This is a genomic window from Pseudomonas sp. B21-028 (genome assembly GCF_024749045.1).
GTDB lineage: Bacteria > Pseudomonadota > Gammaproteobacteria > Pseudomonadales > Pseudomonadaceae > Aquipseudomonas.
This window is the reverse complement of sequence record NZ_CP087184.1, coordinates 2,232,833-2,290,503: the sequence shown is the minus strand read 5'-3', so window position 1 is coordinate 2,290,503 and position 57,671 is coordinate 2,232,833. Positions and strand designations below refer to the sequence as shown.

Below are 57,671 nucleotides of genomic sequence, written 5' to 3'. Positions count from 1 at the left end.
CCGTGATCTGTGCACGGTAGGAAACGAGGGGTGTTTTTGGATCAAGCGTCCGGGGGTGGCCGGATGGCTTTGTAGTGGCTGGGCTGGCCCCATCGCGAGCAGGCTCGCTCCCACAGTTTTCTTCAGCGTTCACAGATTCGGCGTACACCACACATCCCATGTGGGAGCGAGCCTGCTCGCGATAGCGGTTCTGATGTCAGCGCAGTAAGTAAGGAATCTCCACTTTCACGGCACCAGTCGGGCAGTCCTTTTCGCACGGCATGCAGTACCAGCATTCGTCGAATGCCATGTAGGCCTTCTGGGTGGCCGGGTTGATCGCCAGCAGGTCCATGGGGCAGACATCGACACATACGGTGCAACCCTTGTGGGCGATGCACTTGTCCTCGTCCACGGTGACGGGGGCATTGGAGCGGAAGAAGATTTCCTGGGGTTGATAAGCCATGGGCGTTCTCTCTGATTGGACGGTTCACGCCGCGTCGGCGCCGACCCGCAGCCGCTCGTAAGCCTGCAGTTCGTCGGCATCGAGGGCGATGATGTAGGGCTCGACCGCTTTCTTGAAGGAAGTCATCACGCCGTCGTCGCCCTTCTTCAGGTGACAATGGCAAAACCACTCACTGTCGTTGCGTTGCGGGTGATCGACCCGATAGTGGTAAAGCCCCCAACGGCTTTCGGCACGAAACAGCGAGGCCCGGGCGGCCATTTCGGCACAGTCGCGGATCACACTGACCTCCATGGCGCGCATCAGCTCGTGAGCGTTGTGGGCCTTGATCTGATCCAGGTCGCGCTGGATATCGCTGAAGCGTTGCAGGCCGATCTGCATCTTTTTAGTGACCTTCGGCGGTTGCAGGTAATCGTTGACGAAGCGCCGCAGCTTGTATTCCACCTGGGCTGGCGGCAGGCCGTGTTCGCGCGTAAGCGGTGCGTAGACGCGGGCCTTTTCCCGTTCGATCTGAGCGGCATCCAGCGCCGAAAAATCCCTTCCGGCCACGAAATCCGCCGCGTTGTGGCCGGCAAACCAGCCGTAGGTGAACGCCCCGAGCATGTAGTTGTGCGGCACCGCCGCCATGTCGCCGGCCGAGTACAGGCCCTTGACCGACGTCTCGGCCCGCTCGTTCACCCACACGCCCGAGGCCGAATGGCCGCTGCAGAAGCCGATTTCGGAGATGTGCATTTCCACCATCTGCGTGCGGTAGTCGGTGCCGCGGTTGGCGTGGAACTGGCCGCGGCTGGGCCGCTCGTTGCTGTGCAGGATGTCCTCGATGTTCTGGATGGTTTCCTCGGCCAGGTGATCGAGCTTGAGGAATACCGGGCCATTGCCGCCCTCGAGTTCCTGGTGGAACTCCCACATCATCTGCCCGCTCCAGTAGTCGCACTCGATGAAGCGCTCGCCCTTGTTGTTGGCGGTGTAGCCACCCAGGGGGCCCGTGACGTAGGCGCAGGCCGGGCCGTTGTAATCCTTGATCAACGGGTTGATCTGGAAGCATTCCAGGTTCGCCAGCTCGGCACCGGCATGGTAGGCCATGGCATAGCCGTCCCCGGCATTGGTGGGGTTCTCATAAGTGCCCATCAGGTAGCCGGAACTCGGCAAGCCCAGGCGACCCGCCGCACCGCAGCACAAAATGACCGCCTTGGCCCTGATCACATGGAAGTCGGCGGTGCGGCAATCGAAGCCCATGACGCCGTTCACCGCACCCTCGGCATCCGTCAGTAAGCGGGTGCAGACCAGCCGATTGGTGATACTCACCCGCGCCCGCTTCAACTGGCGATAGAGGACTTTCTTGATGTCGTGCCCTTCCGGCATCGGCAACACATAGGCGCCCATGTGATGGACCTTCTTCACCGCATAGTCGCCGGTTTCGTCCTTCTCGAACTTCACGCCCCAGCGGTCCAGTTGCGAGAGGGTTTCGAAACTGTGGGTCGCATAGGCGTACACCGCCGCCTGGTTGACGATGCCGTCGTTGGCGATGGTGATTTCCTTGGTGTACTGCTCGGGGGTCGAATGGCCGGGAATGATCGCGTTGTTCAAGCCATCCATGCCCATGCTGATGGCGCCGCTGCGTTTGACGTTGGCCTTGTCCACCAGCAGCACGCGCAAATCGCGGTTGCGCTCTTTGGCCTTGATCGCCGCCATGGGTCCGGCCGTGCCGCCGCCGATGACGACGATGTCGTATTCCTGTTCCAAAATGCTTCCAGTCACAGCGCTGTCGGTCATGCTTGTGTCCCTTTTTGCCGGTCGATCCGCAAGCGGTACTGGAAAGCATCGCCGCGGTAATAGAGGTGTTCGAAGTCCAATGGCCGGCCATCGGCGTCGTGGGTCAGGCGCTCGATGCGCATGATCGGCGATCCCGGCTCGACCTCCAGGGCCTGGGTCAAATCGCTGTCAGCCAGCACCGCATCGATGGCAAGGTCGGCGTGCCCCAGGGTCAAGGCACAGTCGTTTTCCAGGATCAGGAAAATGTCGCGGGTCACCAGGTCGGCTTTTTCCAGGCGTTCGCCAAGGGCCTTGGGCAGGTAAGTGATTTCCAGGGACACCGGCTCGCGATTGATCAGTCGCACCCGCTTGATCTGCGCCACCGGCTCCCCTTCGACCAAGCCCAGGCGCTCGGCCACTTGTTTATCCGCCGGAATGAATTTGAAACTGCGCAAGCGGTTGATCACCTCGAAGCCGCGCCCGGTCATGGATTCGGCCAGGCCCTGGAGAGTGCTGACGTTCTGGAACGTCTTGGGCTTGGCGACGAAGGTGCCTTTGCCGTGGATCTTGAAAATCAGCCCTTCCTTCTGCAGATCGCCGAGGGCCTGGCGCACGGTGATACGGCTCACGCGAAACAGCGTACCGAGCTCGCTTTCCGAAGGCATCTGGCTGCCCTGGGGGTATTCACCGTCGAGGATGCGGGCGCGCAACACGTCACGCAGTTGGGTGTGCAGCGGAACGCTGCTAAGGGCAAGTACATTGTCGGACATGGGCTGGATCACTTGTCATAACGAGTTATGACGTGATCTTAGGGAAACCGTCCAAGGCATGAGAAATACTGTTTGGACATAACCTTAGATTAGCGAGCGTCGACGCCCTCGCTGCGAAACGCGCTGGGGCTCATGCCGGTCCAGCGTCGGAAGGCCCGGCGGAAACTGCGCACATCGCTGTAGCCGACCTCTTCGGTGATGCGCTCGATGGACAGCTCGGGGTTGGCCAGCAAGCTCAGCGTCCGGCCGCGACGCACCTGTTCGAGCAGGGCCTCGAACGTCAGGTTGTGCTCGGTCAGGCGCCGTCGCAGGGTGCGGCTGCTCATGTTGAGGTCGCCGGCGATTTTCTCGATGTGGCTGCCCCGGGTCAGGTCCCGGGCAATCGCCCGCTCCACCGCCTGGATCAGGTCGATCTTCTGATGGACCTCGGCCGCTTCCTGGTCCAGCAAGGCCAATGCCTGACGCAGGGCCAGCGGGTGATGATTGGGCAGGCGCACGTCCAGCCAGCGGACATCGATCAGCATGCGGTTGTATCGGCAACCGAAGCGCACATCCGGTCCCAGGATCCGTTGATACTCCAGGGCGTAGGACGGCGCCGCGTGCATGAACTCCACGGCCTGAGGCCTGAAATCCGGGCCCGCCAGCGCTCGCCCATATACCATCAGACTGGCGAAGAACTCTTCGACCGCAAACACCTGGACCTCGGCGAAGGGCAAGCGGCAGGTCGCGTCGACCATGATCCGCTCAGCAGTCTCTTCGACACTGGTCACGGCGATGCCGCCGGTGGTGTGCTGGTAACGGATCCCCAGGGCGAAGGCATCGCGCAGGGTTTCGCACAGCGACAACACATGCCCCAGCAGACCCAGGGTGCCGAGCACGTTGCGGTCGCCGACCCACAGCCCAAGGCCCTGGTCCGGCAACAATCTGAGTGCCCGTTGAATCATGACCACGGCCTGGCGATGGGAAATGCGCTGGGCGGGATCCTGCAGATCATCGAGGCCGAACCCCAGGCCACGACACAGGCTGGCGGCGTCGAAACCTTTGTCCGCCACGACTTCGGCCAGGGTTTGCAGCAGGAATGGCGAAACCAGCGCCAGCTCATAGGTGGGGTCGATGACTTTCATCTGCATGGCGGGTTCCGGGGCACGTTAGGCGGCGTTTTTGTAACCGGTTGTTTCATAAACGTTAGCATGTCCCCATGGGAAGAGGGATGCGAAATCTGGCCGCCCAAGTCCCCTGTGTGGCCGCCAATACCCTGCCCTGCCGGCCGCGAACGGCTTATTTGTATGGCTCGGACCTTCGGTGTACCTCCAACAATAATAATGAGCGCCTCACATGAACCCGATCCGCACGACGTTCGCCTTGCAAATGACCCTGGGCCTGGCCTGCGGTTGCGCGCTACCCGCCCTCGCCACCGAGAACGGAGTCGACAACATCGGCCCCGGCACCGACGGCTTCTTCGTGTTGCCACTGGAAGTCGACAGCCTTCCGGACAACATGGTCGCGTTCAACCTCTACTACAACCATTACAAAGCCCGGACATTCAACATCAGCTCGTTGGGCGGCAAGGTGCCGGGGGTGGAGATCGAATCCACGGCGGTGATTCCGCGCATCGACTACCTGAGTCCGCTGCGATTCGCCGGCGGGCGCCTGGGAATCTATGTCGCCCAGCCCTGGATCAAGCAGGAAGTCGCGCTGTTCGGCATGAGCGACACCCGCGAAGGCATGGGCGATACCACCATCTCCCCCATTGTGCTCTGGGACATGGGCAAGAACCTGACCCTGGCCGCCGCCGTGGAAATCACCGTGCCCACCGGTGAATACAGCTCCGATCGACTGGCCAACACCAGCAACAATTTCTACACCTACAAGCCGCTGTTTTCCTTCACCTGGCTGCCCACGGAAAACACCGAGGTGTCGATGAAAACCACCTACAGCTTCAACCAGAAGAACAAGGACACCGACTACCGCTCGGGGCAGATTTTCCACTTCGATTATTCCGCCAGCTACCGGCTGACCGACAACCTGAGGGTGGGGTTCAACGGCTACTACCTCAAGCAGACCACCGATGACAAACAGTTCGGCCACACTGTGCAATTCGCCGGACAGGACGTGAACGATGGCGTGCGCGGCCAGGTCTTCGCCATCGGCCCGGCGCTGCACTTGACCTTCCTCAAGTACGCCAGCGCCGAGGTTCGCTGGGCCAAGGAATTCGACGTGGAGAACCGCCCCGAAGGCGAGATGCTCTGGGCAAAATTGAGTATTCCGTTTGAGTTATAAGCGCCTCCTTCACCGCACCTGTGGCGAGGGGATTTATCCCCGCTGGGCTGCACAGCAGCCCTAAAACCATCCAACTCGGTGTGTCAGGCAGATTGAGTCGACTGGGCGATGGGGCTGCTGTGCAGCCCAACGGGGATAAATCCCCTCGCCACAGGTAATCCTTTTTCCATAACTTTGTGTTGCCCCGATCAACCATAGACCGGCCACGTCTCGACAATCCGCCCCCCGCGCACCGCCAGCAGATCACCGAACTGCAACAGCACCGACTCGACCTGGGTCGGCCTCAGGAACACTTGGTCCTCCACCGCCAGCCCCACCGCCTCGGAGCCGTTGGCCATTTCCTGGTTGGAGCTGCGGCCATAGAGACTGTTGCTCTTCAGGCCGGGTGGCGATTCGAAATCGGCCATCCAGTTGCCACCGTAGAGGAAGAACGTCTCGCGCTGGTTCACATCCCACCAGGAAAAAATCCGCGACTTGTCGTCCAGCGCCGGAATGTTCACCGCGCCGGTACGCTTGAGCACCGGGGTCGCAATGTAGGCCGCCGGCACATGCTCGCTCAAGGAAGGCAAATCGTAATGACTGGGCTTGAGCATGGCCGTGCCCACCGACACTTCGCTACTCAGGCGTTCCTGTTCATGCAGACGATAACTGGGGCTGCCCGCGGTGTTGAGGGTCAGGCCCGGACGCCACAGGTCGGGGTAGTGCAACCGGACGAAATCCACCCGTGCGGTGTAGATCGCCATGACCCGCGCCAGCAGTGTTTCAGGGCTTGCCAACAGCTCCGGCACGCCCATGCCCACGAACGGGTCATAGCCCATGAAACCGGCGAACTCCAGTTGCGCCGGATGGGCACGAATCAGCTTGAGCATCGCGTCTAGAGCCGCGTCGTCGGCCACTCCGCCCCGGTGCAAGCCGACGTCCAGTTCGATGTTGACTCGCATGCACGTGCCCAGCCCTTGGGCCAGGGCCCGGTATTGCTGGACACGCTCGGGGTATCCAGCAGCCACTGCAACTGACGCGACGGGTCGAACGGCCCTTTGTGAAGCTGATAGAACAGCTCGGCGGAACGCACCGGCAGCGGTTTGCCCAGCAGGATATCGGCATCGGGGAACTGCATTGCATCGTAGTTGAGAAACGGCTGGTGAAACGACATCAACCGCCGGGTCTCGGCCCGCTCGCCGATGTATTTCAGCAACTGGGGCGAAGGCAGGGACTTCTCCACCAGTCGCAACTGCTTGCCCGCGCGCCGGACCGAAGCCTTCACTACATCGATGTTGTGATCGAGGCGATCCAGGTCGATCAGCATCACCGGGCGCATGGGGCCGTGGGCCTTGAGCTCGCGGTTCAATTGACGAAAATAATCACTGTATGGTCCGCCCCGGTCCTCCGGCCGCAGCCAGGCCCCGACACCGGCCAGCAACACCCCGGCGCCCAACGTGCCCTTCAGCAAACCACGACGATTGAAAGCCATCAGCTCACCCCCAGGATCGTTGAAAGATGCCCGTTCAGAAACTTCCCAGAGGGATCCAGGGCCTGGCGCACCTGGGTGAATTCGTTCCAGCGCGGGTACAGTGCCTGCAGTGCCCTGGCGTTCAGCGAGTGCAATTTCCCCCAGTGCGGTCGGCCCTGGTATTTCCAGAAGATCGGCTCGATGGCGGCGAAGAAATTGTGGTGGTCCATCTGGTAATGCTGGTGGACGGAGATCGAACAACAGTCCCGTCCTTCGAACATGCTCAAGGCGATGTCGTCGGCCTTCACGTAGCGATATTCGATGGGAAACCAGCTCCGCAGGTTCTTGTCGCGGATCAGCGCGAGGATCTCCCGCAGGCACGCCGGCCCCTGCTCGGCCGGCACGGAATACTCCATTTCATTGAAACGCACGGTGCGGGCGTTGGCGTAGATGTCATGGGAATCACCGACCCGGTCGTCGAAGTCGGCCACCAGTCGCAGGGTGTTGAGCAACGATCGACGGATCGCCGGAAAGTCGCTGCCGTACTTGTCGAGTTTCTCGATCAGGGTGACAAATTCGTTGCCGCCCTCCTCCTCGGGACTGATGGGCGGCGTGGCCGGATCGGTGGTTTCGTTCAGGGTGATCGACAACGCATAGTCGGAGTGGGTGACCACCTGCATTTCCCAGTGCTGGTTGTCCCGGGTATTGGTTTCCACGTCTTCCAGCAACTCTTCGGTTTTCGCCACCCATTGGCGCTCGCGCAACCGATAGGCGGCGCGGTTCTGCAAGCGCACACGGGTCACCAACCCCAGCGCTCCGAGCGACACACGCCCCGCCTTGAACACTTCGGGATGGCGGTTGGCATCACAATCGAGCACCTCGCCGCTGGCCGTCACCAGTTGCAGGCCGACGACTTGGGAGGCATACGAGCCGAAGGCTTTGCCGGTGCCGTGGGTCGAGGTGGCGATGGCGCCGGCCAGGGTCTGATAGTCCACGTCGGCCATGTTCGGCAATGCCTGGCCGATGGCTTTGAGCGCCGGGCCCATGCGCGACATCGGCGTGCCGCCGCCGAACTCGGCTTGCAGGCTGGCCGCGTCATGATCCAACAGGCCGTTGAAAAAACTCAGGGACAGCAAGGTTCCATCGGTGGGCACTAAGGCGCTGAAGGAATGACCGGAACCCACCGGACGGATCCGCCCTTCGGCGCGGGTTATCACTTGCACCAGTTCGTCGAGGTCTTTGGGCGCCAGGCGCGCGGCCGGCAGGCAACTCTGTGCACCGGACCAGTTGCGCCACGGGATCAAGCGCGGCGCACGCATCAGGTCGGCCACGGCGCCCTGGCCGCCGAGCGCCGTGAACGCGGCAACCACACCGGCCCGCTGCAGCCACTGGCGTCGTGAGTAGTCCATCGTCATGCCTCCGCTACTGAAATTGTTGGCCGGACATGAAGGCGATCAACGCCAGGAACTGCTCTTCGGAACAGTGCATGCACAAGCCCATCGGCGGCATGCCGTTGTAGCCGTTGATCGCGTGGTCCAGCAGGGTGTCGGCGCCCTGGGCCAACCGCGGCGCCCAGGCATTCGCGTCACCGGTCAGGGGCGCCCCGGCGCCGGGGTTGGCATGACAGAGCTTGCAGCTGCTGTCGTAGACCTGGGCCAGCGCCGCATCGGCGGGCATGGCATTGACGGTCGCGGTCGCGGGCGGCTTGGTCTCTTCGCCGCATCCGGCGAGCAGCGCGCCAAGCAGCGTGAGGGTCGCGATGTGAGACAGGACAGAAGGAATGCTTGCCGACATAAGGCCCTCTCGGCGGCGCATGGGTACGCCATTCTTGTTGTGGGTCTGGCAGTTCCCACCTTAAGGCACGCCGGCGTGTCGGCTTGAGGTCATTGGGGGCCAGAAAAGGGGCTTGGGCGGCCACCGGAATATCAGCTTCATGATGCACTTGTGGCGAGGGGATTTATCCCCGCTGGGGCGCGAAGCGGCCCCCTGTGTTCGGCCTGATACTGCAGAGGCAGATGAATTTTGGGGGCGCTACGCACCCCAGCGGGGATAAATCCCCTCGCCACAGATAGATCCCCTCACCACAGATAAATCCCCTAGCCACAGAGAAATCCCCTCACCACAGATAAATGCCCTAGCCACAGAGAAATCCCCGCACCACAGATAAATCCCCTAGCCACAGAGAAATCCCCTCACCACAGATAAATGCCCTAGCCACAGAGAAATCCCCGCACCACAGATAAATGCCCTAGCCACAGAGAAATGCTTTGCACAGATCCATGCCCATCCTATGCAGAATCAGGGCAACAATGCCCCCTGCTCCCGCTCGCACAACTGCACCACGTAATCCCACAGCACCCGCAGGCGCACGGATTTGTGCAGTTCGCGACGGGTGCTGATCCAGTAGCTGCGGCGCAGGGTTTCGTCGGGCAGCAAAGGCACCAGCGCCGGGTCGTCGCTGGCCATGTAGCACGGCAGCACGGCGATCCCCAGGCCCGAGCGTGCGGCTTGTTGCTGGGCGATGACGCTGGTGCTGTGGAACACCACCCGGGGGTTGCGGCAGAAGCTGTTGAGGAACATCAGCTCCTGGCTGAATAGCAGGTCATCGACGTAGCCGATCCAGGCATGACGGGCCAGGTCTTCGCGACTGCGCAGCGGCGGCGAGCGATCCAGGTAAGCCTGGCTGGCGTACAGCGCCAGGCTGTAGTCGGTGAGTTTGCGGGTCACCAGCAGGTCGGCCGAAGGGCGTTCAAGATGAATGCTGATTTCCGCCTCGCGGTTGAGGATGCTGACGAATCGCGGTACCGCCACCAGCTCCACTTCCAGTCCCGGATAGCGCTGGAACAATCCGTCCATGCGACTGGCCAGGAACATGATGCCCAGCCCCTCGGTCACCCCCAGGCGAATCTTGCCCAGGGGCGCGCTGGACTGGGTGATGTCCTCCTGGGCCAGCAACGCCACGTTCTCCATGGCCTCGGCGTGCTTGAGCAGCGTCTCGCCAGCCGGGGTCAGTTCATAGCCCTGGGCGTGCTGGACGAACAGCGCGGTCCCCAGGCTTCTCTCGATGGCTTCGATGTGCCGGGCCACCGTGGCATGGGTCGTGTTCAGCCGCCGCGCCGCGGTCAGCAGGCGGCCGCTGCGTTGCAGCTCGAGAAAATAACGCAGGTCATTCCAGTCGAACATGAACGCTCCTTGCACATCACTGTTTATAAACGAGCAGCCGTTGCGCAAAAACTAACATTCTTTTAACGAAAACTAACAACTAGGATGGGACAGACAAAAACAAAAAATGAGGTCGCGGATGCAACCTGTCGTCGATGAATACGATTACGTGATCGTGGGCGCCGGCCCCGCCGGATGCCTGCTGGCCAACCGGCTGTCAGCCGATCCTAAGCATCGGGTGCTGCTGCTCGAAGCCGGCGGACGCGACAACTATCCATGGATCCACATCCCGGTCGGCTACCTGTTCTGCATCGGCAACCCACGCACCGACTGGTGCTTCAAGACCGAAGCGCAACCCGGCCTGCAAGGGCGCGCCTTGAGCTATCCGCGCGGCAAGGTACTGGGCGGCTGCTCCTCCATCAACGGCATGATCTACATGCGCGGCCAGGCCGCGGACTATGACGGCTGGGCTGCCGAGGGCAACGCCGGCTGGGCCTGGAAAGACGTGCTGCCACTGTTCCGGCAAAGCGAAAACCACTTCGCCGGGGATTCCGAACTGCATGGCGCCAGCGGCGAATGGCGGGTCGAACGCCAGCGCCTGTCATGGCCGATCCTCGACGCCTTCCGCAACGCCGCCGAACAGAGCGGCATCGCCAATGTCGACGACTTCAACGGTGGCGACAATGAAGGCTGCGGCTACTTCCAGGTCAACCAGAAAGCCGGCGTGCGCTGGAATGCGGCCAAGGCTTTTCTGAAGCCGGTTCGCCAGCGCGCCAACCTCACCGTCCTCACCGAGGTCGAAGTCGACCGCGTGCTGCTGCGCGATGACCGGGCCCAAGCCGTCAGCGGCCGTTGGCAAGGCAAAGGCATGACTTTCAAGGCGCGCAAGGAAATCGTCCTGTGCGCCGGCGCCATCGGCTCGCCAGGGATCCTGCAGCGCTCCGGGATCGGTCCGCGCAACCTGCTGCAGCGCTTGGGGATCGGCGTGGTGCATGAACTGCCGGGCGTGGGCGGCAACCTGCAGGATCACTTGCAACTGCGGCTCATCTACCAGCTGGAAAATACCCGGACCCTGAACCAGATCGCTGGCACATTGTGGGGCAAGATGGGCATGGGCCTGCGCTACCTCTATGACCGCAGCGGCCCCCTGTCCATGGCGCCCAGCCAGCTCGGCGCGTTTGCCCGCTCGGGACCTGAGCAGTCCTCGGCCAACCTCGAATACCACGTGCAGCCCTTGTCCCTGGAACGCTTCGGCGAGCCCCTGCACAGCTTCCCGGCGTTCACCGCATCGGTCTGTGACCTGCGCCCGCAAAGCCGTGGCCGGGTAGACATCCGCTCGGCCGACCCGCACGAGGCGCCGCTGATCCAGCCCAATTACCTGAGCCATCCCGAAGACCTGCGGGTCGCCGCCGACGCCATCCGCCTGACCCGACGCATCGTCGCCGCGCCCGCCCTGCAAGCGTTCAAGCCAATGGAATACCTGCCAGGCCCCAGCCTGCAGAGCGAAGAAGAACTGCATCGGGCCGCCGCCCGCATCGGCACGACGATTTTCCATCCGGTGGGTACCTGCCGCATGGGCCAGGACGGCGATGCGGTGGTGGACGCGCAACTGCGGGTCCACGGCATCAAGGGCCTGCGCATCGCCGACGCCTCGATCATGCCGCGCATCACCTCGGGCAATACCTGCTCGCCGACGCTGATGATTGCCGAGAAGGCGGCGCAGATGATGCTTGCGACGAACGCTACGAACAACATCGTTGCAAAGGAGCCTGCCACAGCCTGAAGACAACCAAATCCCTGTGGGAGCGAGCCTGCTCGCTCCCACAGGGAACAGCAGTCACTCAAGGAATGCGTCAAAGCAGGAGATGCCAGTCCGGCATCGACAGTGGAACAACAAAAACAATCACTGTGAGGGATACCGCTATGTCCGAGCATGTTCAGCCCCTGGAAGCCACGCGTAGCGTCGGCACCAGTCGGGAAACCCAGAAAGTCATCTTCGCCTCCTCCCTGGGGACGGTGTTCGAGTGGTACGACTTTTTTCTTTACGGCGCCCTGGCGGCGGTGATCAGCAAACAGTTCTTCGCCGGCGTCAACGACACCACCGCGTTCATCTTCGCCCTGATGGCGTTCGCCGCCGGCTTCGTCGTGCGGCCATTCGGCGCATTGGTGTTCGGGCGACTGGGGGACATGATCGGGCGCAAATACACCTTCCTGGCAACCATCGTCCTCATGGGCCTGGCGACTTTCTGCGTCGGCCTGCTGCCCAACTACGCCAGCATCGGCATCGCCGCGCCGATCATCCTGGTCGCCCTGCGCATGCTTCAGGGCCTGGCCCTGGGCGGTGAATATGGCGGCGCAGCGACCTACGTCGCCGAGCACGCGCCCATCGGCAAGCGCGGTTTCCACACCAGCTGGATTCAATCCACCGCCACCCTCGGGCTGCTGCTCTCGCTGTTGGTGATACTGGGCTGTCGCTACTTCACCGGTGATCAGTTCGAAGTCTGGGGCTGGCGCATTCCATTCCTGCTGTCGATCCTGTTGTTGGGCATTTCCACCTGGATCCGCATGAGCCTGCATGAATCACCGGCCTTTCTGAAAATGAAAGAAGAAGGCAAGTGCTGCAAGGCACCGATCCGTGAATCGTTCGGCAAATGGGAAAACCTCAAGGTTGTGCTGATCGCGCTGTTCAGCATCAATGCCGGGCAAGCGGTGACCTTCTACGCCGCGCAATTCTATGTGCTGTTTTTCCTTACCCAGTTCCTGAAGATGGACCCGGCCCTGGCCAACAGCCTGCTGATTGTCAGCGTGGTGATCGGCGCGCCGTTCTTCGTCTTCTTTGGCTGGCTCTCGGACAAGGTCGGGCGCAAGCCGGTGCTGATGATCGGCCTGTTGCTGGCGACGGCGTTGTACTTCCCGATCTTCAAGACCCTGGCCCACTACGCCAACCCGGCCATCGACCAGGCAAGCCGCCAGGCACCGATCAGCGTGGTCGCCGACCCGGCCACCTGCACCTTCCAGTTCGACCCGGTGGGCAAGGCGCGCTTCGATAGCCCTTGCGACAAGGTCAAGACGTTCCTGGTCAAGCAAGGCCTGCCCTACAGCAGCGTCGCGGCACCGACCGGCAGCACGGTGCAGGTCAACGTCGGTGACGTGAAGATCGAGGGGTATGACGAAGCCGCCCTGCGCGGCGCGGTGACCCTGGCGGGCTACCCGCAGAAGGCCGACGCCCAGCAGATCAACCGGCCGATGATCGTTGCTCTGATCGTGGCGCTGATCATCATCTCGGCGATGTGCTACGGCCCGCTGGCGGCGCTGATGGTCGAACTGTTTCCAACCCGTATCCGCTACACCGCCATGTCCCTGCCCTACCACATTGGCAACGGCTGGTTCGGCGGCTTCCTGCCCACCGTATCGTTCGCCCTGGTGGTCTACACCGGCGATATCTTCTACGGGCTGTGGTACCCGGTGGTGATCACCGGGGTGAGCCTGGTGGTGGGCATGCTCTGCCTGCGGGAAACCAGGAACGTGGACCTGGAAAAGAACTGAGAAACAGCAGCGTCACTCCCTGTTTTTGGGAGCTCAGCTTGCTCGCGATTGCCGTAAGTCAGCCAGCAATAATGTTGACTGGCCTGCCGCTATCGCGAGCAAGCTATGCTCCCACAGGTTCGTGGCCTTGCTTCCACAGACACTCATCCGTATCCATCAATGGAGCTGGTGGTCCTTCACCGTACTCTCCACCAGGTCCAGCATCTGCCCCAGCGCCCACGGCTTGGCAATGAACGCGGCGTGGTGCTTGATCCCGGCGCTTTCCGGCGTTTCAAAGCCGGACATGATCAACAGCGGTATCTGCGGCCAGCGATCCCCGGTCAGGTTCGCCAGGTCCGCACCGTCCAAATTGCCCGGCATGGTGATATCGGTCAGTAACAGGTCGACAAAGTCCGCACTCTGCTCGAGAAATGTCAGCGCCGAATCCGCGCTTTCCCGAGGCTCCACGACAAACCCTTCGTCCTCCAGGATTTCGCACAGGAATTCCAGTATCGTCGGGTCGTCCTCAACAACGAGAATCAGACGCGTGGTGGCCTGTCCGTCGCCCTTCGGCATCGAATTCATAAAGTGACTCTCCTTGATCCCGCCAATTGATTTTGCGGTTTCAGCCGCTCTGAAAGTTATGAGCGACGCCCTCGCGAGAAATTCATTCGGAGTACAAACCGGCCGCCGAACGTCATTCCAGACACTCCGTTAACGCAGCGTAACGTCTTATCTGTATATCCATACAGATAAAGCTTGCTCCCGAGGCGATCCCTGACCATGCTATCGCCCCATCACATCAGCTCAGGAAAAGGGCGTTATGCGGTTGTACCTGTGTGAGAAACCGTCCCAGGCCAAGGACATCGCTGCGGTGCTCGGCGCTACACGACGTGGCGACGGCTGCTGGTTGGGTGCGAACGTCACGGTGACCTGGTGCATCGGCCATCTGCTGGAAACCGCCCCGCCCGACGCCTACGACGCCCGCTACAAGCGCTGGGTACTGGCCGACCTGCCCATCGTGCCGGCGCAATGGAAAATGACCGTCAAGCCCAAAACCGCCGGCCAGTACAAGGCGGTCAAGCGCCTGCTGGGGGAAGCGAAGGAACTGGTGATCGCCACCGACGCCGACCGGGAAGGCGAAATGATCGCCCGGGAACTGGTGGAACACTGCCGCTATCGCGGGCCGATCCAGCGGCTGTGGCTGTCGGCCCTCGATGAAGCCTCGATCCGCAAGGCCCTGGCGGCCCTCAAGCCGGGAGCCGAAACCTTCAACCTGTATCACTCGGCCCTGGGCCGCTCCCGGGCCGACTGGCTGATCGGGATGAACATGAGTCGCCTGTTCACCTTGCTGGGGCGGCAGTCCGGTTACCAGGGCGTGCTGCCGGTGGGCCGGGTGCAGACGCCCACCCTGCGGCTGGTGGTGGACCGCGACCGCAGCATCGCCGACTTCGTGCCGGTCGCCTACTGGGCCATCGATGTGCAACTGCGCCACGACGGCACTGTCTTCACCGCCCAGTGGCGCGCCGATCCGGACGCCTGTGACGACCAGGAGCGCTGCCTGAACCAGGCCCTGGCCCGCGATGCCGCCCAGGCCATGAGCAGCGCCGATACCGCCCTGGTGACCAAGGTGCGTACCGAGCGCTTGCGCGAAGCGGCGCCGCTGCCCTTCGACCTGGGCACCCTGCAGGAAGTCTGCTCGAAGAAACTCGGCCTCGGCGCCCAGGAAACCCTGGACATCGCCCAGTCGCTCTACGAAACCTACAAAGTCATTACCTATCCCCGCAGCGATTGCGGCTACCTGCCCCTGAGCCAGCACAGCGAAGCCCCCGCCATCCTGGCCGCCCTCGCCCAGGCCGACCCGAGCCTCGCGCCGTTGCGTGAACACCTGCAACCGCAACGCAAGTCCCGGGCCTGGAACGACGCCAAGGTCAGTGCCCACCACGGCGTCATCCCCACCGCCGCGACGAAGAACCTCGACAAGCTCGCCGGCAAGCAACGGGCCGTCTATACGCTGATTCGCGCGCGCTACCTGGCGCAGTTCCTGCCCAATCATGAATACGACCGGACCCAGGCCGACTTCGACTGTGCCGGCCAGGCGCTGCGGGCCGTGGGCAAGCAGATCGTCGAGCAAGGCTGGAAACGCGCCTTGCCCGAGGCCTTGGCTCCGGCCAGGGGCCGTGAAGCCGTGCAGCCGCAAACCTTGCCGGCACTGGCCGAAGGTCACGAGTGTGGCGTGGACGGAGTGACGCTCAAGGACCTGTGGACCCAGCCTCCCAAGCCGTTCACCGAAGGGGACCTGATCAAGGCGATGAAGAACGTCGCCAAACTGGTGGAAGATCCACTGCTCAAGCAGAAGCTCAAGGACACCACCGGTATCGGCACCGAAGCGACCCGGGCGTCGATCATCCAGGGCTTGCTCGATCGCGGCTACATGGTGAAGAACGGCAAGGCCTTGTCCGCCACCCCGGCGGCCTTCAGCCTGATCGACGCCGTCCCCCGCGCCATCGCCGACCCGGGCACCACCGCCATCTGGGAGCAGGCGCTGGACATGGTGCAGAGTGGTGAGATGAGCCTGGAGGAATTCGTCACCCGGCAAGCCGCCTGGATGAGCAAGCACATCGCCCGCTGCCAGGGCATGAGCCTGACCATCAGCGGCCCGGCCAGCCCCGCAGCAGCGCCCTGGAAGAAAAAGCGCAAGCCGGCCAGGCGCAAGCCCGCCGGCACCCCGCATAAAGCAACCAAGGCCAAGACAGTCTGAGATACAAGGATGCCCTTTGTGGCGAGGGGATTTATCCCCGCTGGGCTGCGAAGCGGCCCTAAACCCAACACCTCGGTATATCAGATAGATTGAGGTGACTCACTTGGGGCTGCTTCGCACCCCAGCGGGGATAAATCCCCTCGCCACAGAGTGTTCATCTCGCACCCCTCTCGCCGTTTTTCATACCCAAATCATTTTGTCCGACAATATGTAGTGACTAAAAATAATCACTACAAAACCGTTGACGACGTCGTTTTGCCCTTGCATGATGCAGACGTCTCCCCGATCGGGAGTACAGGCAACCGTTTGAGCAAGCTCGTCTGACCGCCGAGCTGTTTTTTGGATAAGGGACTGCCCACAAGGCAGATTGAAGGTGCTGACCTGGCATGACCGTCCGGTAACAAGGACGAGAAACGTCGGCGAAGATCCTCATGACGCGCGTGGTTGACCCTCGAAAGTTGACACTGCCTTTAGGTTCTTCGCTGTTTCTCTTCGTTGTAGCGCATTTGCGTAGCAGCCCTTCGATAGCACTACACAACCGATGCACGACCCCGTCGAAGTCTGACGGACGAACGCTGACGGCCTGGTTTCGGTAGCAGGCAGGCACTTACCGAGAAGCGAAATCTTTGCGAACCACCAGACAGATCAACCAAATGGTCAAGGGGCTTACACATGAATCTGAACAATCAACCATCTATTGATGAACTGGCTCGCATGTTCGCAGCACACAAGGACACACTCGACAGCCATATCCTGTGGATCAGCAAGACAGGCCAGGTCCACATGGACTGCCTGTCGCCCTACACTCACGAAGACGAGTTCGAGCAGAACCAGCAAGACCTGTGCGCCCGATTGAAGATGTACCGTCGCGGCCAAGGCTACGTGGGCAAGAAGGCTGCGGCCGACAAGGACTTTATCGGTCGTGTGCTGCAGACGCTGACCCAGGCCTGGCAGTCGATGCAAAACACTTCGCAAGTGCAGGTCATCGACCGCTTCTGCTGAGTGCACTCAAGGCAAAGGGCCCGTTCCTGAACAGGAACGGGCCCTTTTCTTTTATCAGAACACCGACCAGCCAATCCGCTGGCTGAGCAACTCCAGCGCCGCCATGCCAGCCAGGGAATTGCCGGCGGCGTTGAGCTCCGGCGACCAGACGCACACCGTGAAGCGCCCCGGCACCACGGCGACAATCCCGCCGCCCACACCGCTCTTGCCAGGCAGGCCGACACGATAGGCAAAATTGCCGGCCTCGTCGTACAGCCCGCTGGTCGCCATGATGGAGTTGACCTGCTGGGTCTGGCGGGCGCTCAGGATCTGCTCGCCGCTGTGCTTGCAGAAGCCGTCGTTGGCCAGGAAGCAAAACGCCCGGGCCAGATCGATGCAGCTCATTCGCAGCGCACAGTGACTGAAATAACTGCGCAACACCGCTTCCACATCGTTATGGAAATTACCGAACGATTGCATCAAGTAAGCCATCGCCGCGTTCCGGGCCCGGTGCTGGTACTCCGACTCTGCGACCTTGCCATCCACCATCACCTGCGGATTGCCCGACAGGCGTCGCACAAAATCACGCATCGACAACGCCGGGGCGGCGAAACGCGACTGGTTGATATCGCAGATCACCAGGGCACCGGCGTTGATGAACGGGTTGCGTGGGCGACCGCGCTCGAACTCCAGTTGCACCAGGGAGTTGAACGGCTGGCCGGACGGCTCATGGCCCAGGCGCTCCCAGATGGCTTCGCCAGAATGCTCGATGGCCTGCACCAGGCTGAATACCTTGGAAATACTCTGTACCGAAAACGGCGTTTCGGCATCACCGGCGCAATACATCTCGCCATCGTTGCCATACACGGCAATGCCCAACTGACTGCCAGGCACGCTGCCCAGGGCCGGAATGTAGTTGGCCACCTTGCCCTGACCGATCAGGGGGCGAACCGCATCGAGGATCTCGTTCAACAGTGCTTGCATGTGCGGGGGTCCAGTCATTCCCCGTTCGAGTGCGGGGATACAGACCCTAGACGCTGGTGGGCGGAATCAGAGCACACTCATGTATCAAGCCGCTCACCTTTCGCTGGAAAGGAGAGGAACTGCGGGAGCAAGGCTTGCCCGCAATGAAGTCCATGCAGTCCCTCCTGGAACCGAGTCGCTGCCTCGCGGGCAAGCCTTGCTCCCACAGAACACCCAATCGAGCGGTCTATAGTGAAAGATCAACCGGCAGGAGAACACGATGCGTCAGATCATGCAAAAAGAACCCTGGTGGGCATCGCCGCCCAAACCGGGGCAGGATGAAAGCGAGCTGGAATGGGGCTGGCTGGTGATCTACAGCGAAGGCGAGCCACGCTTCGAATTTGTCAGGGAACGCCCTTCGGACGAACAGATCCGCCACCGCAAGGGTTGTCGCGTCACGCTCGGTGCGGAATGAGCCCACCCGTCACGGCTTGATATCCGGCAACGCCACCGCCCGATTCGCCAGCTCCGCCTCCACCAGGCTGCCTTCGATTTCTTCGTCCAGGTAATACACCGGTGCCAGCACTCCGCTCAGCGGATGCTTGAGCGACCTGAACCAGGCCTCATCGAACGCGGCGCTCAGGCTTTTGCGAATCTGCGCTTCCATTTCCGGCCGCTCGCCTTCGTGGATGATCGCCCGAACACCTGCCACGCCCACCGAAATCAATGCCCCCGCCGCCTTCCCGGCCACGGCCGCAGCCGCACCGGCCGCGCCTCGGGTGGCGAATTGGGCTTCGATCTTCTCGCTGGTGCGTTGCGCCACCGTGGCGATCACCGCATCCGACGGACCCGACCCCGTGGTGGCAGCTTTGTTGACGTGGTCAATCAACGCGGCGTAGGCCGACAGTGTATTCAGCGGCTCAGTGTGAACCATCTCGTACAACGAAGCATTGCGCGCCGCCGGCGGGCCCAGGTTGATCGCGGGAATGCCGTGCAGGCGCCGGTTCATCAGTTCGTTCGGAATTTGATGCCTCTGTGCGATCACCCGGACCTGCTGATCGAGCAGGCGCACGTAATAGCTCGTCGCAGCAGCCCTGATGGCTTCGGGGTCGATCTCCACGGCCACCGGTTCCAGCACCTGCTCGCGGTATTGCTCTTGGAGGTAGAGCGCCAGGCGGTTGGAGGCAGAATCCGCTTCGCCCTTGGCACTGGCGGCATACCAGCTGACCTTCACCGCCATCCACTCCTGGGTCCAATAGCTGCTGAACCACGGGATGAACTCAGCCTCGGTCCGTTCGTACACCAGCACCCGCCAATGCTCCATCGACCCACGGGCATAGACTTCGGCTTGCCCGATAGCGCTTTTGGACGCAGCGATGATCTGTTGGTCGACCTGCCGCCAGGCGTCCTGAGAGACCGTCACCGCACCGGCCTGCTGGCCGCGCTCTGTCGTGGCGCACCCCGCCAGAGCGATCAAAACGGCCAGCACCAGCGAACGCAGCACGATCGGGCCACTCCGGATTCATGTCATCCATGGCATTGAGTATAGGTGGCAGGAACCAACAAAGCTGGCCCACCGCTTCGCGAGCAGGCTCGCTCCCACAGGGGATTTGCGGTGAAGGCTGCTGTCATGAACACCCCAGGACACTGTGGGAGCCGGGCTTGCCCACGATGGCGGCGGCACAGCCAACCTCGATACAAGCTGGCCCACCGCTATCGCGAGCAGGCTCGCTCCCACAAGGGTTTTGCGGTGGACGCTGCTGTCATGAACACCTCAAGTCCACTGTGGGAGCGAGCCTGCTCGCGATAGCGACAGTACATTCAACATCAATGCAAGCTGGCAGCTCGATGTGTGCAGGTTATTGCCCTTCAGCCCAGCGCCGTGTCCAGGAACATCATCACCGCAAACCCCATCATCAACCCCAGGGTAGCCGGGGTTTCATGGCCGTTGCGGTGGGTTTCGGGGATCACCTCGTGGGACACCACGAAAATCATCGCCCCGGCCGCCAGGCCCAGGCTGATGGGATAGGCCACGGCCACGCCCGACGACATGCCCAGGCCTATCACCGCCCCCAGCGGCTCCATCAACCCTGAACCGACTGCGATCAATGCGGCACGCAGGGTGCTGATGCCGGTGACCCGCAGTGCCATGGCAATGGCGAGCCCTTCGGGAATGTCCTGGATGGCGATCGCCGTGGTGAGCGGCAGGCCGACCTTGAAGTCGCCGTCGGCAAAGCTGACGCCGATGGCCATGCCTTCCGGCAAGTTGTGCAAGGTGATCGCGAGCACGAACAACCAGACGCGATTGATACGCTCGGCTTGGGGCCCGCGCCGGCCGCTCAATTCATGTTCATGTGGAACAAACCGGTCGAGGCCGATCATCAGCGCAACGCCCAACCCCAGGCCGAGCACTACGACAAACGCGGCGAGCAGTTGATTGCCGCAAATCACCTGGGCGGCTTCGATGCCGGGCAATATCAGCGAAAACGAACTGGCGGCCAGCATCATGCCGGCAGCGAACCCCAACATGATGTCCTGGGTGCGAGAGGAGATATCCCGCAACACTACCGCCATGATTGCCCCCAAGGCCGTGGCGGCGAATCCGGAGGTCCCGCCCAGCACCGCATAGCTCAGGTGACGGGGGTCGGCACCCACCAATGCGTTGTAACCGCTGTAGAGCAACAGCGCGGCGACAGCCGCCAGCCCGAGCCAGAAGCTCGCACCCAGCAGCAGGTTGCCTTGCAGAGGATCCAGCCAGGTACGCCAGGGCGATCGGATCCGGGAAGTCGGCTGGTCCATCAAATATCCTTACAGGCTTTAGCCAGGCCCAATGGAAGGTTCAGCGAGGGAGCCCAGGCCCCCTCGCCGCTTTCCTACAGTTTGTCACCTTGCATCCCCGAACCCAAGTCGGCACCTGTGGTGGGGTCGCTCTCGGGGTTGGACATCGTCCGCGCCTTCATGTCCATCAGCAGGGCTTCGTCTTTTTTACTCAGCTGTACGCTGGCCAGACCATCGCCGCCATCCACCGCCGGCGTGGGGTCTTCGACGAACTCCCAATCGTCGCCCTGGTTCCAGGGTCCGCGTACGGCCGGCTCGCCCTGGGACATGTTGAAGTACACATTGGTGAACTCCGGCATGCCTGGCAACTTACCCTGAGGGAAATTGGGCTGGATGGAATGCAAGGCTTTTTCAAAAGACAACTGGTGAGCGATTTCCCGGGTCATCAGGAAACCCAACGCCTCTTTTACGCCCGGATCGTCGGTGACGTTCATCAGCCGTTCATAGACGATTTTCGCCCGGGCCTCGGCGGCGATGTTGGAGCGCATGTCTGCGGTCGGCTCGCCAATGGTGTCGATGTAGGCTGCGGTCCAAGGCACACCCGCCGAGTTCGTCAGGGGTGAACCGGCACCATACAAAAGGCTGGTGATATGGGAGTCGTTGCCGGCACCGTTGATATCCCGGTACAACTGCCCTTCCTTTTCCACGCCTTCGGCCATCTTGCCCTTGGCGCCCTTGTTCAGCATCACGATGATCGAACCGATGATCTCCAGGTGGCTGAGCTCTTCGGTGGCAATATCCATGAGCAGATCCTTGCGGCCCGGATCATCCTCGGACAGCGCCTGGGTGAAATACCGGGATGCCGCCGCCAACTCCCCCTGGGCCCCACCGAACTGTTCCAGCAGCAGGTTGGCAAGACCTGGATTCGGCTCTGCCACACGCACGGTGTATTGCAGTCGCTTGTTATGTAAAAACATGATTGAACTCCTCGATCAGGGCACAACTTATGGGCCTACCGATAAACGGCAGACTGACAAGAGTCTGAATATATAAAAGGAATTAAATTTACTTTTTATCCAACAATGAAGACAGGCGGTAAATCCGTACCTTCCAACCTTCAGCCATCGAATAAAGGGCCAATGGCCCACAACCGGCATTCTTATTATCTAACAGTACAGGCCCCGGCTTGGCGCCAGGGCCTGCATGTCATGGCGCATTACGACTTGCGACCGCCGCCGTGGCTGCTTTCGCCACCCTTCTTGCCGGCTTCCGAAGCTTTTTCCCGGTCGTTGGCGAAATTGCCACCCGAGGCCTGGCCACCTTTGCGGCCGGCTTCCGAAGCACGTTCGGGGTCGTTGGCAAAATTGCCACCAGAAGCTTGCCCGCCCTTACGGCCTGCCTCTGCGGCGCGTTGAGGGTCATTGGCGAAATTGCCGCCGGACGCCTGGCCACCTTTGCGGCCGGCTTCCGAAGCGCGTGCAGGATCGTTGGCAAAATTGCCCCCGGACGCTTGCCCGCCTTTTTTTCCGGCTTCCGATGCCTTTTCACGATCGTTAGCGAAATTGCCAGGGTTGTTATTGCCTGTATTAGCCATTTCATTCACCTCGTTAGTTACTGTTAGCGAACCTCTCGGCTCGTAGTATTCGGAGAATCCGAGGCCGATAAGGTTTGAACGAAGTTCGGCAGTCGGCGACGAACGGTCAGCACTTTGAAGTTCATGTGAAATGAACAACCAACGCTATCGAACAAACGGCAGCCGATAAATTTATTTAAATAATCGCAAGCTATCGACCGACCTCATATATAGCCCAGCGTTCAATAACAGTGCGTGTCTTTCCACGCCGTCCGCCAAAGGCCGGATGGCGCCGGCACCCCACTGCACCGGTCTCGTCACCCCTGCCTCGCGCCGTTCCAGGAAGCCAAAACTCGCGGGCTGCCGGCGTTGTCTTGCACCACCGCACTGTCCGGCTTGCGGCGTCCGGACACCCTGTCGCCACTGTCCGGATAAAGACGTGCCGTTAATCAGGGAGAAATCGGGTCACTGGCCGGAAAGGTTTCTTCCAGCGCGTCGTCCAGTTGTTTATTGGTCACGTCCCGCTCGCCGACCTTGCCACTGCGCTCGCAATGGCAGCCGGGGGCCGGACAGGGTTCGCCGTTGGGATGCTGCTCCGCGCAGGCCTGGCTGCAATAAGCCTCACCGTCGTGATTGAACATCCGTTGCGGATCCACCTCGCATTGGCAATCGGGGCAGCCGCATTTCATCTTCGATTCGCTCATGCTCTTTCTCCTAGGAGCCCACCAGCAACTGGACCTCCAGATTGGCTGCCGCGATACCGTGCTTGACCACATACACCTCGGCGTCCCAGCCTTTGGTCAGGTTGCGGTAGGACTGGATGCCAAGGGCCGTGCCGCTGCTCCATTCCATGACGTCACCGACGTCGATGTCGTTGGCCGAACGCAATTCGAGCACGGTGTGGCCGTCCTCCTGCGCCACATACACACCCACCATTGCGCTCTGTCGATTGATGGCGCGTACCTCACCACTGGTCTGATTCATATACCTCCTTTATCCCCCGGGTCGGCCGCTCTTCACTCTCAGCGCTTGGCTTCGGTATGTGGATTGGCGGAGCGTTCCAGGAACGCCTGGGTGATCTCCGGCAAGTGGTCGCGCAGCCAATCGGCCATGGCAATCTCCTGTGGCAGGATCTGTTCGCAGGCCCGCTGGGTGTCGACATCGCCGGCCGCTTTCGCCGCCTCGATCAGCACGGTGTAGGAAGCGATTTCCAGGTTCTCGAACACGTAGCCACTCATCGCGCCCTTGACCACCTCATCGCTCATGGTCATGCCACCCACCGCCTGACCGAACGCCATGAGCTTGCCGGCCATGTCCTTGATCATCGATGTGCTGCCGCCCAGGCGCTGGATGCACTCTTCCACCAGCTTCTGTTGCCCGAGGGTTTCCTGCAGATGCTCTTCGATGCGGGCTTTGAGCATCGGGTAGTGCTTCAGCCGCTCGGCCTGGGCCTTGAGCATTTTTTCCGCTTGCTGCTCCATGGCATGGGCGTCGTTGAGCCAGTCCAGCAGGTTCTCTTTAGGCGTTGCCATTTCCTTCTCCTTTTCCGTGGTCGAGACTGCGCCGCAGCGCGACGGTTCTGAAATACCGCACATAAAAGTGGATGTTCCAGGCAGTGGGAAAGTTTGAAGAAACCGCGATGCAGGGCGACGAAAGGTGTTACGACAGGCGTGAACCCCACCACTTCCCGTGGGAGCGGGCTTGCTCGCGAAAGCGGTGTATCAGTCGACATTGATATCACTGACAAATAGCATTCGCGAGCAAGCCCGCTCCCACAGGTCTTGTGCTCAGTGCATCCCCAACCGAGCCCCCAGGTCCTGATCCTTGAGGGTATCGAACAGCGCCTGCGCCGCCGCCGAGAGTTCGTGTCCCGGTTTGGTCAGCACACCGATGGCGCGCTCCACCACCGGATCGCCCAGGGTGATGCAACGGGCACCCAACTCATGCATCTGCCCGACGCACAGCGCCGGCACCGCACTCACCCCCAGGCCGCTGGCGACCATGCGTCCTACCGTCGCCAACTGATGGCTTTCGAATTCCACCGGCAGCTTCATGCCCCGAGCCTGGAGGTGTTCCTCCAGCATCACCCGCACGGTGGAGGGCCGTTGCAAGGTAATGAATGGCTGCTCCAGCAACGTCGGCCACTGGATTTCGCTGCGTTGGGCCAACGGCGAATCCAGCGGCACCACCGCGACGAAACGATCCAGGTACAGCGGCGTGAACGCCAGGGACGAACCTTGCAGCGGCTCGAACGCAACGCCCAGTTCGACGTGACGGTCACGCACCATCTCCAGCACCTGTTCGTTGATCACATCGTTGACCGTGACGTTGACATTCGGATAGCGGGCGCGGAAGGTCTTGAGGATCGGTGGCAACAGGTTGCCGGCAAACGACGGCATCGCCGCCAGCGTCACGCGCCCGCGCTGCAAGGTGAAGCGCTGGCGCATCTCATCCTCGGCGTTGTCCCAGTCGGCAATCAGCCGTCGGGCCAGGGGCAAGAGGGATTCACCCTCGGGCGTCAGCGCCACATTGCGGGTGTTACGGCTGAACAGACGCCCGCCCAGGCCCTCTTCCAGGGCCTTGATGGTCAGGCTCAGGGCCGACTGGGACAGGTGCAGTCGCTCGCAGGCCACGACGAAACTCAGGCTCTGGGCCACGGCGAGAAAGGCACGGATCTGCTTGAGGGTCATGGTCGCTACGCTCCCAGCGGCAAGCGGTGAGGTTTCAAGCCGCAAGAAGGTGGCGGCGATTATTGAGATTTACCAATTAATCAAATCTAAAAATCAACTTAACAAATATATGACTTGGCGCAACACTGCAATCCATTGCGACCCCATCAAGAATAAAAGAGGTGTCTATGGCAGGTTTCGACAAACGCGTGAGTTCCTATGAAGAAGCGCTGGCGGGCTTGAAAGACGGCATGACCGTTATCGCCGGTGGCTTCGGCCTGTGCGGCATTCCGGAAAACCTGATCGCCGAGATCAAGCGCAAGGGCATCCGCGACCTCACCGTCGTGTCCAACAACTGCGGTGTCGACGGCTTTGGCCTCGGCGTGCTCCTGGAAGACCGGCAGATCCGCAAGGTGATTGCCTCCTACGTGGGCGAGAACGCCCTCTTCGAGCAGCAGTTGCTGAGCGGCGAAATCGAAGTCCAGCTCACCCCCCAAGGCACCCTCGCCGAAAAAATGCGTGCCGGCGGTGCAGGCATCCCCGCGTTCTTCACCGCCACTGGCGTCGGTACTCCGGTGGCTGAGGGCAAGGAAGTGCGTGAATTCCATGGCCGCCAGTACCTGATGGAAGAGTCCATCACCGGCGACTTCGCCATCGTCAAAGGCTGGAAAGCCGACCATTTCGGCAATGTGGTCTACCGCCACACCGCCCAGAACTTCAACCCGCTGGCCGCCACGGCGGGCAAGATCACCGTGGTCGAAGTCGAAGAGATCGTCGAACCCGGCGAGCTGGACCCGACGCAGATCCACACCCCTGGCATCTACGTCGACCGGGTCATCTGCGGCACGTTCGAGAAGCGCATCGAACAGCGCACCGTACGCAAGTGATCCCCTGCCTCCAGCTAAAGAAGGAATAACGACATGGCACTTTCCCGCGAACAAATGGCTCAACGCGTCGCCCGCGAAATGCAGGACGGCTACTACGTGAACCTGGGCATCGGCATTCCCACCCTAGTCGCCAACTATATTCCCGAAGGCATGGAAGTCATGCTGCAATCGGAAAACGGCTTGCTCGGCATGGGCGCGTTCCCCACCGAGGACCAAGTCGACGCCGACATGATCAATGCCGGCAAGCAGACCGTCACCGCGCGCATCGGCGCATCGATTTTCTCTTCGGCCGAGTCGTTCGCCATGATCCGAGGCGGTCACATCGACCTGACCGTGCTCGGCGCGTTCGAGGTGGACGTCGAAGGCAACATTGCCTCGTGGATGATCCCCGGCAAGCTGGTCAAAGGCATGGGCGGTGCGATGGACCTGGTGGCCGGTGCCGAGAACATCATCGTGACCATGACCCATGCGTCCAAGGACGGCGAGTCGAAACTGCTGCCCCGTTGCAGCCTGCCACTGACCGGCGCCGGTTGCATCAAGCGTGTGCTGACCGACCTGGCCTACCTGGAAATCCAGGACGGCGCCTTCATCCTGAAAGAACGGGCCCCGGGTGTCAGCGTCGAAGAAATCGTCGCCAAGACCGCCGGCAAATTGATCGTGCCGGACCATGTGCCTGAAATGCAGTTCGCTGCCCAGTGAGGAGAGATTCGATGCAAGAAGTCGTGATTGTCGCCGCCACCCGTACCGCCATCGGCAGTTTCCAGGGCTCGCTGGCTTCCATTGCTGCACCGGAACTCGGCGCAGCGGTGATCCGCCGCCTGCTGGAGCAGACCGGGATTTCCGGCGAGCAGGTCGATGAAGTGATTCTTGGCCAGGTACTGACCGCAGGCTCCGGGCAGAACCCGGCGCGCCAGGCGTCGATCCTGGCCGGACTGCCCCATGCCGTGCCGGCGATGACCCTGAACAAGGTCTGTGGCTCCGGCCTCAAGGCGCTGCACCTCGGCGCCCAGGCGATCCGCTGCGGCGATGCCGACGTCATCATCGCCGGCGGCATGGAAAACATGAGCCTGGCTCCCTACGTACTGCCGGCCGCCCGCACGGGCCTGCGCATGGGCCACGCGCAGATGATCGACAGCATGATCACCGATGGCTTGTGGGATGCCTTCAACGATTACCACATGGGCATCACCGCCGAGAACCTGGTGGACAAGTACGGCATCAGTCGCGAGGAGCAGGATGCCTTCGCCGCCGCGTCCCAGCAGAAAGCCGTGGCCGCGATTGAAGGTGGTCGCTTTGCCGATGAGATCACGCCGATCCAGATTCCCCAGCGCAAGGGCGATCCGCTGACCTTTGCCACTGATGAGCAACCACGGGCCGGCACCACCGCCGAGTCCCTGGGCAAACTCAAGCCCGCCTTCAAGAAGGACGGCAGCGTCACCGCTGGCAACGCTTCGTCACTCAATGACGGTGCGGCGGCGGTGCTGCTGATGAGCGCTGAAAAGGCCAAGGCCCTGGGCTTGCCGGTACTGGCGAAAATCAGTGCCTACGCCAACGCTGGCGTCGACCCGGCCATCATGGGCATCGGCCCGGTCTCGGCCACCCGCCGCTGCCTGGACAAGGCCGGCTGGTCCCTGGAGCAACTGGACCTGATCGAAGCCAACGAAGCCTTTGCCGCCCAGTCGCTGGCCGTGGCCCGGGAACTGAAGTGGGACATGGACAAGGTCAACGTCAATGGCGGCGCCATCGCCCTGGGCCACCCGATCGGGGCGTCGGGTTGCCGGGTACTGGTGTCGTTGCTGCATGAAATGATCAAGCGCGACGCCAAGAAAGGCCTTGCAACGCTGTGCATCGGCGGCGGCCAAGGTGTGGCCCTGGCCCTGGAGCGGCCGTAACCGGCAACGGGTTCAACGGTGGCTGAGCGGACCCACGAATATCCGTAAAGCCACCGGCACCACCACCGGCGCAACCTCGGTTGCGCCGGTTTTTTTTGCCTGCCGACTGTCGGGGTGGTGTTGGTTGTGAGGACGCTATCGCGAGCAGGCTCGCCCCCACAAGGGATCTGCGCCGGTCACAGAATGCGTGCTCACTGAAGACCTATTGTGGGAGCGAGCCTGCTCGCGATGGCGGTGGGTCAGTAAAGATGATGTTGAATCCAATGGCGCTATCGCGGGCAAGCCTTGCTCCCACGATATTCAGTGGTGAATGGACTGTTGTGACCACGCAGCTTTCCGGTGGGAGCAAAGCTTGCTCGCAATGGCGGCGGGTCAGTAAAGATGATGTTGAATCCAATGGCGCTATCGCGGGCAAGCCTTGCTCCCACGATGTTCAGGTGAATGGACTGTTGTGACCACGCAGCTTTCCGGTGGGAGCAAAGCTTGCTCGCGATGGCGGTGGGTCAGTAAAGATGATGTTGAATCCAATGGCGCTATCGCGGGCAAGCCTTGCTCCCACGATGTTCAGGTGAATGGACTGTTGTGACCACGCAGCTTTCCGGTGGGAGCAAAGCTTGCTCGCGATAGCGGCCGATCAGGCCCCCGCGCCAAACCGGTCACGGCTGTTGGTCAGATGCAGCCACATGGCGGCGCGGGCGGCGTCCGGGTCCTGGCGTTTGATGGCGTTGAAGATGGCTTCGTGTTCGAGATTGGCCAACTGCGCCAGTTTCCCCAGGTCAACCTGCCCTCTTTCGGCCACGTTTACCCGGGTCCTGGGGATCATCGCGCTGCCCAGGTGCTGCATGACTTCGACAAAACAGGTGTTGCCCGTGGCCTCGGCGATGAGCAGATGGAAGCGCCGGTCGGCTTCGACGCAGCTGTCGTTGCTGCTGAGCAAGCATTGGTAGTCATCCAGTGCCTGACGCATCTGCTCCAAGTGGTATTCACTGCGGCGCTGGGCCGCCAGGGCCGCCGCCTGGGTTTCCAGACCCAGGCGCAGTTCCAGGATACCCCGCACCCCTGCCGCGGTATCGACATTGAGGCGCAACCCCGGCTCGCCGGTCTGCTCCAGTACAAAGGTACCGATGCCATGGCGCGTTTCCACCAGCCCCGAAGCCTGCAACTTGGAGATCGCCTCGCGCACCACCGTGCGGCTGACGCCATGCTCCAGCACGATGGCGCCTTCCGAGGGCAGCTTCTGCCCCGGTTTCAACTGCCCCAGCAGGATGCTCTGGCTCAGCTTCGCCACCAGATCATGGGCCAGGTTGTGGGTACGTTTGCGCTGGGTCGCATCGGTGTCTTGCATCGCCGGGGTTCCTCAAAGACAGGCTGCTGATCCTATCACCAGCGGGCTTGGAAGCGGTCACCGTGACCCCTTAAACTTGTATGACAACACATCAAATATTGAGATTTTCCTGATTACCGGCACAGCTTAGCCCTCCTCTACACACATGCCAAAATTTCAAAAAACTCTTATAAAATCCCTGCAACCCCAAGAATACCGCATAAAAAGCAGCATAACCTCTCACAAACATCAGCAAAAACAACTTGTCATCGAAAAAAATCAAGTTGTATGATGTCTATCAACATCGATTCTTGCTCGATGCCCCGCATAAAAACAATGAGTGGGAGAAAAAACCAGTGAACACATCCAGCCTCAGGGCGAATGCCGACGCGGATCCGGTGCTGTCGTCGGCCATGTCCAGGGTCAAGCGCCACATCCTGCCGCTGTTCGTCATCATGTTTATCGTCAACTACATCGATCGTGTGAACATCGGCTTCGTGCGTACCGGTATGGTGCACGACCTGGGCATCGGTGCGGCGGCCAGCCACGTCTGATCATTCGATTCGTTCAAGGATAAGCACAATGAATTCACAAGAAGCCAGCAAAGCTCCGATCATCACCAGCATGCAGATCGTGCCCGTGGCCGGCCATGACGGCATGCTGCTGAACCTCAGCGGCGCCCACGGTCCGTTCTTCACCCGCAATGTCGTCATTCTCAAGGACAACGCCGGCCGCACCGGCGTCGGCGAAGTGCCCGGCGGCGAACGCATTCGCCAGACCCTCGAGGACGCCCGGGCGCTGGTGGTCGGCAACCCCATCGGCACCTACCAGAAGATCCTCAACAGCGTTCGCCAGGCGTTCGCCGACCGCGATGCCGGTGGCCGCGGCCTGCAGACCTTCGACCTGCGCATCACCATCCATGCGGTCACCGGCCTGGAAGCGGCCTTGCTGGACCTGCTCGGCCAGCACCTGGACGTACCGGTCGCCGCCCTGCTCGGCGAAGGCCAGCAGCGCGATGAAGTGAAGATGTTGGGTTATCTGTTCTACGTTGGTGATCGCCAGCAAACCGACCTGCCCTATCGCAGCGAGCCGGATGCCGACAACGACTGGTTCCGCGTACGCCACGAGAAAGCCCTGGACGCCGCCGCCGTGGTGCGCCTCGCCGAAGCCGCCCATGCGCGCTACGGCTTCCAGGACTTCAAGCTCAAGGGCGGCGTGCTCAAGGGCGACGAAGAGATCGAAGCGGTCACCGCCCTGGCCGAACGCTTCCCCCAGGCGCGCATCACCCTGGACCCGAACGGGGCCTGGTCGCTCAAGGAAGCCATCCGCCTGTGCCGTGACCAGCACCGGGTACTGGCCTATGCCGAAGACCCATGCGGCGCCGAGAACGGTTATTCGGGCCGCGAGGTCATGGCTGAGTTTCGCCGTGCCACGGGCCTGAAGACCGCCACGAACATGATCGCCACCGACTGGCGCGAGATGGGCCACGCAATCACCTTGCAGTCAGTGGACATCCCTTTGGCCGATCCGCATTTCTGGACCATGCAGGGTTCGGTGCGGGTGGCGCAGATGTGCAATGAGTGGGGGCTGACCTGGGGTTCGCACTCCAACAATCACTTCGATATTTCCCTGGCGATGTTCACCCATGTGGCCGCCGCCGCACCGGGTGACATCACGGCCATCGACACTCACTGGATCTGGCAGGACGGTCAACGACTGACCAAGGCGCCCTTGCAGATCCAGGGTGGCTGCGTACAGGTGCCGAAGAAGCCGGGGCTGGGGATCGAGCTGGACATGGATCAACTTGCCAAGGCCCATGAGCTGTACAAAGGCATGGGGCTCGGGGCGCGGGACGATGCGGTGGCGATGCAGTACCTGATTCCGGGCTGGACGTTCAACAACAAGCAGCCGTGTCTCGTGCGCTGATCTTCAGAACGACACCGCTCTTGTGGCGAAAGGACCTATCTGTGGCGAGGGATTTATTGTGGCGAGGGGATTTATCCCCGCTGGGCTGCGCAGCAGCCCCTCTTTTGCGGTCGCTGCGCAACCGAGCGGGGATAAATCCCCTCGCCACAGATAGATCTCCCTCGCCACAATGATCATTCGCCTAGAGAGCTACCCCTCCGGCCGCAGGATCAACACCGCCAACGGCGGCAGGTTGAGTTCAAGGGACAACGCCTGACCATGGCTGGGCACTGGCTCGGTGGAGGCTCCGCCGCCGTTGCCGTAGTTGGACCCGGCATAGGTGTCGGCGTCGCTGTTGAGCAATTCCACCCAACGCCCGGCGAAAGGCACGCCAACGCGATAGGCCTCGCGTGGCACCGGCGTGAAGTTGGCCACCACCAGCACAGGCCTGCCCTCCTTGCTCCAGCGCAGCCAGGCATAGACGCTGTTCAGTGCGTCGTCGCCGATCAACCACTGGAACCCTTGGGGCGCGTCATCCTGATCGTGCAGCGCGGGCTCCTCGCGATAGAGCCGGTTCAGGTCGCTCACCAGCTTCTGCACCCCACGGTGCTCGGCGTATTGCGTCAGGTACCAATCCAATTGCTGGTCATGGTTCCACTCGCGCCACTGGCCGAACTCACAGCCCATGAACAACAACTTCTTGCCCGGATGGCCCCACATGAAACTGAGGTAGGCGCGCAGGTTGGCAAACTTCTGCCAGCGGTCGCCGGGCATCTTGTCGATCAGCGAGCGTTTGCCATGGACCACTTCGTCATGGGAAATCGGCAGGACGAACCGCTCGGACCAGGCATACACCAGGCCAAAACTCAGTTCGTTGTGATGATGGGCGCGGTACACCGGGTCCTGCTGGATGTAATGCAGCGAATCGTGCATCCAGCCCATGTTCCATTTGTAGGCGAAGCCCAGGCCGCCCTGTTGCGTGCTCTGGCTGACGCCAGGCCAGGCGGTGGACTCTTCGGCGATGACCAGCGCGCCCGGGGCTTCCAGGGCGACCACATCGTTGAGGTGCCGGAGGAAGTCGATGGCCTCCAGGTTCTCGCGCCCACCGTGACGGTTGGGCACCCACTCCCCGGCCTTGCGCGAATAGTCGCGATACAACATCGACGCCACGGCATCCACACGCAGGCCGTCGACATGGAAATGCTTCAACCAGTGCAGGGCCGAAGCCAGCATGAAGCCGTGGACCTCGGTGCGTCCCAGGTTGTAGATCAGGGTATCCCAGTCCTGGTGGAAGCCTTCCAGCGGGTTGCCGTACTCGTACAGCGCCGTGCCGTCGAACTGGGCCAGACCATGGGTATCGGTGGGGAAATGCGCCGGCACCCAGTCGAGAATCACGCCGATATCGGCCTGGTGGCAGGCGTTGACGAAGGCGGCAAAATCGTCGGGCGAACCGAAGCGTGCCGTCGGCGCGAACTGCGACAGCGGCTGGTAACCCCACGAGCCGCCGAACGGGTGCTCCATGATCGGCATCAACTCGATGTGGGTGAAGCCCAGTTCCTTGACGTAGGGAATCAGCCGCTCGGCCAGTTCATGCCAGTTGTATTGCCGGGACACTTCCCCGGCCTCGTCGATTTCGCATTGCCAGGAACCGGCGTGCAGTTCGTAGATCGACAACGGCGCACTGGGGACCTGGCGTTCGCGACGGTGCTGCATCCATTCACCGTCCTGCCATTCGATTTTCAGCGGTGAAGCGACTTTCGACGCGGTGTCCGGGGGCATCTGGCTGGCCAATGCTACCGGGTCGGCCTTGAGCGGCAGGATGCCGTGGGCACCGAGGACTTCATACTTATAGGCTTCTCCAGCCCCCAAGCGTGGGATAAACAGCTCCCAAACGCCCGATGGATAACGGATGCGCATCGGATGCCGGCGTCCGTCCCAGACGTTGAAGTCACCGACCACCGACACCCGTCGGGCATTCGGCGCCCAGACGGCGAACCGCACGCCGTCGACACCATCGACGGTGGTCAGTTGCGCCCCCAGGCAGGAACTGAGATCGCGATGATTACCTTCGGCAAACAGGTAGAGATCCATTTCCCCCAGCAACGGCCCGAAGCTGTAGGGGTCTTCGGCCACCTGCTCGCCACCTGCCCAGCGGGTGCGCAGCAGATAGGGCTGGGCATGGTCGAAATGGCCGAAGAACAGCCCCGGCGTATCGCCCAGCTGCAGCTCGCCCAGCTCCTCGCCACCGTCACGGGCGATCACGTGCACGCTCAGTGCACCGGGCAGGTACGCCCGGATGAACTGGCCGCCGGCGCCGTCGCCATGGGGCCCCAGGATGGAAAACGGATCGTGATGTTCGGCACGCACCAGCGCGTCGATATCACGGGGGGACGGCAGCAAAGACTCTTTGGCCTGTCCCTGTGGTTCCTTGTTCGAGACGCTCATGATGCTCTCCACTAAAAATCGGAAAAGGGTTCAAGCCCACTCAATAACCCGTACAGGCCGTGCAACGGCACGGGCAGCCAGGCGGGGCGATTCTCGGCTTCATAGGCCACTTCATAGGCCGCCTTCTCCAGGCCGAACAACGCCAGCGCGGCGTCTTCGCCTTCAGCATCCTTCCACTCATGGGCAAGACTAGCTGCCGCCAGTCGATATGCCTGCACAAATGCCTGTCGGGCTTCGCTCAAATAGCGATCGGCGACCCGCTGCCGCGCCGCGTCGGCATCCGCCGTGCTATCGACGGTGTGCAAGTGAATCGCCATGGCTGCCGCGTAATCGAAGGAGCGCAGCACACCGCTGACATCCTTGTACGGGCTGTGCTTGCCCCTGCGCTCATGCAACGGCCGAGCCGGCTCGCCTTCGAAGTCGATCAGATAGGCGTCGCCCTTGATCACCAGCACCTGCCCCAGATGCAGGTCGCCATGGACCCGGATGCGCAAACCACCGGCGGCCTTGCCGGCCAACTCCTGGACGTGGGCCAGGACGGTTTTTTTCTGCTCCAGCAAGCGTGCGACCATGGCTTGGTCCGCCGGGTTCAATTGGCTCTGGTGCTGCTTGAGCAGACGCAAGGCATTTTCCACCTGGGCGGCCACGTCCCGGCCGATGGCCTGGGCGTCCTTGGCCGTGGTTTTCTGCGGGGTGAAGTCCGGGTTGTCGGTGGCTTGTGCCAGCACCTGGTGCATTTCGCCCAGGCGCTGGCCGAGCATGCCGGCGAAATCCTTCAGTTCACCCAAGGCGTTGTAATGCTGTTCCTGCTCGGACACCGCATCGGCCAGCTCATCACGCAAGGCCCGCTCGAGGTTGTTCTGGGTCCATTCCCAGGCGTCGCCCTGGTTGCTCAGGTAGCCTTGGGCGATCATCAGCAGCGCATCCTCGCCCTCGGCATCGCGGCGGATCACCGAACCCAGCAGCGGCGAGATATTGCTGAAGCCCGCGGCAGTCAGGTAGGCGCTCATTTCCAGTTCCGGGTGCACGCCGGAAGCGACCTTGCGGATCAGTTTGAGCACCAGGCTGCCGCCCACCACCACCGAACTGTTGGACTGCTCTGCGGACAGGTAACGCACCTCCGGCTCGGCGCCCAGGTTCAGCGCCGCCAGTCCCTCGGTAGGTTCGAAACGCAACTCGCCATCGGCGTACGGCAGCACCGTGGCCGCCTGCATGCTGGTCAGCACGGCCCGGATGAAGCTTTCCAAGGCGAACGCATCGGTGATCAACCCCACCTGACGCACCCGGCGTACCCGGGACAACGCCAGTTGTTGTGGCAGCGCCGCGCCGACCTGGTCCTCGGCCAGCAGACCGAAGGGCAGTTGATAACGCAGCGTCTGGCCGCCGCTGGTGACATCAATTTCGCTGAGCAGCACCGGGTGCTGCGGATCGCCGAAGCGCACGCCATAAACGATGTCGACCTTCTCGATGGCGCTGTCCTTGCCGGCGAACCAGCGCCGGTTCTGCAGCCAGCTCGGCAGGATGGTTTGCTCAAGGGTGGTGCGCGAGGGCGCTTCGAGCAATTCTTCCAGGCGTTTTTTCAAGACCAGGGTGGTGAAGTCCGGCAGGCTCTGGGCCGGCTCCACGTGCCAGCTCGGCATCTGGTTTTCCGCCGCCAGGGCGAACCAGTAGAAGCCATAAGGCGCCAGGGTCAGGAGGAAATTCAGCTGGCCGATGGGCGGGAAGGCATTACCCCCCAGCATCTCCACCGGCACCATGCCCGCGTAGGCCGACAGGTCCAGCTCGGCGGCCTGGGCGCTGCGGGACACGTTAGCCACGCAGAGGATGATTTCATGCTTGCCATCCGGCCCGGTGTATTCGCGGGTATAGGCCAGGATCCGCCGGTTGTTCGGCGACAGCATTTTCAGGGTCCCACGACCGAAGGCCTTGGACTGCTTGCGCACCGCCAGCATCCGCCGGGTCCAGTTGAGCAACGAATGCGGGTCGCCGGCCTGGGTCTCGACGTTCACCGATTGATAGCCGTACTGCGGGTCCATGATCGGTGGCAGCACCAGGCTGGCCGGGTCGGCCCGGGAAAAACCGCCGTTGCGGTCGATGGACCACTGCATCGGCGTGCGCACCCCGTCGCGGTCCCCCAGATAGATGTTGTCGCCCATGCCGATTTCGTCACCGTAGTACAAGGTCGGCGTGCCGGGCATCGACAGCAGCAGGCTGTTGAGCAGCTCCACCCGACGCCGGTCACGCTCCACCAGCGGCGCCAGGCGTCGACGGATGCCCAGGTTGATGCGCGCCCGACGGTCGGCCGCGTAGTAGTTCCACAGGTAATCGCGCTCCTTGTCGGTGACCATCTCCAGGGTCAGCTCATCATGGTTGCGCAGGAAAATCGCCCATTGGCAATTGGCCGGGATCTCGGGCGTCTGGCGCAGGATGTCGGTGATGGGAAAGCGGTCTTCCTGGGCCAGCGCCATGTACATGCGCGGCATCAGCGGAAAGTGGAACGCCATGTGGCATTCGTCACCGTTCAGGCCCTTGGCATCGACATCGCCGAAGTACAGTTGGGTGTCTTCAGGCCATTGGTTGGCTTCGGCCAGCAGCATGCGGTCGGGGTAGTTGGCGTCGATCTCGGCGCGGATCAGCTTGAGGACATCATGGGTCTCGGGCAGGTTTTCGTTGTTGGTGCCATCGCGCTCGATCAGGTACGGGATCGCGTCCAGGCGCAGGCCGTCGATGCCCATGTCCAGCCAGTAACGCATCACCGACAGCACGGCCTTGATGACCTGCGGGTTGTCGAAGTTGAGGTCGGGCTGGTGGGAATAGAAGCGGTGCCAGAAGTATTGGCCGGCCACCGGGTCCCAGGTCCAGTTGGACTTTTCGGTGTCGAGGAAAATGATCCGGGTGCCGTCGTACTTGTGGTCGTCGTCGGACCAGACGTAGAAATCCCTCGCCTTCGAACCGCGCTTGGCCTTGCGTGCCCGCTGGAACCACGGGTGCTGGTCGGAGGTGTGGTTGATGACCAGCTCGGTGATGACCCGCAGGTTGCGCTTGTGGGCTTCGGCGATGAAGCGTCGTGCATCGGCCATGGTGCCGTAGTCAGGACTGACGCCACGGTATTCGGCAATGTCATAACCGTCGTCGCGCCGGGGCGATGGATAGAACGGCAGCAGCCAGATGGTGTTGACGCCCAGGTCGGCGATGTAGTCGAGCTTGGCGATCAGACCGGGAAAATCGCCGATACCGTCGTTGTTGGAGTCGAAATAGGATTTGACGTGTACCTGATAGATCACCGCATCCTTGTACCAGAGCGGGTCCTTGATGAACGTGGCTGACCGCGGTTTCTTCGCCATTTGCAACTCCTGATGAATTCAATAAGACCGCTGGGGCATGGGCTCATGGTGTCTCTGTGGCCAGGGATTTATCTGGCAAGGGGACTATCTGTGGCGAGGGGATTTATCCCCGCTGGGCTGCGGAGCAGCCCCCTCCTAAATCGCACCGCCGTGTCCTGTGGACTGAGTGGCTTTTTTTTGGGGCTGCTTCGCAGCCCAGCGGGGATGAATCCCCTCGCCACAGATAAATCCCCTCACCACAGATAAATCCCCTCGCCACAGAAATCCCTTCACCTCAGGCCTCAAGTTGTGCTGATCCGCCAGATCCCGAACGGTTGATACCCCGGGTCGATGCGCATGAACTGGTACTTGCCATACCAGGTCCAGCGGTGCCCGCTCATCAAGTCCTCGCCCTGGGTCTGGGCATCGTCCGGCAAGCCCATCTCCCACAACGGCAACTCGAAATTGGCTTCCTGGGGGGTGTGCGGATCGAGGCTGACCGCCACCAGGACGAAGTTGCTGCCGTCAGGTGTGCGCTTGCCGAAAAACAGAATGTTGTCGTTCCAGGCGTTGTAGATTTTCAGGCCCAGATGGGTCTGCAGCGCCGGGTTCTGGCGGCGGATGCGGTTGAGCTGGGCGATTTCGGCAATGATGTTGCCCGGTGCGGTGAAGTCCCTCGGGCGGATTTCGTATTTCTCCGAATCGAGGTATTCCTCCTTGCCCGGCACCGGTGCCGACTCGCAGAGTTCGAAGCCCGAATACATCCCCCACAAGCCCGAACCCATGGTCGCCAGCGCTGCGCGGATCAGAAAACCCGCGCGTCCCGACTCATGGAGAAAGGCCGGGTTGATGTCAGGGGTGTTGACGAAGAAATTCGGTCGATAGCACTCGCGCCACGGCGACTCGTTGAGCTCGCTGAAGTAGGTCGCCAGCTCGGCCTTGGTGTTGCGCCAAGTGAAATAGGTGTAGCTCTGGGAATAACCGACCTTGCCCAACCGGGCCATCATCGCCGGCGTGGTAAAGGCCTCGGCGAGGAAGATCACCTCCGGATGCCGGGCCCGCACATCGGCGATCAGCCACTGCCAGAACGGCAGCGGCTTGGTGTGGGGGTTGTCGACGCGGAACATCTTCACGCCTTCGTTGACCCAGCCCAGCACAACGTCCCGCAGTTCGGTCCACAGGCTGGGAATCGCCTCCGCCGCGTAGAAGTCGACATTGACGATGTCCTGGTATTTCTTCGGCGGGTTTTCCGCGTATTTGATCGTGCCGTCCGGCCGCCAACTGAACCAGCCCGGATGCTGCTTGAGCCAGGGGTGGTCCTGGGAACACTGGATGGCGAAATCGAGGGCGATCTCCAGGCCATGGGCCTCGGCAGCCGCTACCAGGCGGCGGAAGTCTTCCCGGGTGCCCAATTGCGGATGGATGGCCTCATGCCCACCTTCTTCGCTGCCGATGGCATACGGGCTGCCCGGATCGTCGGGACCGGCGGTTAGGGAATTGTTCGGGCCTTTTCGAAAGCTGCGGCCGATGGGATGAATCGGCGGGAAATACAGGACGTCGAAGCCCATGTCCTGGATCATCGCCAGGCGCGAATGCACGTCGTTGAACGTACCATGGCGGCTGGGATCATCGGTGATCGAACGGGGAAACAACTCATACCAACTGGCGAACTCGGCCCGTTCGCGCTCCACGTCCAGTGGATATTCGGGACTGATGCTCAGGTAAGGCCGGTGATCGGCAAGGGACATCAGGTCGGCACTGTGCGGTGCAAGGAACAAGGCCACCTGCTCGGCCGGCAACAACCCCGAAAGCTCGTGGTGCAACGCCGCCAGTTGTTCGCTCAACTCGCCATCGCTGCGCTCGGCGGCCTGTAGCACATGGTTGCGCCCTTCCTGCAATTCCAGGCTGATGGGGACGCCGGCGCCGTATTTCTTTTCCAGTTCGTAGCAGAAGCTCGCGTACTGGTCGAACCAGGCCTCGATGCAGAATACATAACGACCCTGGTCGGGCACATGGAACTGGCCCCGCCAGCCATTATTGCCCAGGTCGGTCATGACCTCGCTGTTCCACAACTCATCGTTCAGTGCACGCCAGCGGATTCGCACGGCCAGCTTGTCATGGCCATCGGTGAAGACCTTGCTGGTCACCGTGACGTTCTGCCCCGCCACGGCCTTGGCGGCGAACTGCCCGCCATCAATCACCGGCATGGTGTTTTCAATTGCAATACGTGGCAACAACAAGGCGTGGGACAGCGGTAGATTCGGGTTGTACGCCAAGTCAGTCGGGTGTTCGGCAGTCATCGAGCATCGCTCCTTTTACGCCCCATGGACGTTATGGCGGTAAAGGCCCACTGGTCTCTGAAAATTGGTCCCTGAAAGAACTCACTTAAACTCCGAACCGGACCGGCAGGGAAAAGTTCAGCGGGATGTGCCCGGCGGTGACTGGGATAAAACCCGGCCCAGGGTGGTCAACAACAGTAAGCACAACTCAAGCCACGTGTGTCACGGAGACCCGTCCCGATGAATATTCCCATCCCGGCCGAAACCCCCGATCCCAACATCGACGACCCCACCCTGCCGCCTCCCGGCCCCGACCCGGAACCTGTTCCGGAGAAAGATCCTCCACTCGCTCCCCAGCAGCCAGTGGGCGATCCGCCGAGCGAGGCGCCGCCGGAACGGGTGTGAAAGACAAGCGTAGTGGAGAACCTGTGGGAGCGAGCCTGCTCGCGAAGCGGTGTGTCAGTCACAGATGGGTTGTCTGGCATTCCGTCATCGCGAGCAGGCTCGCTCCCACAGGTGTTGCATTGAGGGCTTAACGCCGGGATCACGTTTTGTCATCCCTCTCCAGCGCCCGGACAATCATCGGCATCACACTGAAGACCGCCAACGCCAGCAACGTGCTCAGCACCGCCGTCGCTTCCCGGCCCAACCCGGCCGCAACGCCTATGGCCGCCGTCATCCACAGGCCGGCAGCGGTGGTCAGGCCTTTTACGTGGCCTTCGTCGCCATCGGTGTTCTTCAAGATGGTGCCCGCACCAAGAAAACCGATGCCCGCGACAATGCCTTGTATGACCCGGCTCATAGCGTCGGCCTGGGAGCCGGACATCTGCGGCACCAGCACGAACAGCGCCGCGCCCAGCGCGACGAGCATATGGGTGCGCACGCCGGCCGCCTTGCCCTTGTGTTCACGCTCGAACCCCAGGATGCCGCCGAGCAGCGCGGCCATCAGCAGGCGCACCGTGACACGCGTCATTTGCTGGGTATCGCCGATATCGGCGAATTCCGATTGCAGAGTGATCCAGACCTGATGCCACCACGCTTCCATACACCCCCTCCTCATGCAGTCGATAAACGATGGACCGCAACGGACGCCAGAGGTGCACCGACCGCTGATCCGGCGCAACGAACCCTCGCAAGCGGGAGGCGCCTAACGCTCAGGACATCAGGAAGGAGCAGCACCATGACCGTTGATATCAACCAGCAGACCTGTCGTTTCGATACCCCCAATGGCCCGAAAGACTATTCCGCCAGCGAGCTGACGATCATCACCGACGCGGACAAGGCCATGTCGGCGGTGGAGGTCGATGGCCAGCGTATCTACATCACCGAGGCCGAAGCCGACGCCCTGACCGTGGCCGGCGCGAAGGATGGACGCGAGCATCTCAAAGCGACCGATAGCGGCTCGGCGATCTGACCCCGCTTGGTCGTCGAGTGGGTACTTTGTGGCGAGGGGATTTATCCCCGCTGGGTTGCGAAGCAACCCCAATTGAATCGCATCGGTATGTCAGATAGATCGGGGGCAATTTTCTGGGGTTGCTTCGCAACCCAGCGGGGATAAATCCCCTCGCCACAGATGCCCCCCTCACCATGGAGAAATACGGGGTGCTTCAACCTGTCGCAGGCCCTGGCCTCCAGCCCATCTGATCCGGTTTTTATCGAAACACCTGAGTCTGTTATGCAAACAGTTCGATGGTCATAGTGCCCGGGCCAGATAAGGCTGATGAGCGACCGACCATGAGCGATAGAATCCCCGTCCAGTTGATACAGACCTTTGAACCTGTGCCGGCGAAGATCAAAGCCAGGACGACCGACAACCTGATCCACACCCGCAGCTTCAGCGGTGTGTTCCGCACCTTGCGCATGAGCGGCGCGGGCGTGCTGTTCCTGTTGTTCTTCGGCACGGTTTGGTTGAACTGGGGCGGCCGCCAGGCAGTGCTCTGGGACCTTGCCGAAAGCAAATTCCACATTTTCGGCGCAACCTTCTGGCCCCAGGACTTCATCCTTCTGTCGGCGCTGTTGATCATCGCCGCCTTCGGCCTGTTCGCGATCACCGTGTTCGCCGGCCGGGTGTGGTGCGGCTACACCTGTCCACAGAGCTCCTGGACCTGGATCTTCATGTGGTGCGAGAAAATCATCGAAGGCGATCGCAACCAACGGATCAAGCTGCACGCCGCGCCCTGGAGCCTGGACAAACTGCTGCGTCGCTCGGCCAAGCACACGTTGTGGCTGGCCATCAGCCTGCTCACCGGCCTGACCTTCGTCGGCTACTTCACGCCGATCCGCCCCTTGGCCGAAGAACTGCTGACCTTGCAAATGGCCGGCGTAAGCCTCTTTTGGGTACTGTTCTTCACCGGCGCCACGTACCTCAATGCCGGCTGGCTGCGTGAAGCGGTGTGCATGCACATGTGCCCCTATGCGCGGTTCCAGAGCGTGATGTTCGACAAGGACACCCTGACCATTTCCTACGACGCGGCCCGTGGCGAAGTCCGCGGACCACGCAAGCGCGAGGCGAACCCGGCCAGTCTCGGCCTGGGAGACTGCATCGACTGCCAGATGTGCGTGCAGGTCTGCCCGACCGGCATCGATATCCGCGACGGCCTGCAAATGGAGTGCATTGGCTGCGCGGCCTGCATCGACGCCTGCGATTCGATCATGGACAAGATGGGTTACGCCCGCGGACTGGTCAAATACACTTCCGAGCGCCAGTTGCAGGGGGGCAAGACCCACCTGCTGCGACCACGGCTGATCGGCTATACCGCCGTGCTGCTGGTGATGATCGGCGCGCTGGTGGTGGCGTTGGTGGAGCGGCCCATGGTATCTCTGGACGTGAGCAAGGACCGCGGCCTGTTCCGCGAAAACAGCCAGGGCCTGATCGAGAACATCTACAGCCTGAAGATCATCAACAAGACCCAGCAACGCCAGGGCTATCAGCTTTCCCTGGTGAACGGCGACGACTTCGTCTTGCAGGGCAAGACCCGACTGAGCCTTGCCCCGGGAGAAATCGTCGACGTACCGGTGTCGGTGGCAATGCTCAGCGAGCGGCCTCGCAGCGGTTCGCAGGAATTGACCTTCAAGGTAGCCGACAGTGACGAGCCCAACATTCATAGCGAGGCCAAAAGCCGTTTTGTCGCGCCGATGAATCGCTGAAGCCTTAAGATGCAGAGCTTTTTTTGTGGGAGCGAGCCTGCTCGCGATGAGGCCAACACAGTCAATCTTGATGTGTCTGGCAGCCCGCTATCGCGAGCAGGCTCGCTCCCGCAGTAGATGCGCAACCTGAACCGTTGCTGACTGGACCGGAAATGAAACGCTACGAGAAATTCGCCGACGACATCGCGCAGCTGATCCGCTCCGGCATGCTGGGGCCGGGACAGCGCGTGCCGTCGGTGCGCTATGCCAGCCAGACCTACGGTGTCAGCCCGTCCACGGTGTTCCAGGCGTATTACCTGCTGGAGCGACGCGGCCTGATCCGGGCCCGGCCGCGTTCCGGCTACTTCGTCAACAACCATGCGCCAAGGCCTTTTTCCGAGCCGGTCATCAGTAGCCCGGTGCACGAATCCACCGAGGTCGACGTCAGCGAACTGGTGTTCTCGGTGCTGAATTCAATCAAGGACCCGGGCACCGTGCCCTTCGGCTCGGCATTCCCCAGCCCGACGCTGTTCCCGCTGCAACGGCTGTCCCGCTCACTGTCCAGCGCCACCCGGGATATGGACCCGCGGGTGGTAGTCACCGATATGTCCCCGGGCAACCCGCAACTGCGCCGACAGATCGCCCTGCGCTACATGGTCGGTGGACTGATGCTGCCCATGGATGAGCTGCTGGTCACCAACGGCGCCCTGGAAGCCTTGAACCTGTGCCTGCAAGCCGTGACCGAGCCCGGCGACCTGGTGGCCATCGAGGCACCGGCGTTCTATGCCAGCCTGCAGGTGCTGGAACGGCTCAAGCTCAAGGCCGTGGAAATCCCCGTGCATCCGCGCGACGGTATTGACCTGGAGGTACTGGAACAAACCCTGGAGCGTCATCCGATCAAGGCGTGCTGGTGCATGACCAGCTTCCAGAACCCCATGGGCGCAACCATGCCCGAGGAACGGAAACAGGCGCTGGTGGCGTTGTTGCGCCGCCATCAGGTGCCATTGATCGAGGATGACGTGTACGCCGAACTCTACTACGGCCAGCAAGCTCCGAAGCCGGCCAAAGCGTTCGACACCGAAGGGTTGGTGATGCACTGCGGATCGTTCGCCAAGAGTCTGGCACCGGGTTACCGCATCGGCTGGGTTGCCGCCGGCCGTTACGCGCAGAAAATCGAGCGCCTGAAACTCATGACCTCGCTGTGCGCCTCGATGCCGGCCCAGGCCGCCATTGCCGACTACCTGCAGCACGGCGGCTACGACCGCCACCTGCGCAAACTGCGCTACGCCCTGGAAGAACAGCAGAGCGCCATGCTCGCCGCCATCGCCCGCCATTTCCCGGCCCAGACCCGCGTCAGCCACCCGGCCGGAGGATATTTCCTGTGGCTGGAGCTGCCGGAACAGATGGACTCGCTGAAACTGTTCCAGATGGCCTTGGCCCAGGGCATCAGCATCGCACCAGGCCCGATCTTTTCAGCGACGCAGCGGTTCAGGAACTGCATTCGCTTGAACTACGGCAGCCCTTGGACCGAGGCGTCGGAAAAGGCCATGGAGACGTTGGGGCGGATTATCCGGTCGTTTTGAGATCGGGTTGTCGGTGTTGCCCCCATCGCGAGCAGGCTCGCTCCCACATCGATCTGCTGTGAACCTGAGTACAGGGCCACTGAAGATCCATTGTGGGAGCGAGCCTGCTCGCGATGGGGCCAGTGCTGACGAAACTCAGCGCCCCCCGCCCAAATCCAGAAACGTCCCGGTGGCATACGAAGCCTTGTCCGACAGCAACCAGATAATCGCTTCAGCCACTTCATCCGGACGTCCGCCCCGGGCCATGGGGATTGCCGATTCCAGTTTGCTGACCCGTTCCGGATCACCGCTGAGGGCATGGAAATCGGTGTAGATGTAGCCCGGGCGAACCGCATTGACGCGGATACCCTCGCCCGCCACTTCCTTGGACAGGCCGATGGTGAAGGTGTCCAGCGCGCCCTTGGAAGCGGCATAGTCGACGTATTCGTTCGGCGAGCCCAGGCGGGCGGCCACCGATGACACGTTGACGATACTGCCGCCCTGCCCGCCATGCCGGGGGGACATGCGCAGCACGGCGTGCTTGGCGCAGAGGATCGGCCCCAGTACGTTGGTCTTCATGATCTTGAGGATGCGGAACTCGGACATCTCGTCGAGCCGGGACTTGTGGGCGACCGTACCGGCGTTGTTCACCAGCGCCGTGACGCGCCCCAGCTCCGCGTCCACCCGGTCGAACAGGCCGACCACTTCATCCTCGATACTCACATCGGCGCGCACGGCAATGACCTGTGCGCCCTTGGCGCGAACCTGCGCCAGCACGTCCTGCGCGGCGTTTTCATCGGACTGGTAGTTGATGCAGATCCGATACCCCAGCTCGGCAGCCAGTAATGCCGTGGCCGCCCCGATACCACGGCCACCACCGGTGATCACGATGACTTTATCCACGCTGCTTCCCCTGTTCCACGGTAGACGTCCGGGGCCAAGGATAGCGTTCACGTCACGCTTTTGCACAACCCCCGGCCAGGGCCCGCAGGTCCAGGCGTCCGTCCAGCAACGGCGGGCACCAGTAGTAGCCGCCGGTAATCGGCCGGCTCATGCGATACAAGCCATCGGTGATGCCATCTTCAAGCCCGCTCATGCGCCGCAGTTGCGCCTCGAAAGCGTCGAGGGAGAAGCCGAACGCCAGGAACATCAGGCCGGCCCGCCCCCCTTCGATCCACGGCATGGAGCGGCGCACGACGAACGCTTGAGGCGCGAAGCTTTCCTGGGCAGTGCGTTTGACGTGGGCCGACACCGGCGCATCGTCGAGCTCTTCGTTGTCGCTCAGCCGCCGGCCCATGATGTTGTCGCGTTCATGGGGTTGCAGGGCCGCGAAGCCATCCAGATCGTGTTGCCACTGCTGGATCGCCGCGAAACTGCCACCGCGCAGACCGTCGGTGCCCTGGGCCAGGGCCGCGGCGATGGCGGCTTCGTCGTGGGGGTTCTCGGTGCCGTCTTCATAGCCCGTCAGGTCGTGGCCGGTCATGTGGCGGAAGGTTTCGTTCATCTGCACCAGGCGCAACGCCGGCGCCAGCGCCGCCTCGATGGCGCGGCTGCGGTGCAGCAGTTCGCCGCGGTCTTCGCCGTGCAGCCAGCACCACAGCGCGTGTTGGGTCGAAGGATTGTCCACGCCCACGCCCGCCAGCGCAGGAAATGCCCGCAAGCCTTCGATGTGAGCGCCCAGCGCCTGGACCAGCGACTCGCCTAGACCGATCACCTCACGCCCGTCCAGTTGCAGCACCAACCTGTCGAGCGCAGCCGGCAACGCCTCGGCCGATTCCAGGGCGAAAAACAAGTGACGAGCCTGAGGCGGAACAGGGGTGGCGAGAATGCCGGGCTGGTAGTAACTCATGTGAACTCCTCTGGAAAGAGCACAAGTCTACCCGGAGGCCATGGATTTGTGGTGGTTTGCCAATGGGGAACCCGCCTGTGCGACCCAGGCTTTTTGTAGGATCCCTCTTTCGCCCTCGTCGGATGGCTCGGAACCTGCCCCGGAGCGAAAGACTTCGGGTTGCCTCGTCGCCGAAAACTTCCTAGAGTGCGCTCCAAAGATTGCACCCCAACGGTGCATTGAGCCGTCAAGGCTGCCGGATGCAGCGCGGTTTGAACTCTCGCCATTCATGGAGAACGGTCAACATGCAAATGACCCGATCGATACTTGCAGGCACCTTTTTGCTGGGATGTGGAATCATGCCGGGCTTTGCCCAGGATCGCCTCGAAGAGACCGTCAATGCGGTTATCGAACCCTTGATGAAGCGACAGGACATCGCCGGCATGGCCGTGGCGATCACGCTGGACGGCCAACCTCACTACTTCAATTACGGCGTGGCCTCCAGGGAAACGAAGCAGCCGGTCACCGACCAGACGCTCTTTGAAATAGGCTCGGTCAGCAAGACCTTCACCGCAACACTCGGCGCCTACGCCCAGGCCCAGGGCAAGCTGTCGCTGTCGGATCCGGCCGGCCGCTACGCCCCCGAGTTGCACGGCGGCGCCCTGGAGAGCACCAGCCTGCTCAACCTCGCCACCTACACCGCCGGTGGATTGCCGTTGCAGTTTCCCGAGAGCGCGGACCACCCGGACCGGATGTTTGGCTACTACAAGGCCTGGAAACCGCTTTACCCGGCCGGTACCCAACGGCTCTATTCGAACCCGAGCATCGGCCTGTTCGGCTATCTGGCCGCCCGCAGCCTGGATCGCCCTTTCGATGATGCGATGGAACAGATGCTGATGCCGGGCCTGGGCCTCAAGCACAGTTACCTGCGGGTGCCGGCGTCAGAGTCGGGCCGATACGCCCAAGGCTACGCAAAGGACGGCAAGCCAGTCCGGGTCGGTCCCGGGGCAATGGACTCCGAAGCCTATGGCGTGAAAACCAGCACCTCGGACCTGATCCGTTTCGTCGAGGCCAACCTGCGACCGGAAAAGCTGACCCCTGACCTGCAACAAGCCATCGCCACGACCCACACCGGGTTCTACCAGGTCGGCGGCATGACCCAGGGGTTGGGCTGGGAGTTCTACCCCTACCCGGTGACGGTCAGTGAGCTGCTGGCTGGCAATTCGGCGGAAGTCGCCATGAAACCGAACAAGGTCGAGCCTCTCGATCCGCCCCGCCCTGCCCCGGACAGCGCGTGGATCAACAAGACCGGCTCGACTGGCGGCTTCGGCGCCTATGCGGCTTTCGTGCCTGGCAAGAACATGGGCATCGTGCTGTTGGCGAACAGGAATTATCCCATCGAGGAACGGGTGAAGGCGGCGCACCGGATCCTGATGGCGTTGGATGAGAAGTAAATCGAGCTCCTGTGGCGAGGGGATTTATCCCCGCTGGGGTGCGAAGCAGCCCCAAAAAACTGCCATTCAGCCCACATGACACGGCGGTGCGATTCAGGAGGGGCTGCTACGCAGCCCAGCGGGGATAAATCCCCTCGCCACAGGGATCACCAGCAGATCAATCATCCAACGGTTTCGGCGCAGCCGCAGGCTTGGCTGCCTTGCCGGGCTTCGCGCCCTTCGTATCCTTGGCCGGTGCAACTTCAGGCGCTGGAGGTGGCGCGGGAGGCGTTGCTTCTTTTTCTGCCGCGGGCAGCTTATCGACAGTGTCGAAGAGTTCCTTCAGTTCGATTGCCCCGGAATGCTCAAGCTTCTTTTCCCCATCCTTGCCCACCAGGATGATCTTGGTCTGGGCCCCGGCCCCCAGCTTGAGTGAACGGATCAGCGCCATGGTGCTTTGGGGGTCCAGGTCCTTGCCGTCGCGCTGCCCGATGGTGTTGAGCACGGTGTAGAGGACCATGTTGCGCTCGGAAAAACCCTGCTTGCCCGCCGGTTCGTCCAGGGCCTTTTTCAGGCTGACCCATGCAGGGTCCACGGTGCTGGGCGCGATGACGACCAAGGAACGGGACCTGCCCACCTCCGCCACCAGGGGTGAGTCACCATCTGCGGCGAACAGGGGGCCGGCGATGGCCAGCAAGGTTGCCAAGGTCAATGACCGAATGAGCATGCGCCTCTCCTTTTGATATTCACGCTGTACTGATTGCACAGGGCGGCAATTGTTCCGCGAGAGAGTCGCCCAATACTGCGCCAGCCTGCCATGAAGCTTAGGTCAGCGGGGTCATTGCGCAACCGTGGTGCGGGAGGGAGCAAGCGATGCAGAGGCAGACACGGACTACTGTGGGAGCGAGCCTGCTCGCGATGACGGTGTGTCAGTCGACATCAATACTGATTGACCCACCGCTATCGCGAGCAGGCTCGCTCCCACAGGGGACCATGTGAAAACTCAAAGGGCTGTGTCCCACAGCAATCAGAACGCCAGCTTGAACCCGATCATCGCCAGCATCACCGCCAGGCACGGGCGCAGCAGTTCGTCGGAGATACGTCCCGACAAGTGACTGCCCAGGTAGATTCCCGGCAACGAGCCCACCAGCAGATAACCGAGGATGTGCCAGTCCATGTTGCCCATGCTCGCATGGCCCAGGCCGGCAACCAGGGTCAGCGGCACGGCGTGGGCAATTTCGGTGCCTATCAGGCGCTTGGTGACCAGGAACGGGTAGAGAATGAACAAGGCGACGGTGCCCAGGGCGCCGGCGCCAATGGAGGTCAACGCGACCATCGTGCCCAGCACCAGGCCGGTAACGACCGTCAGTACATTGAGTCGCGTGCCGGTGGGGTTGTAGTGACCGCCAGCGCGATCATGGGCGAATTGCAGCAGGCGCTTCTTGAACAGGATCGCCAGGGCGGTGGCGAACAGCACGAAGCCCAGAGCCTGCTTGATGACGGCGTTCATGGCATCCGGTGAACTGTGCAGGCTGCTGAGAAACCACAGCGTCAGCCCGACCGCCGGCACACTGCCCAAGGTCAGCCAACCGGTGATTGCCCAATCGATATTGCGATTCCTAGCATGCACCAGCACGCCGCCGGATTTGGTAATGGCCGCGTACAGCAGGTCCGTACCCACGGCAGTCGCGGGGTTGATACCGAACCACAACAGAATGGGAGTCATCAGCGAACCGCCGCCGACACCGGTCATTCCGACGATGAAGCCGACCACCAGGCCCGCTACGACTAAACCGACATTACCGAAATCCATCAAAACCGTCTCAGCATAACCGCGTGGAAAATCTCGCCGCGAGCATAGCGATTTTTCTTATAACCGCCCTATAACGTTGTGATCTATCTTTATGCCTTTTCCCCAAAAGCCTACTGAACCGGCAAGAAGTTGAGAAACAGCAGGCTCTGAGCGTAGTTCAGCCCGATCCGCCGATAACGCTCATCCAGCATCTGCGTCAGCAAGTCCAGCCGTGCGACGATTTTCCCGAACTCCACAGCGAAACTCAGGTTACTGCCCTCCTCCGATATCTCGTTGGAAAACAGCAACAGGTTGCCGTCCTTATCCTGCCGCTGACTGAGTATCCAGGTGGCTTTTTCGATATTGCGCGCCGCATTGCTGACAAAGCGCGGGTCGATGGTGTCGGTCATGTAGAACTCGAGCCGGTTGCCATGGGCCGTCACCAGCATGCTACCGATGGCATAGATGAAGGCACCGACCCGGTCGCCGAGAAACTCCGGGCTCATGGCGTAGCTCAGGGCCGCCAGGTCCTTCTTGCCGCCCAAGGTCGGCAAGGGTTGCTGCTGCTCGATGGCCATGCGCACCTGCTTCTCTGCAGTGCGGGCATCGAGGAAGCCGGATTTGCGCAATTCCTGGGGATTGCGCAGGTAAAGCTTGCTCATCAACAAGTAGAGGCTTTGCAGGTTGTCGTGCATCGCCAATGTGGCCATGCGATCGACGCTGGTCTGCAAGAACTCCTGGGGCCGGGTGTTGCTGAACTGAGTGACCATGTCCTGGCCCTGCTGGTGACTGCAACCACCACTGAGCAATATCAACGCCCCACCCAGCAGCACGGGACAGCGACGTCGTAACACCATCAGGCAATAGAAAACACCGGCCATTGAATCTCGATCTGAGCATAGGGAAGCGGTGGGAGTCGCCGCTCCTGGCCATGGATAGAGCGGCAAAAACCCTAAAAGTGCAGTGCTGCGTGTCGAGTCTGACGCTTGGGCAAGACTCGCCTCGCTTAATTAGTATTACTTTTTAATTGATAAATTTCGATTTTTCGCTATAAATCCCTTCTCACCCCTCAAATAGATAGACTACTGAACAGAAAAACCTTCACCGCTGTCCGACCAAGTAACCGACTCGACCCGCGTTCAAAACAACAACAAAACCACAAGAAGGAAGGTCTACCATGCTTGAATCCAGACATCTGCTCACGGCCCTCGGAGTGTCTCTGATGATCGCCACCTCTGCCTCCCAGGCCGCCGGCCTGACCAATGAACGCGCTGCGTTCGGCAAGACCGACGATGGCACCGCGGTGGAAAAATATGTGTTGCGCAACAGTCACGGCATGGAGGCTACCGTCATCACTTACGGCGGGATCCTCCAGTCATTGATCGTGCCGGACAAACACGGCAAGGCCGCCGACGTGGTACTTGGCTTCGATGATGTCCAGGGCTATCAGAAGAACGGCAACGTGTATTTCGGCGCGACCATCGGCCGCTTCGGCAATCGTCTGGCCGACGGTGCGTTCGAACTGGACGGCAAGCGCTACCAGGTCCCCCAGAATGACCACGGCAACTCCCTGCACGGCGGACCGCAAGGGTTCGATAAACGCGTCTGGAAAGCCGCGCCCCATAACGGCAAGGATTCGGTGGGCGTGACCCTGACCTACCTGTCGGCGGACGGTGAGATGGGCTTTCCGGGTGCCCTGACGACCGATGTCACCTACAGCCTCACCGAGCAGAACGAGCTGCGCATCGACTACAAGGCCACCACCGACAAACCCACGGTGCTGAACCTGACCAACCACAGCTATTTCAACCTCGCGGGTGCCGGTAACGGCGACATCCTGAAACAGGTCGCCACCCTGTACGCCTCCCACTACACCCCTGTGACCGCCAAACTCATCCCCACCGGCGAATTGGCGCCCGTGGCCGGCACACCCATGGACTTCACCAAGCCCACCGCCTTCGGTACCCACATCAAGGCCGACCATCCACAACTCAAGTTCGCCGAACCGAAACAGGGTGGCTTCGATTTCAACTGGGTCCTGGACACCCAGGGTGACGTGAGCAAACCGGCCGCCGATGTCTACGACCCGCAGTCGGGACGTCGCTTGCAGCTCTACACCACCGAGCCAGGGGTGCAGCTCTACACCAGCAACTTCCTCGATGGCACCGTCAAGGGCAAACAGGGCAAGGTTTATCCGCACTGGAGCGCGTTCACCCTGGAGACCCAACATTTCCCCGATTCACCAAACCAGCCGAAATTCCCATCCACGCGGCTTGATCCGGGCCAGACCTACACCCAGACCATGGTGTTGAAGTTCTCGGCGAAATAACCCTCCTACCTGATCGCTCCCACATTGGTCGCCTGAGTGTGGGAGCGAGCCTGCTCGCGATGACGGTGTATCCGTCGACATCGATGCCGATTGAACCACCGCTATCGTGGGCAGGCTCGCTCCCACAGGGAACGGCAGGTCTGCCGTCGATCGAGCTGAACACTTGGTCTATCCTGCTGCCACACGTCTGATGTTCAAGCACATAGGAGACAGGCATGAAGACTCTGGAGTTGGCCGGCGTGTCCGTACCCGTGATCGGTCAGGGTACCTGGCACATGGGTGAGGAACCGTCCGCCCGCAAGAAAGAAGTAGCCGCCCTGCGCCTGGGCATCGAACTGGGCATGACCCTGATCGACACGGCTGAAATGTACGCCGAGGGCGGTGCCGAGGCCGTCGTGGGCGAGGCGATCACCGGCCTTCGGGACCAGGTATTCCTGGTCAGCAAGGTCTACCCTCACAACGCCAGCCGCAAAGGCATTCCCTTGGCCTGCGAACGCAGCCTGCGGCGACTCGACACCGACTACATCGACCTGTACCTGCTGCACTGGCGTGGCCAGTACCCGCTGGAAGAAACCGTCGAAGCCTTCGAACGCCTGCGTGAAGAAGGCAAGATCGGCCGCTGGGGCGTCTCGAACTTTGATGTGGAGGACCTTGAAGAGCTGGCTTCGCCGGCCTGCGCCACCAACCAGGTGCTGTACAACCTGCAAGAGCGGGGTATCGAATTCGACCTGCTGCCCTGGTGCCGGCAGCGCTCCATGCCGGTCATGGCCTACTGCCCGGTCGGCCAGGGCGGGCATCTGCTCAAGGATCACACCCTGGGCCAGATCGCCGAGCGCCACGGCGCGACGCCGGCACAGGTTGCACTGGCCTGGTTGTTGCGCCAGGACAACATCATCGCCATTCCCAAGGCGGTGCAACCGGAACATGTGCGTTTGAACGCCGAAGCGACGAACCTGCAATTGGCGCCCCAGGACCTGGCAGCCCTGGACCTGTTCTTTCCACAGCCCCAGGACAAGCAGCGATTGGCAATGGTGTGACGCCTCCCCTGCCCGCCAGGATCGAGCCTCATGCCTGGCGGGAGGCCAGGATGAATCCGCTGACGCCCAGCACCGGGCCCGGAACCAGCAACCACAGCGCGTCGATGCCGATGCGCTCGAACAGCCAGGTGGTGGCTGCAATCGAGACAACGGTGATGGCAAAGCCGATGCTGTTCTGGATAGCCAGGGCACTGCCGACCGCATCGCGCGGGCAAGCCTGAGCCGCGAGCGCGGAGAACTGCGGCGAGTCGGCCACCACCGACGCGCCCCAGATCCCCAGTAAGGCCAACACGGCCCACATCGGCAATAGATCGGCGCAGAGGACAAACGACAGTCCGCAGGCCCCCGACAGGCTCAACGCTCCCAGCGCCACCTTGGCGCTGCCTGTTCGCTGGGACAAAAGCCCTCCCAGAATCGAGCCCACCGCCCCCAGCGCCATGATGCAAAACGACAGGCCCGCCACCCCCAAGGCAGGGAAGGAAGATGCCAACCCGGTACGGCTCACGATCATCGGCACCAATGTCCAGAACGCATAGAGCTCCCACATATGGCCGAAGTAGCCCAGGGTCGCCGCGCGAAAACGAGCGATCCTGAAAGCCCCGAGGATCGCTCCTGCTCGTTGGGTCTTGGCGGCACCCGGGACGGAGCCGGCACGGGCGTGGGGCCCTTCGCCCAATACGCCAATCAGGACCGCACCGGCGAGGGCCAGCACCGAGGATGCGGTGATGATCGCCTGCCACGGCCAATCTGCACCCACCATCCGCAAGGCGTGGGGCAGCGCGGTGCCCAGGGTCAGCATTGCCACCAGTTGAGCCAGGGCCAGGCCGGTGCGCTCCGGCGCCCACCCCACGATCAGCTTCATCCCCATGGGGTAGATACCGGCCAACGTGATTCCCACACAAAAACGCAACACTCCCCCGCTCAGCAGCCCTTCCGCCAACCAGGCAAAACCGAGGTTGAACAGCGCGCCGGCGATAGCGCTGCACACGAACAACGTGCTCGCGCGAAAACGGTCGGCAACGCCACTGAGCGACAGGCTCAATGTGCCGAGAATGAAGCCCAACTGCACGGCGTTGGTCAGCCAGCCGATGTCGGTGGAGCTAGCGCTCCAGGCACGCATCAGCTCTTCGGCGGTGCTGTTGGCACTGAACCACAGCGAAGTGCCGAACAGCTGGGCTACGGCAATCGTCGCCACGGGGCCCATCGAACGGATGAGCAGGCCACGCAAACCTGACGGCGTGGCGGCTACGGAGAAATTCATGTTCAAGTCACCAGGGCGCAGGCCGCACAATGGATAAAGGGAAGGTTCACGCTGCATCCCCTGCGGGAGCGAGCCTGCTCGCAATGGCGGCAACCAGGCAACACCTTCGTCGACGGACACACCGCTATCGCGAGCAGGCTCGCTCCCACATGGATTGCCGTGAACCGGCACTTGAAGAAATAATGCACCGCTGGGTTCCATGCCGTTCGGGCTACCTTTTTTCATCCAAGAGCCAATCACAATGTCCCTAAGAGCACTGCGCACACTGGTCGCTATCGCCCAGCATGGGTCATTTGCCCGAGCTGCCGAAGCGGTGCACCTGACTCAGTCCGCGGTGAGCCTGCATATCAAAGGCCTGGAGGATGAGTTCAATGCGCCGCTGTTCGACCGGTCTCGACGCCTGCCGGTGCTCACCGAAGCCGGACACCTGGCGGTGGAACGGGCCAACGAGATCCTTGCATTGTATGACAGCATCGCCGCGGACGTCGGCGAGAACAGTGAGCTGCGCGGACGCCTGCGGGTCGGGGCGATCCACACCGCGTTGGCCGGCATACTTCCGGCAGCCTTGGCGGCGCTGAGCAAAAGTCATCCGCATCTGCGCATCAACGTGGCGTCCGGAATGTCGGCGGAACTGGCGACGCGGGTCGAAGCCGGCGAGCTGGACGCCGCCGTAACCACCCAACCGGTCAAACCCCACCCCTACGGGCTGGTGAGTACACCGCTGTATCAGGAAGCATTCTGGATCATCGCGCCCCCGCACCTCAAGAATCTGCCCCTGAGACAATTGCTCCAGGAGCAGCCTTTCATCCGCTTTGACCGGCGCGCATGGGCAGGACGAACCATTGAGCGGGAACTGCGTCGCATGCGTCTGCGGGTTCAGACAGCCATGGAGCTGGACAGCCAGGAAGCTATCATCCACATGGTTTCGGGAGGACTCGGCGTGGCCGTGGTGCCTCTGTCGGCGCGAGATCTCGAATGCCTGCACGATTTGGACATACGTCCATTCGGTGAACCGCAGAGCCTGCGCCAGGTGGTCCTGCTTGAGCGCGAGGACCGTCCCGTTGCCCGCCTGGCTGCGGCCCTCGCACAGGCGATCGCGACTGTTGGAGTGGCGTCGCGACCGATGAGGAATAATTGACCATCGATCAATTTATTATCGCTTTTTATTCACTATCCCTCGAAGGAATAATGCAAACCCGTGGGCTGTACAGCAGCCTTGAAAAGACGTTGTTCTTCTTGATTGATCGGTGAATGCAAGATGACCCTGGCGTTGCTGCTTGCCCTCTTTCCCATTGCCTTGTTGATCGCCCTGGGCGCCTGGCTCAAGCACTCGAATTTCCTGGCCGACAGTTTCTGGCCGCAGGCCGAGCGGCTGGGCTACTACGTGCTGTTGCCGTCGCTGTTCGTCCATGGCCTGGCGACCGCCCGGCTCGATGATGTCCCGGTGGGCGGGATGATCCTGGCGCTGGTGTTGTCGACCGTCACGGTGGCGGTATTGCTGGTGAGTTCGCGAGGTCTTTTTCCAGGTAATGACGCGGCTTTCACCTCGGTCTTCCAGGGCGGCGTGCGCTTCAATAATTATGTGGGGGTGTCCGCGGCCGCCGGGCTGTTCGGTGCATCCGGCATTACCTTGGCAGCGGTGGCCAACGCGGCGATCGTGCCGACGGTCAATATCCTCTGCGTGCTGGTATTCGCCCGCTTCGGTCCAGGGGGACGCTTGCCGCTCAAGCTCATCGCCAGGCAATTGGCAACGAACCCACTGATAATGGCGTGCCTGGCCGGCATCCTCCTGCAAGGGACAGGGGTCGGCATACCTCGTGGACCGGAGGCCGTGCTCAAGGCGCTCGGCCAGGCATCGTTGCCCCTGGGCCTGCTGTGTGTCGGGGCGGCTCTGGACTTGAAAACGGCGCGCAGCTGGTTGAAGCCGATCGGAATGTCCTCGATCACAAAATTCGTGATCATGCCAGCCGTGACCTTGATCGCCTGCCGCCTGATCGGCCTGCGGGGCGATGCAGCGATTGCCGTCCTGCTTTTCCAATCCCTGCCGACGGCATCGTCGTCCTACATCATGGCCCGGCAAATGGGCGGTGATGCGCCGCTGATGGCCGGCATCATCGCGGGCCAGACATTGCTCGCCGCGCTTGCCCTGCCGCTCGCCGTCATCACCCTTTCGTCATGGGTTTGACGGGCCAAGGCCCTCAGAACAAGCCCATCTGCCCGCCCACCAAGGTCAGGAAATCGTCCCCCACGAAGGGCAGGATCGCATCCGCCACCGGTTGCAGCTGTTTGCTCACGTAGTGGTCGTAGTCGATGGCGGCGCTGCGGGTTTCCAGGGGCTCGGGGCCGGCGACGGTGATGACGTAGCTGATCCAGCCACCGTTCTGGTATTGCCGCGGGCGGCCCTGGCGCTGGTTGAACTCGTCGGCAATCCGCGCCGCTCGCACGTGGGGCGGGACATTGCGCTCGTAGTCATCCAGCGGCCGACGCAAGCGCTTGCGGTAGACCAGTCGCTCATCGAACGCCCCGGCGAGGGTCTGCTGGACATAGTCGCGCACGTAATCCTGATAAGGCTTGCGATGGAAGATTCGCTCGTACAGTTCCTGCTGGAACTGCCGGGCCAGCGGCGACCAATCGGTGCGCACCGCCTCCAGCCCCTTGTAGACGATTTCGTCGCTGCCGTCGGCACGGGTCACCAGCCCGGCGTAGCGTTTCTTGCTGCCTTCCTCGGCGCCACGAATCGTCGGCATCAGGAAACGCTTGAAGTGGGTTTCGAACTGCAGCTCCAACGCGCTCTGCAACCCGAACGTCTCATGCACGTATTCGCGCCACCACTGGTTGACGTGCGCCACCAATTCACGACCGATGCTGGCGGCCTCTTCCTGGCCATGGGCCCGGCGCAGCCAGACGAAGGTGGAATCGGTATCGCCATAGATCACCACATGCCCCCGGGCTTCTATCAGTTGCCGGGTCTGCTGCATGATCTGGTGGCCGCGCAAGGTGATGGATGAGGCCAGCCGTGGGTCGAAGAAACGACAGCCGCTGGAGCCGAGGACGCCGTAGAAGGCGTTCATGATGATCTTCAAGGCCTGGGACAGCGGCGCGTTGTGTTCGCGCTTGGCGGTTTCCCGGCCTTCGGCAACCCGCGCCACGATGGACGGCAGACAATGGCGGGTGCGCGAGAACCGTGCGCCGCGAAAGCCTGGCACCGACTCGCTATCGTCAGGGTGGCGCAGGCCTTCGATCAGGCCCACCGGATCGATGAGGAAGGTGCGGATGATCGACGGATACAGGCTCTTGTAGTCCAGCACCAGGACCGACTCGTAGAGCCCGGGCTGGGAGTCCATGACAAAGCCGCCCGGGCTGGCCTGGGGCGGGCGCTGGCCAAGATTCGGGGCAACGAACCCCTGGCGGTGCATCAGCGGCATGTACAGGTGCGTGAAGGCCGCCACCGAACCGCCGCTGCGGTCCGCCGGCAGGCCGGTGACGCTGGCCCGCTCCAGCAGGAACTTGAGCAGTTCGGTCTTGGCGAAGATCCGCGTCACCAACTCGCAGTCCTTGAGGTTATAGCGGGCCAGGGCCGGCTTGTCCTCGGCGAACATGCGGTTGATCTCGTCCATGCGCTGGTAAGGGGTGCCGATGGCCTTGCCCTCCCCCAACAGCGTCTGAGCGACGTTTTCCAGGCTGAACGAAGGGAAGCTCCAGGTGGCCGAGCGCAGGGACTCGATGCCGTCGATGATCAACCGACCGGCCGCCGAGGCAAAAAAGTGGTTGTTGCGCGCACCGTGTTCGCGCCACTGCATCTCCTCCCCGCCTCGCCCCAGGCGCAACGGCACGGCCAGCCGCCGGGCATGTTCGTGCAGTACGCGCAGATCGAACTGCACCAGATTCCAGCCGATGATTGCGTCGGGGTCGAAACGGGCGAACCAGTCGTTGAGTTTCTTCAGCAGCAGCGTGCGGGACTCACAGTATTCGAGCTGGAAATCCACGCCGCTATCGTCGCCATTGGGTGGGCCGAGCATGTAGACCTGGCGTTCGCCGCAGCCTTCCAGGGCGATGGAATACAGTTCACCCTGGGCCGTGGTCTCGATGTCCAGGGACACCAGGCGCAATGCCGGACGGTATTCGGGAGCCGGTTTCATCTGCGC

Annotated in this window: 48 protein-coding genes and 2 pseudogenes (1 of these 50 cut by a window edge); 20 read left to right on the top strand and 30 right to left on the bottom strand. The window is 61.9% G+C overall.

What is annotated here, in order from left to right:
• Positions 1-196: 196 nt before the first annotated feature.
• From LOY35_RS10430 to LOY35_RS10415, 4 genes are all read right to left on the bottom strand, one after another.
• Positions 197-442, bottom strand: coding sequence for a ferredoxin family protein (locus LOY35_RS10430; RefSeq protein WP_003180418.1), 246 nt, complete (start codon positions 440-442; stop codon positions 197-199).
• 24 nt (positions 443-466) lie between these two features.
• Positions 467-2,212, bottom strand: a complete 1,746-nt coding sequence (locus LOY35_RS10425) for a fumarate reductase/succinate dehydrogenase flavoprotein subunit (protein ID WP_258632260.1) — start codon at positions 2,210-2,212, stop codon at positions 467-469.
• Positions 2,209-2,961, bottom strand: coding sequence for a GntR family transcriptional regulator (locus LOY35_RS10420; protein WP_258632258.1), 753 nt, complete (start codon positions 2,959-2,961; stop codon positions 2,209-2,211). The genes LOY35_RS10425 and LOY35_RS10420 overlap by 4 nt, the downstream gene beginning before the upstream one ends.
• 89 nt (positions 2,962-3,050) lie before the next feature.
• Complete coding sequence (locus LOY35_RS10415; protein WP_258632257.1) at positions 3,051-4,091, bottom strand: AraC family transcriptional regulator; 1,041 nt, start codon at positions 4,089-4,091, stop codon at positions 3,051-3,053.
• A 205-nt stretch (positions 4,092-4,296) separates the two neighbouring features.
• On the opposite strand from LOY35_RS10415, the gene LOY35_RS10410 reads away from it, so the two are divergent.
• Positions 4,297-5,241, top strand: a complete 945-nt coding sequence (locus LOY35_RS10410; RefSeq protein WP_408981212.1) for a transporter — start codon at positions 4,297-4,299, stop codon at positions 5,239-5,241.
• A gap of 188 nt (positions 5,242-5,429) precedes the next feature.
• On the opposite strand, the pseudogene LOY35_RS10405 reads toward LOY35_RS10410, so the two are convergent.
• From LOY35_RS10405 to LOY35_RS10390, 4 genes and pseudogenes are all read right to left on the bottom strand, one after another.
• A pseudogene (locus LOY35_RS10405) lies at positions 5,430-6,637 on the bottom strand (DSD1 family PLP-dependent enzyme).
• 74 nt (positions 6,638-6,711) lie between these two features.
• Positions 6,712-8,010, bottom strand: coding sequence for a D-arabinono-1,4-lactone oxidase (locus tag LOY35_RS10400; RefSeq protein ID WP_408981251.1), 1,299 nt, complete (start codon positions 8,008-8,010; stop codon positions 6,712-6,714).
• A 103-nt stretch (positions 8,011-8,113) separates the two neighbouring features.
• Positions 8,114-8,485 (bottom strand): cytochrome c5 family protein, encoded by a 372-nt coding sequence (locus LOY35_RS10395; protein WP_258632254.1) that lies wholly within the window; start codon positions 8,483-8,485, stop codon positions 8,114-8,116.
• 504 nt (positions 8,486-8,989) lie between these two features.
• On the bottom strand, positions 8,990-9,874 hold the full coding sequence (locus tag LOY35_RS10390; protein ID WP_258632252.1) for a LysR family transcriptional regulator: 885 nt from the start codon (positions 9,872-9,874) through the stop codon (positions 8,990-8,992).
• Positions 9,875-9,992: 118 nt separating this feature from the next.
• Between LOY35_RS10390 and LOY35_RS10385 the strand changes: the two genes are divergently transcribed.
• A complete protein-coding gene (locus LOY35_RS10385) occupies positions 9,993-11,636 on the top strand; it encodes a GMC family oxidoreductase (RefSeq protein ID WP_258632251.1) in 1,644 nt (547 codons plus the stop codon).
• Positions 11,637-11,776: 140 nt separating this feature from the next.
• Positions 11,777-13,399 carry an MFS transporter gene (locus LOY35_RS10380; protein ID WP_258632249.1) on the top strand — a complete coding sequence of 541 codons (1,623 nt, stop codon included), beginning with the start codon at positions 11,777-11,779 and terminating at the stop codon, positions 13,397-13,399.
• Between the two features lie 156 nt (positions 13,400-13,555).
• Here LOY35_RS10380 and LOY35_RS10375 read toward each other — a convergent pair whose 3' ends face one another.
• Complete coding sequence (locus LOY35_RS10375) at positions 13,556-13,963, bottom strand: response regulator (protein ID WP_258632247.1); 408 nt, start codon at positions 13,961-13,963, stop codon at positions 13,556-13,558.
• A gap of 238 nt (positions 13,964-14,201) precedes the next feature.
• Here LOY35_RS10375 and LOY35_RS10370 point away from each other — a divergent pair, with 238 nt between their 5' ends.
• Together LOY35_RS10370 and LOY35_RS10365 are read left to right on the top strand one after the other, a co-directional pair.
• Complete coding sequence (locus tag LOY35_RS10370; protein ID WP_258632246.1) at positions 14,202-16,139, top strand: DNA topoisomerase III; 1,938 nt, start codon at positions 14,202-14,204, stop codon at positions 16,137-16,139.
• Positions 16,140-16,811: 672 nt separating this feature from the next.
• A complete protein-coding gene (locus LOY35_RS10365; protein WP_024781365.1) occupies positions 16,812-17,141 on the top strand; it encodes a hypothetical protein in 330 nt (109 codons plus the stop codon).
• A 54-nt stretch (positions 17,142-17,195) separates the two neighbouring features.
• On the opposite strand, the gene glsB is transcribed toward LOY35_RS10365, so the two are convergent.
• Entirely contained in the window at positions 17,196-18,104 is a 909-nt protein-coding gene (glsB, locus tag LOY35_RS10360) for a glutaminase B (protein WP_258632244.1), read from the bottom strand.
• A 259-nt stretch (positions 18,105-18,363) separates the two neighbouring features.
• Here glsB and LOY35_RS10355 point away from each other — a divergent pair, with 259 nt between their 5' ends.
• The gene (locus tag LOY35_RS10355; RefSeq protein WP_047703660.1) at positions 18,364-18,558 is read left to right on the top strand and encodes a hypothetical protein; all 195 of its coding nucleotides are present in this window, start codon (positions 18,364-18,366) and stop codon (positions 18,556-18,558) included.
• 9 nt (positions 18,559-18,567) lie between these two features.
• Here the strand turns inward: LOY35_RS10355 and LOY35_RS10350 are convergent, their stop codons facing one another.
• The 8 genes from LOY35_RS10350 to LOY35_RS10315 all read right to left on the bottom strand — a co-directional run bounded on the left by LOY35_RS10350 (position 18,568) and on the right by LOY35_RS10315 (position 25,124).
• Positions 18,568-19,587 (bottom strand): hypothetical protein, encoded by a 1,020-nt coding sequence (locus LOY35_RS10350; protein ID WP_258632242.1) that lies wholly within the window; start codon positions 19,585-19,587, stop codon positions 18,568-18,570.
• Between the two features lie 365 nt (positions 19,588-19,952).
• Positions 19,953-20,882 (bottom strand): ZIP family metal transporter, encoded by a 930-nt coding sequence (locus tag LOY35_RS10345; RefSeq protein WP_258632240.1) that lies wholly within the window; start codon positions 20,880-20,882, stop codon positions 19,953-19,955.
• Positions 20,883-20,956: 74 nt separating this feature from the next.
• The gene (locus tag LOY35_RS10340) at positions 20,957-21,838 is read right to left on the bottom strand and encodes a manganese catalase family protein (RefSeq protein ID WP_258632238.1); all 882 of its coding nucleotides are present in this window, start codon (positions 21,836-21,838) and stop codon (positions 20,957-20,959) included.
• A gap of 239 nt (positions 21,839-22,077) precedes the next feature.
• Entirely contained in the window at positions 22,078-22,455 is a 378-nt protein-coding gene (locus LOY35_RS10335) for a general stress protein (protein WP_258633544.1), read from the bottom strand.
• Between the two features lie 428 nt (positions 22,456-22,883).
• Positions 22,884-23,138 (bottom strand): metallothionein, encoded by a 255-nt coding sequence (locus tag LOY35_RS10330; protein WP_258632236.1) that lies wholly within the window; start codon positions 23,136-23,138, stop codon positions 22,884-22,886.
• Between the two features lie 10 nt (positions 23,139-23,148).
• Positions 23,149-23,418 carry a hypothetical protein gene (locus tag LOY35_RS10325; RefSeq protein ID WP_041023645.1) on the bottom strand — a complete coding sequence of 90 codons (270 nt, stop codon included), beginning with the start codon at positions 23,416-23,418 and terminating at the stop codon, positions 23,149-23,151.
• 38 nt (positions 23,419-23,456) lie between these two features.
• A complete protein-coding gene (locus tag LOY35_RS10320; protein ID WP_258632234.1) occupies positions 23,457-23,966 on the bottom strand; it encodes a ferritin-like domain-containing protein in 510 nt (169 codons plus the stop codon).
• Positions 23,967-24,221: 255 nt separating this feature from the next.
• Positions 24,222-25,124: a LysR family transcriptional regulator gene (locus LOY35_RS10315; protein WP_258632232.1), complete on the bottom strand. Its 903-nt coding sequence runs from the start codon at positions 25,122-25,124 to the stop codon at positions 24,222-24,224.
• 167 nt (positions 25,125-25,291) lie between these two features.
• On the opposite strand from LOY35_RS10315, the gene LOY35_RS10310 reads away from it, so the two are divergent.
• The 3 genes from LOY35_RS10310 to LOY35_RS10300 are packed head-to-tail and all read left to right on the top strand — an operon-like array spanning position 25,292 to position 27,882.
• A complete protein-coding gene (locus tag LOY35_RS10310; protein ID WP_041023642.1) occupies positions 25,292-25,990 on the top strand; it encodes a CoA transferase subunit A in 699 nt (232 codons plus the stop codon).
• Positions 25,991-26,023: 33 nt separating this feature from the next.
• Positions 26,024-26,689, top strand: coding sequence for a CoA transferase subunit B (locus LOY35_RS10305; protein ID WP_258632230.1), 666 nt, complete (start codon positions 26,024-26,026; stop codon positions 26,687-26,689).
• Positions 26,690-26,700: 11 nt separating this feature from the next.
• Positions 26,701-27,882 carry an acetyl-CoA C-acetyltransferase gene (locus tag LOY35_RS10300; RefSeq protein WP_258632229.1) on the top strand — a complete coding sequence of 394 codons (1,182 nt, stop codon included), beginning with the start codon at positions 26,701-26,703 and terminating at the stop codon, positions 27,880-27,882.
• 634 nt (positions 27,883-28,516) lie between these two features.
• Here the strand turns inward: LOY35_RS10300 and LOY35_RS10295 are convergent.
• Complete coding sequence (locus LOY35_RS10295) at positions 28,517-29,227, bottom strand: FadR/GntR family transcriptional regulator (RefSeq protein WP_258632227.1); 711 nt, start codon at positions 29,225-29,227, stop codon at positions 28,517-28,519.
• A gap of 335 nt (positions 29,228-29,562) precedes the next feature.
• Between LOY35_RS10295 and LOY35_RS10290 the strand changes: the two are divergent.
• Both LOY35_RS10290 and gudD read left to right on the top strand, forming a co-directional pair.
• Positions 29,563-29,748: pseudogene (locus LOY35_RS10290) on the top strand (MFS transporter); the annotation flags it as partial.
• 40 nt (positions 29,749-29,788) lie between these two features.
• Positions 29,789-31,132, top strand: a complete 1,344-nt coding sequence (gene gudD / locus LOY35_RS10285) for a glucarate dehydratase (RefSeq protein ID WP_041023638.1) — start codon at positions 29,789-29,791, stop codon at positions 31,130-31,132.
• A 189-nt stretch (positions 31,133-31,321) separates the two neighbouring features.
• Here gudD and glgB read toward each other — a convergent pair whose 3' ends face one another.
• The 3 genes from glgB to LOY35_RS10270 form a co-directional block, all read right to left on the bottom strand.
• Entirely contained in the window at positions 31,322-33,556 is a 2,235-nt protein-coding gene (gene glgB, locus LOY35_RS10280) for a 1,4-alpha-glucan branching protein GlgB (RefSeq protein WP_258632225.1), read from the bottom strand.
• Positions 33,557-33,567: 11 nt separating this feature from the next.
• Positions 33,568-36,900, bottom strand: a complete 3,333-nt coding sequence (gene treS, locus LOY35_RS10275) for a maltose alpha-D-glucosyltransferase (RefSeq protein WP_258632223.1) — start codon at positions 36,898-36,900, stop codon at positions 33,568-33,570.
• Positions 36,901-37,181: 281 nt separating this feature from the next.
• The gene (locus LOY35_RS10270; protein WP_258632221.1) at positions 37,182-39,179 is read right to left on the bottom strand and encodes an alpha-1,4-glucan--maltose-1-phosphate maltosyltransferase; all 1,998 of its coding nucleotides are present in this window, start codon (positions 39,177-39,179) and stop codon (positions 37,182-37,184) included.
• Positions 39,180-39,398: 219 nt separating this feature from the next.
• Here LOY35_RS10270 and LOY35_RS10265 point away from each other — a divergent pair, with 219 nt between their 5' ends.
• Positions 39,399-39,563, top strand: coding sequence for a hypothetical protein (locus tag LOY35_RS10265; protein ID WP_258632220.1), 165 nt, complete (start codon positions 39,399-39,401; stop codon positions 39,561-39,563).
• A 139-nt stretch (positions 39,564-39,702) separates the two neighbouring features.
• Here LOY35_RS10265 and LOY35_RS10260 read toward each other — a convergent pair whose 3' ends face one another.
• Positions 39,703-40,203, bottom strand: coding sequence for an MgtC/SapB family protein (locus LOY35_RS10260; protein WP_258632219.1), 501 nt, complete (start codon positions 40,201-40,203; stop codon positions 39,703-39,705).
• Between the two features lie 135 nt (positions 40,204-40,338).
• On the opposite strand from LOY35_RS10260, the gene LOY35_RS10255 reads away from it, so the two are divergent.
• From LOY35_RS10255 to mapR, 3 genes are all read left to right on the top strand, one after another.
• Positions 40,339-40,572 carry a DUF3203 family protein gene (locus LOY35_RS10255; RefSeq protein ID WP_258632217.1) on the top strand — a complete coding sequence of 78 codons (234 nt, stop codon included), beginning with the start codon at positions 40,339-40,341 and terminating at the stop codon, positions 40,570-40,572.
• A 320-nt stretch (positions 40,573-40,892) separates the two neighbouring features.
• Entirely contained in the window at positions 40,893-42,305 is a 1,413-nt protein-coding gene (gene ccoG / locus LOY35_RS10250) for a cytochrome c oxidase accessory protein CcoG (RefSeq protein ID WP_258632215.1), read from the top strand.
• A gap of 152 nt (positions 42,306-42,457) precedes the next feature.
• A complete protein-coding gene (gene mapR / locus LOY35_RS10245; RefSeq protein WP_258632214.1) occupies positions 42,458-43,867 on the top strand; it encodes a GntR family transcriptional regulator MpaR in 1,410 nt (469 codons plus the stop codon).
• Positions 43,868-44,002: 135 nt separating this feature from the next.
• Here mapR and LOY35_RS10240 read toward each other — a convergent pair whose 3' ends face one another.
• Together LOY35_RS10240 and LOY35_RS10235 are read right to left on the bottom strand one after the other, a co-directional pair.
• Entirely contained in the window at positions 44,003-44,749 is a 747-nt protein-coding gene (locus LOY35_RS10240) for an SDR family oxidoreductase (protein WP_258632212.1), read from the bottom strand.
• 52 nt (positions 44,750-44,801) lie between these two features.
• Positions 44,802-45,695 carry a Dyp-type peroxidase gene (locus LOY35_RS10235; protein ID WP_258632210.1) on the bottom strand — a complete coding sequence of 298 codons (894 nt, stop codon included), beginning with the start codon at positions 45,693-45,695 and terminating at the stop codon, positions 44,802-44,804.
• 284 nt (positions 45,696-45,979) lie between these two features.
• Here LOY35_RS10235 and ampC point away from each other — a divergent pair, with 284 nt between their 5' ends.
• Entirely contained in the window at positions 45,980-47,128 is a 1,149-nt protein-coding gene (gene ampC / locus LOY35_RS10230; protein ID WP_258632208.1) for a class C beta-lactamase, read from the top strand.
• 157 nt (positions 47,129-47,285) lie between these two features.
• Here ampC and LOY35_RS10225 read toward each other — a convergent pair whose 3' ends face one another.
• The 3 genes from LOY35_RS10225 to LOY35_RS10215 form a co-directional block, all read right to left on the bottom strand.
• On the bottom strand, positions 47,286-47,834 hold the full coding sequence (locus LOY35_RS10225; RefSeq protein ID WP_258632206.1) for a DUF4174 domain-containing protein: 549 nt from the start codon (positions 47,832-47,834) through the stop codon (positions 47,286-47,288).
• Between the two features lie 300 nt (positions 47,835-48,134).
• Positions 48,135-48,920, bottom strand: a complete 786-nt coding sequence (locus LOY35_RS10220) for a sulfite exporter TauE/SafE family protein (protein WP_258632204.1) — start codon at positions 48,918-48,920, stop codon at positions 48,135-48,137.
• 110 nt (positions 48,921-49,030) lie between these two features.
• Positions 49,031-49,756, bottom strand: a complete 726-nt coding sequence (locus tag LOY35_RS10215; RefSeq protein WP_258633541.1) for a hypothetical protein — start codon at positions 49,754-49,756, stop codon at positions 49,031-49,033.
• Between the two features lie 320 nt (positions 49,757-50,076).
• On the opposite strand from LOY35_RS10215, the gene LOY35_RS10210 reads away from it, so the two are divergent.
• Together LOY35_RS10210 and LOY35_RS10205 are read left to right on the top strand one after the other, a co-directional pair.
• A complete protein-coding gene (locus LOY35_RS10210) occupies positions 50,077-51,228 on the top strand; it encodes an aldose epimerase family protein (RefSeq protein WP_258632202.1) in 1,152 nt (383 codons plus the stop codon).
• Positions 51,229-51,443: 215 nt separating this feature from the next.
• Positions 51,444-52,265 (top strand): aldo/keto reductase, encoded by an 822-nt coding sequence (locus LOY35_RS10205; protein WP_258632200.1) that lies wholly within the window; start codon positions 51,444-51,446, stop codon positions 52,263-52,265.
• Between the two features lie 28 nt (positions 52,266-52,293).
• Here LOY35_RS10205 and LOY35_RS10200 read toward each other — a convergent pair whose 3' ends face one another.
• Positions 52,294-53,526, bottom strand: a complete 1,233-nt coding sequence (locus LOY35_RS10200; RefSeq protein ID WP_258632199.1) for an MFS transporter — start codon at positions 53,524-53,526, stop codon at positions 52,294-52,296.
• A gap of 241 nt (positions 53,527-53,767) precedes the next feature.
• Here LOY35_RS10200 and LOY35_RS10195 point away from each other — a divergent pair, with 241 nt between their 5' ends.
• Together LOY35_RS10195 and LOY35_RS10190 are read left to right on the top strand one after the other, a co-directional pair.
• Positions 53,768-54,664 (top strand): LysR family transcriptional regulator, encoded by an 897-nt coding sequence (locus tag LOY35_RS10195; protein ID WP_258632197.1) that lies wholly within the window; start codon positions 53,768-53,770, stop codon positions 54,662-54,664.
• Between the two features lie 120 nt (positions 54,665-54,784).
• Entirely contained in the window at positions 54,785-55,711 is a 927-nt protein-coding gene (locus LOY35_RS10190) for an AEC family transporter (RefSeq protein ID WP_258632195.1), read from the top strand.
• Between the two features lie 13 nt (positions 55,712-55,724).
• Here the strand turns inward: LOY35_RS10190 and LOY35_RS10185 are convergent, their stop codons facing one another.
• Positions 55,725-57,671 carry the 3' portion of a DNA polymerase II gene (locus LOY35_RS10185; protein WP_258632194.1) on the bottom strand. The gene runs 417 nt beyond the window's last position, so the window shows 1,947 of its 2,364 coding nt (coding positions 418-2,364); the start codon falls outside the window, past its right edge; its stop codon occupies positions 55,725-55,727.

Coding starts and splice junctions, on each gene's coding strand:
- LOY35_RS10430 (WP_003180418.1), bottom strand. CDS start 442: ATGGCTTATCAACCCCAGGAAATCTTCTTCCGCTCCAATGCCCCCGTC.
- LOY35_RS10425 (WP_258632260.1), bottom strand. CDS start 2,212: ATGACCGACAGCGCTGTGACTGGAAGCATTTTGGAACAGGAATACGAC.
- LOY35_RS10420 (WP_258632258.1), bottom strand. CDS start 2,961: ATGTCCGACAATGTACTTGCCCTTAGCAGCGTTCCGCTGCACACCCAA.
- LOY35_RS10415 (WP_258632257.1), bottom strand. CDS start 4,091: ATGCAGATGAAAGTCATCGACCCCACCTATGAGCTGGCGCTGGTTTCG.
- LOY35_RS10410 (WP_408981212.1), top strand. CDS start 4,297: ATGAACCCGATCCGCACGACGTTCGCCTTGCAAATGACCCTGGGCCTG.
- LOY35_RS10400 (WP_408981251.1), bottom strand. CDS start 8,010: ATGCGTGCGCCGCGCTTGATCCCGTGGCGCAACTGGTCCGGTGCACAG.
- LOY35_RS10395 (WP_258632254.1), bottom strand. CDS start 8,485: ATGTCGGCAAGCATTCCTTCTGTCCTGTCTCACATCGCGACCCTCACG.
- LOY35_RS10390 (WP_258632252.1), bottom strand. CDS start 9,874: ATGTTCGACTGGAATGACCTGCGTTATTTTCTCGAGCTGCAACGCAGC.
- LOY35_RS10385 (WP_258632251.1), top strand. CDS start 9,993: ATGCAACCTGTCGTCGATGAATACGATTACGTGATCGTGGGCGCCGGC.
- LOY35_RS10380 (WP_258632249.1), top strand. CDS start 11,777: ATGTCCGAGCATGTTCAGCCCCTGGAAGCCACGCGTAGCGTCGGCACC.
- LOY35_RS10375 (WP_258632247.1), bottom strand. CDS start 13,963: ATGAATTCGATGCCGAAGGGCGACGGACAGGCCACCACGCGTCTGATT.
- LOY35_RS10370 (WP_258632246.1), top strand. CDS start 14,202: ATGCGGTTGTACCTGTGTGAGAAACCGTCCCAGGCCAAGGACATCGCT.
- LOY35_RS10365 (WP_024781365.1), top strand. CDS start 16,812: ATGAATCTGAACAATCAACCATCTATTGATGAACTGGCTCGCATGTTC.
- glsB (WP_258632244.1), bottom strand. CDS start 18,104: ATGCAAGCACTGTTGAACGAGATCCTCGATGCGGTTCGCCCCCTGATC.
- LOY35_RS10355 (WP_047703660.1), top strand. CDS start 18,364: ATGCGTCAGATCATGCAAAAAGAACCCTGGTGGGCATCGCCGCCCAAA.
- LOY35_RS10345 (WP_258632240.1), bottom strand. CDS start 20,882: ATGGACCAGCCGACTTCCCGGATCCGATCGCCCTGGCGTACCTGGCTG.
- LOY35_RS10340 (WP_258632238.1), bottom strand. CDS start 21,838: ATGTTTTTACATAACAAGCGACTGCAATACACCGTGCGTGTGGCAGAG.
- LOY35_RS10335 (WP_258633544.1), bottom strand. CDS start 22,455: ATGGCTAATACAGGCAATAACAACCCTGGCAATTTCGCTAACGATCGT.
- LOY35_RS10330 (WP_258632236.1), bottom strand. CDS start 23,138: ATGAGCGAATCGAAGATGAAATGCGGCTGCCCCGATTGCCAATGCGAG.
- LOY35_RS10325 (WP_041023645.1), bottom strand. CDS start 23,418: ATGAATCAGACCAGTGGTGAGGTACGCGCCATCAATCGACAGAGCGCA.
- LOY35_RS10320 (WP_258632234.1), bottom strand. CDS start 23,966: ATGGCAACGCCTAAAGAGAACCTGCTGGACTGGCTCAACGACGCCCAT.
- LOY35_RS10315 (WP_258632232.1), bottom strand. CDS start 25,124: ATGACCCTCAAGCAGATCCGTGCCTTTCTCGCCGTGGCCCAGAGCCTG.
- LOY35_RS10310 (WP_041023642.1), top strand. CDS start 25,292: ATGGCAGGTTTCGACAAACGCGTGAGTTCCTATGAAGAAGCGCTGGCG.
- LOY35_RS10305 (WP_258632230.1), top strand. CDS start 26,024: ATGGCACTTTCCCGCGAACAAATGGCTCAACGCGTCGCCCGCGAAATG.
- LOY35_RS10300 (WP_258632229.1), top strand. CDS start 26,701: ATGCAAGAAGTCGTGATTGTCGCCGCCACCCGTACCGCCATCGGCAGT.
- LOY35_RS10295 (WP_258632227.1), bottom strand. CDS start 29,227: ATGCAAGACACCGATGCGACCCAGCGCAAACGTACCCACAACCTGGCC.
- gudD (WP_041023638.1), top strand. CDS start 29,789: ATGAATTCACAAGAAGCCAGCAAAGCTCCGATCATCACCAGCATGCAG.
- glgB (WP_258632225.1), bottom strand. CDS start 33,556: ATGAGCGTCTCGAACAAGGAACCACAGGGACAGGCCAAAGAGTCTTTG.
- treS (WP_258632223.1), bottom strand. CDS start 36,900: ATGGCGAAGAAACCGCGGTCAGCCACGTTCATCAAGGACCCGCTCTGG.
- LOY35_RS10270 (WP_258632221.1), bottom strand. CDS start 39,179: ATGACTGCCGAACACCCGACTGACTTGGCGTACAACCCGAATCTACCG.
- LOY35_RS10265 (WP_258632220.1), top strand. CDS start 39,399: ATGAATATTCCCATCCCGGCCGAAACCCCCGATCCCAACATCGACGAC.
- LOY35_RS10260 (WP_258632219.1), bottom strand. CDS start 40,203: ATGGAAGCGTGGTGGCATCAGGTCTGGATCACTCTGCAATCGGAATTC.
- LOY35_RS10255 (WP_258632217.1), top strand. CDS start 40,339: ATGACCGTTGATATCAACCAGCAGACCTGTCGTTTCGATACCCCCAAT.
- ccoG (WP_258632215.1), top strand. CDS start 40,893: ATGAGCGATAGAATCCCCGTCCAGTTGATACAGACCTTTGAACCTGTG.
- mapR (WP_258632214.1), top strand. CDS start 42,458: ATGAAACGCTACGAGAAATTCGCCGACGACATCGCGCAGCTGATCCGC.
- LOY35_RS10235 (WP_258632210.1), bottom strand. CDS start 45,695: ATGAGTTACTACCAGCCCGGCATTCTCGCCACCCCTGTTCCGCCTCAG.
- ampC (WP_258632208.1), top strand. CDS start 45,980: ATGCAAATGACCCGATCGATACTTGCAGGCACCTTTTTGCTGGGATGT.
- LOY35_RS10225 (WP_258632206.1), bottom strand. CDS start 47,834: ATGCTCATTCGGTCATTGACCTTGGCAACCTTGCTGGCCATCGCCGGC.
- LOY35_RS10220 (WP_258632204.1), bottom strand. CDS start 48,920: ATGGATTTCGGTAATGTCGGTTTAGTCGTAGCGGGCCTGGTGGTCGGC.
- LOY35_RS10215 (WP_258633541.1), bottom strand. CDS start 49,756: ATGGTGTTACGACGTCGCTGTCCCGTGCTGCTGGGTGGGGCGTTGATA.
- LOY35_RS10210 (WP_258632202.1), top strand. CDS start 50,077: ATGCTTGAATCCAGACATCTGCTCACGGCCCTCGGAGTGTCTCTGATG.
- LOY35_RS10205 (WP_258632200.1), top strand. CDS start 51,444: ATGAAGACTCTGGAGTTGGCCGGCGTGTCCGTACCCGTGATCGGTCAG.
- LOY35_RS10200 (WP_258632199.1), bottom strand. CDS start 53,526: ATGAATTTCTCCGTAGCCGCCACGCCGTCAGGTTTGCGTGGCCTGCTC.
- LOY35_RS10195 (WP_258632197.1), top strand. CDS start 53,768: ATGTCCCTAAGAGCACTGCGCACACTGGTCGCTATCGCCCAGCATGGG.
- LOY35_RS10190 (WP_258632195.1), top strand. CDS start 54,785: ATGACCCTGGCGTTGCTGCTTGCCCTCTTTCCCATTGCCTTGTTGATC.